We start from the raw sequence: 57671 nt of genomic DNA on the forward strand, positions 1-57671 counted from the left end.
TAATTGTTAAATTCGCCTTCTCAAGCACACGTTTCGTTGCCTCAATCGGTCCTGTGAGCATTAATGTTGGGTCGGAGCCGACAACTGTTCTAGCGATAATTTTAGCCAGTGGTTTAACGCCTAGTTCTTCCGCTTTCTCACTTGACATAATAACAACGGCTGATGCACCGTCACTAATTTGTGAAGCATTCCCCGCTGTAATGACACCGTCTTCCTTAAATACTTTTTTCAAGCCTTGTAACACTTCTACGGTCGTACCTGGACGTGGCCCTTCATCTACGACAAGATTATTGACCGGTACAATTTCCTCTTCAAAATGGCCTGCTGCAATCGCGCTAATTGCTCGCTCATGGCTTAACACGGTGTATTCATTGATTTCTTGTTCTGTAAGCTCCCACTGCTCTGCTATTCGTTCAGCCGATAAGCCTTGATGGATGATTTCATACTTTTCTTGTAACCGCTGTCCTCTATGTGCACCCTCTGTATTTGTAAACATCGGTACACGACTCATGTTCTCAATCCCACCAGCGATTACAATGTCCATATCTCCAGCTAAAATAGCCTGCGCCGCAAAATGTACCGCTTGTAAACTTGAGCCGCATTGACGATCGATTGTTACACCTGGCACTTCAATTGGGAAGCCTGCCATTAATGTCGCTGTCCGTGCGATATTTGCTGCTTGCTCGTTCCCTTGTGATACACAGCCTAAAATAACGTCTTCCACTTGTGCTTTATCAATGCCTGCTCTTTGTACAACAGCCTCTAACACATCTGCTGCTAAATCATCCGCTCGTACTTCAGCGAATGCTCCTTTGTTACGTCCAACTGCTGAACGTGCTGCCGCTACTATTACCGCTTCCCTCATTTACCTATCCCCTTTTTTTAGTAATCTATTAATTTGTTCCATTTAACGAACGAGCATCTTGCCACTGCTCTCTTAAATGATATTTCAGTATTTTTCCTGATGCATTGCGTGGTAATACATCTGTCGCGATAAAATGGCGTGGAATTTTATACCCCGCTAAGCTTTGACGACAGAATGCTTGTACCTCATCCTCTTTTATAATTTCACCCGGTTTCGGTACAATAATTGCCGTCACTACTTCTCCCCATTGCGGATCAGGCAACCCGATAATGGCTGCTTCTAAAATTTGCGGGTGACTATTTAATACTTGTTCTACCTCTACCGAATAAACATTTTCCCCACCTGAAATAATCATATCCTTCTTGCGATCAACTAATGTAATATAGCCATCTTCATCGATTGTGGCTAAATCCCCCGTTAATAACCAGCCGTTACGCAACGTTTGCTTCGTTTCCTCAGGCTTTTTATAGTACTCTTTCATCACAGAGCTACTCCGAATAATAAACTCGCCTACTTCGCCAGGTGCCACGTCTTCCATTTGCTCATTTACAACACGGGCATTTAAAAAGGGCATCGCTTTTCCGGCAGCACCTAACTTTGTTTTATGTTCTTCCGGTATTAGGACCACACCTCCTGGTCCAGCTTCTGTCAGCCCACAGCAGTTGTAAAACTGATCTGTACCAAAATAATCGATAGCCCCTTGAATGAGTCCTGGTGACATTGGCGCCGCACCATAGTTACAAGCGCGAATGCTTGATAAGTCGAAGCTGCCTTTTGGTACTTGTAAAATGGCATTGTACATAGCTGGCACAGCGAAAAACATCGTTACACCATATTGTTGGATTGCCTTTTGCGCTTCGACTGGATGAAAATCTCGCTGCACTACAAGGGTTGCCCCAGCAAAGAAGGAGGAAGTCAAAATCATATTTAACCCCGCGGAATGGAACGCTGGCGCAATTAGTAAATACACATCTTCCGGTGAAAGCTTTGTCATTTCATTCACCGACATATTTAAGCTAATAATGTTAGCATGGGTAAATAGAGCCCCTTTAGGTTGTCCAGTTGTACCTGATGTATAAAGAATTTGCGCATCATCAATAGGTGAAATCATCACATCTGGCTCTTCTATATTATTCGTACGAACAGATGCCCAATCTACCGCACCATCATATTGTTCACCGACAACATATAATGTAAGGGGACGGTTAATTTGAGCGATGGCATTTTTAGCTACATCCGCTAACTCCTCATCAACAATCACGGCAACCGAATCTGATTGACGTAAAATATAAGTGAGCTCTGGTACAGTCAGCCTAAAGTTAATCGGCACGATGACTGCGCCCGCTTTCCATATGGCATACGACGCAATGACAAATGCATCCGAGTTCTTTAAAAATAAACTGACCTTATCCCCTTTTTGGATACCTTGCTCTATTAACCCATGACTATAGCGATTCATTTCTTCATTTAACTCCTGATACGTATAGCGCCGATTGTCATAAATCAGCGCTTCCTGATGCGGTGTACGGTGCGCATGGTACAATATCGGTTTTGTTAAATCCAACAACTCACTCTCCCTTTTCCAAAATAGAGAACTCTCTTATAAGCATATGTTTCATATTAAATAGAATTCCTTTTTGCTTAACATAAAATTTGAAATACATAATTTATTGTATTTACACTATCAGTTTTACTACTTGCTTTCATACAAGATAAAAGCTTATTGTGAGTCACACTATTTTAATTGCTTGTGCTATGTGACTTACGGAATAAAAGCTTTGTTTTTGAAAATCGTCTGTGCAACAAAGAAATGAGAATGATGTGGGGAAAAGAAAATAGCTTACTATAAAAAAGAAAGAGGGGGAAACATGTATGAAATCAGCTCGAATATTACATGCATTACGAACAGATTTAGCGTTAAGACAACTGAAAGGGATTCACTTTATAATCATGTCAGTCTTTTTATGGAGCACGTTAATTGTTATACAGGCAACTGACCTCCATATCTTAATGAAGAATTTATTGACATTTTGCGCAACCGGCATGATATTACCTGGTGCATATTATATTTCAAAACTGTTACGCATTGATTTTTCGACTAAAGATAATCCCCTTTCAAAGCTCGGTTTACTTTTCACATTAAATCAGTTACTTTATTTACTCATTGCGATGTGGATTTACCCTACTTTGCCAGAGTATATGCTTATGGTGATCGCCATTATATTCGGGGCACATCTACTACCTTTTGGCTGGCTCTATCATTCTAAAAGTTACACGGCATTTGCTATTATCATCTCGTTTCTCGCTCTGATTATTGGGCTAAATTTCAGCCCATTAGTGCTTGCTATTGCGATGCTTCTACTAGAAATTATTTTTGTTTATTGTTTATATCGAGAGATCAAACGAATTTCACTGAAATCCTAAGCTGTAATCTAAAAAGCACCTAATAGACCTATCCCGTCTATTAGGTGCTTCTTTTTCTTTAGCTTTATATCCTCTCTAAATAACGCTTTATGCTCCACTCAGCATTGTTGTCAAAACAATCAATTATTCTTTTTCAGTGCCCTGCATTAATTGTTCAAAACGCTTCATTTTAGGATCTACTTTAGGCGTATAGTCGAATGGATTTTTTTCTTTGCCAAACTCTACGTTTGCATTCAATTGAACCCCTATTTTCGAACTAGCTGTAGCTAATGGATCATTCATAATATTTTCTCGTTTACCATCAGCATGTGGTGTTGCTTCTACATGCTGATTTTCACTTTTGCGCGGCATTCCAATCAGCTCCTTTGAAGTTAATATGACTTCAAAGCATATGCTTTATGCGTGCACGCGATTTTTCAAATATTATTAGAAAGATACGGCTTCTTATTTTGCTTATTCATTTTTCCGCCAATTTTTTGGATTTAAATATTTTTTATATTTTGTGATCACTTCTTTACCAACAAATATAGCACCTATCCAGAAAAATACCTCTGCTAAGACAACGGCTCCTGTGACAGCAGCAGCTTTCATACCAAGTGAAAATGGCAAAAACGGGATCACGACAAGTGAAATCCAAAGTAAGCAAGCAATAATAATAAATACCCACCCTACTTTATACAAAACTTTATTTTTCAATGTAAATCCTCCTGAATCTAATTTAGCAACGTTCACTAAATTAGATTGTACAACATAACTTTTTAGAGAAGTAAAAATTTCTTTTTCTTACTCATTATTTGCTTTTTGTTCTTAAAATTCGGGGATACCTACATCAAAGGATACTTTTTAACGTTGTTTCAAAAATTCGAAATCATTTAGGAATGTCACGATTCTCCACTTGAACTAAGGATATTTCGTTCAATGAATAAAAAAACGAATTCCACGTTAGGAATCCGTTTTTTGATTATATGGCTATATATCGTTTTCCGTTTATAAAACCGTGTTTTTCGTATCCTGCCATACAGGCGGTCTTTTTTCAAAAAAGGCTCTAATCCCCTCTTGGGCATCAGGATGTTTGCTGTTAAGCGCAATCACTTCTGTCGCATAATTAAGTGCTTGGAAATCTTCCATATTAATTTGTTGGTAAAATTGTCGTTTCCCTAATTCAATAATATTTAAGCTTTGTTTTGTGACTTGCTTCGCTAATTTCTCTGTTTCTTCATCTAACAGCTCAGCAGGTACGACTTTATTCACTAAGCCATACTGTAACCCTTCCTCTGCAGACATAAAGTTCCCAGTGAATAATAACTCTACCGCCTTTTTTCGTCCAATATTTCTACTTAAAAATACGGCGGGTGTACTGCAAAACAAACCGCTATTAATGCCCGGCGTCGCAAATTTCGCCTCATCACTAGCAATCGCCATATCACTCGCTGCAACTAATTGTGCTCCCGCTGCAACAGCCGCTTTTCGTACTTTTGAAATGACAAGTTGCGGAATGTCTCTCATTGTCCGCATTAAAATTTGGCACGTTTGGAATAATTGTAACACTTCATTTTCCGTTTTAGACTCGATTTCTCTTAAACTATGTCCCGCGCAAAATACTTTTTCTGATCCCTCTATGACAACTACCTTGACTTCTCTTTCAGCGCCAATTTTTTTTAATAGCGTATCTAATTCCTGCAGTAGTTGCATTGTTAGCGTATTAAATTCCATTGGGTTTTCTAATGTCACATAAGCAATGTCCTCTGTTTGTCTAAAAGATAAAAATTCCATCTCTCCACTCCTTATCAATTCTATCATTATAAAGTATATTTTGAATGTTCAGTCAATAAAGGTCAAGAAAAAATATCCATTTTTATATAATTTAACTAGAATCATTCAAAAAACTACTATAAATAATAGAGTCACTTGATTGGTATACAAATTTCACAAGTATGGTTATTAACAAGTTCCACTGTATACCGCTCCAAGATAGGTCTTGTTTCATCTAATGTAAATCCTTCGTTTTCTAATTGTAGAAACACTTCACCCCAAGCCCTTTGAACAGCTTCTACTGTATGAGTTACTTTAAAAACAGCGTACCTTCCTCCACGAATGTTGCCCAATTTTACCCCATCAGCATTTACACGATAATCATCAGGAACGACTAAACACGCATCGTATCGACAATTTTCTGGCGCTACAAATGCTGGATTGTCTTGGGCAATGCCGAGGAGAATAGATTGATCAGTAAATAAGTGATTAGCTTTCACCCAACATTTAAATTTCTCCATGAGTTGTACATTTACATTTGTCGTGCCGTAGGGACCCGTCTGTCTCATGTACGCAATTGTACAAGACGGTATGTTTTCAATTTTAGCATCCATATTTTTTCCCTTTCGTTTAATAGTACATCGATGTCTGAAATCATCATATAGCCCTTTAAAATGAAAAACAACTTAATTTTTAAAATAGTCAAACTACCATGTAATTGTTCCAGCATCACGATTGACTTTAAAAATCAGCTTGCATTTTAGCTAAAAAATAAATATTTGGCTCGGGCTGGAGCGTTTTGACCGGATACGGCAGCGTTTTGCTCGTACCGGGGGTTTTGACCGCATGCAGCGACTTTTGACTCAGATATCGCAGCTTTTTAATCGTTCAATGTCCACAGTTTTAAGATGATTTATCTAGTTGCCTATTTGAATCTGCATATTTTCCATCACACTATTAACCTACACACTTGCCTGTAAAACTTAAGAAAGCTACATGAGATATTTAAAGAAGAAAAACCCCAATACACACTTTTTAAAGTGTATATTGAGGTTTAGTGCACAATGAATTGTAAGCAAAGTTCAAGAAGTAACCTTCCTTAAAAGGAATACAATCTACCATTACTGCTGTTTATTTTCATTTTGATTACGATTGAGATTGAAGTCCACTTCCTGAGCGAACTCTTCTCTGTTTGTACGCTCTCTGTTAGCATTTTGATTTTGGTTTTGTTGTTTTTTGCCATCTTGCGTTTTATTGTTTTTATGTTTATTACTACCCATTTTCCTCTCACCTCCACCATTAGTGTGAGTGATAGGTGAGATTTTATCCGTATATATTACAATGAGTAAAATTTACCTGACTAACTAAAAAAGTACGGTTATGTGTAACATTTTTATTTAGTTGCAATGAATTCCTTCGTTAATATAGTACACAAATCTAAAATCGTGTGCACAAGTAATGCCCACCAAATCCGATTGGCGGGCATTTCCTATCATTTACAGTATGCTTAAGCTTGTTTCCTTTATATCTGTAATAAGCATATGGCCTGGTGCATGCGTAATCATAATAGCAGGTTTACTTTCCATCGCAACGGCTTGAGGTGTTACGCCACAAGCCCAAAATACTGGAACTTCCCCTGGCTTAATGGACACGGCATCACCGAAATCGGGCTTTGAAATGTCTGAAATGCCAATTTGTTCTGGATTGCCAATATGAATTGGTGCACCATGTACATTTGGAAAACGTGAAGTAATTTGGATGGCACGAATTGCATCCTCTGGTGTCATCGGACGCATACTGACAACAGTTGGTCCTTCAAACATACCAGCCTTTTCACACGGGATATTTGTTTTATACATTGGCACATTACAATTTTCTTGAATATGTCTAATTGGAATACCTGCTTCAAGAAGCGGTGTTTCAAATGTAAAGCTACAGCCTATTAAAAATCCGACCATATCTTCTTCCCAATAATCGGTAATATCTACTACTTCCTCCGTAAAAATACCATCACGATAAATACGGTACTTCGGGATGTCCTTGCGAATATCTGCATTTTTCGCAATTTTAGCAGGTATAAATGATCCAGGCTCTGTCACATCTAATAGTGGGCATGGCTTTGGATTTCGCTGACAAAATAGTAGAAAATCAAAGGCATGCTCCTTCTTTAAAATGACTAAATTTGCTTGTGTAAATCCGATGGACATGCCAGAAGTCGGTCCCGTTATTTCTTGATTTCGAATTAGTTTACGGATTTCTTTTGGCTCTAAAGTACTAAATGTAGTCATCGTCTATTCACTCCTTGTAAATGAACCATCCATGATCAAGAAGCTCATGGATGGTTACTAGATTAACTAAAAACTTTCGGAATTTGTTCAATTAGTGTGATAATGCTTAAATACCCCATCAGAACAACTACAATGGCACCTGTTACCGTTAACCAAAGTGGATGCTTATACGTACCAACAATGTCTTTTTTGTATGCTGCAATTAATATAATACTTAGTGATAACGGTAAAATTAGTGCATTTAATGCTCCTACCAAAATCAACACATTTACAGGCTTACCGATGAAGGCAAAAGTTGCTGTTGAAACGATGATAAATGCGATAATCACCCAATTATGATATTTCTCGATTTTCGGGTGGAATGAACGAATAAATGAAACAGATGTATAAGCCGCACCTACAACAGAAGTGATTGCTGCAGCCCACATAATCATACCAAACATACGATAACCAATATTACCCGCAGCAAGTTGGAACACAGATGCAGGTGGATTATCAGGATCGATTGCTAAACCTTTTGACACAACACCAAGAACCGCTAAAAATAAGGCAATACGCATAATACCTGTAATTAAAATCCCTGTTACAGAACTTTTTGTTACTTCAGGTAAAGATTCTTGTCCTTTAATACCCGCATCTAAAAGACGGTGACCACCAGCAAATGTAATGTAACCGCCCACTGATCCACCAACTAAAGTAACAATGGCAAACCAGCTAATTTCTTTAGGCATAACCGTGCTCACAATTGCCTCTCCTACAGGTGGTGAAGTACTAAAAGCAACATAGAGCATTAGTAAAATCATGATACCGCCAGCAATTTGAGCAACCTTATCCATTGCCTTCCCTGCTTCTTTATAGATAAATATAAAAATAGCAAACAGTGCACTTACAACCGCACCCGTAATCGGATCTACGCCCATCATGGCATTTAACCCTAAACCTGCCCCAGCAACGTTTCCAATATTAAATGCTAAACCACCCATAACAATCATAATCGCAAGGATTACGCCTAATCCAGGCAATATCTTATTGGCAATCTCTTGCCCGCGCAAACCTGAAACAGCAATAATTCGCCAAACGTTCACCTGCGCGACAATATCTAAAATTAATGAAATTAAAATAACAAATCCAAAGCTAGCTGCTAATTGCTGTGTAAATACCGTTGTTTGTGTTAAAAACCCAGGCCCGATAGACGAGGTAGCCATTAAAAAGGCTGCACCGAGTAACACACTTTTACTTGCTGTTTTCTTAACAAATTTACTTTTATTTTTTTGCTCGATTCCTTCTGTAATCGTTTCCATTTTATTTGCTCCCATGTAATTACCCCTCCTTGATAGCACGTATTGTGATTTGATTTTCTGTTAATTTTTCATCGATATATTTTGCAAATTCAACCGCATGCTCTCCATCCCCGTGAATACAAATTGTATTTGCTTGTAATGGGATGTCGATTTGCTGCTGTGACAGTACCATGCCTTCTTTCACCATTCTCACAACTTGATTTACAGCTTGTTCCGTATCCGTAATCAATGCATCTGGTTGTTTACGAGATGTTAAAGAACCATCTTGTTGATAGGTACGATCTGCAAACACTTCATGCGCTGTTTGAAGCCCTATTTTTTCCCCAGCTTTTGTTAATTCACTACCTGAGAGACCGAATAACACAAGTGAAGGTGAAATATCATAAATGGCTTGTGCGATAGCCTCCGCAATGGCTGGATTTTTAGCAGCCATATTATACAGTGCGCCGTGTGGCTTCACATGTTGCATCGTTTCATTGTAGATAGTTAAAAAACCTTGCAATGCCCCAACCTGATAAATGACCATATCGTATGCTTCTTGAGGTGTGATATTCATCTCGCGTCTACCAAAGCCATTTAAATCTGGTAACCCCGGGTGTGCTCCAATTTTCACACCATTCGCAATCGCTAGCTTAACAGTTTCTCGCATGACCGTTGGATCTCCACCATGAAAACCACAAGCAATATTTGCTGATGTTACATACTTTAAGATTTCCTCTTGCTCTCCTAGTCGATAACGACCAAAACTTTCCCCTAAGTCACAGTTTAAATCAACTCGAAACATCTTCTTCCCCACTTTCTTTCTACAAAAGTTCTAAATATGAATGCGTTTACAAATTTTAGTACCGCTATTCGGAACTTTAGTTTTGAAATTTAAAAAAATATTATCACACTTTTTTTTTGGAGAAAAGCATAATTTTTAAATTTTTTAGAAATAACACATTTTTTTTATTTTTATTAAAATTCAACTTGTTTTTGTTTGTCGTTAAAATATAATATTAATAATCCGTTATTTAAAACTTATATACCGAATTTTGAAACTATAGGAGATGGTTTTCATGCTAAATGTAAAAGAGCGTGTACAAATAAGACCTTTGAGCGATTCTGCACTTGTTATTCAAGTAGGTGAAGGAATCAATGAAGCGACTCACAATAAAGTTAAAAATATATTGAATTTATTAGAGAGAAATCCATTTGAAGGATTTATCGAGGCTGTGCCTGCCTATAATAGTGTGACAGTTTACTACAATCCGACTGATGTATACTTTTCACATTTAGAAAAAGGAGTCAAAATGCCTTACGAAATTGTGAAAACAAATATTCTTTCGTTAATGAATCAATCTCACGTCATGGAAACAACAAAAGAACGTGTTGTAAAAATACCTGTAGTATATGGTGGCGAAATGGGGCCAGATTTAGAATTTGTAGCTAATTATCATGGCTTAACACCTGAAGAAGTTATCAAAATTCATTCTTCTGTACAATATCTTGTTTATATGATTGGCTTTGCTCCAGGTTTTCCTTTTATGGGCGGGATGGACAAACAAATTGCAACACCACGTAAAGAAACACCACGTTTAGCTATCGCGCCAGGATCTGTTGGCATTGCAGGAAATCAAACAGGAATTTACCCATTAGAAACGCCAGGTGGATGGCAAATTATCGGACGAACTCCTAGTCGTTTGTTTTTACCTGAACAATCGCCTCCAACACTATTACAACCAGGGGATCGAATTCAATTTGTCCCAATATCAATGGCACAATATACAAGAGATTGGGAGATGGGAGCATGGGAATAAAAGTATTGCAGCCAGGTATGTTGGCAACGATTCAAGACTTAGGCAGATACGGCCTACAGAAGTTTGGTGTGATCGTAGGAGGCGCAATGGATGCGATGTCTTTACGCATCGCGAATCTACTCGTTGAAAATTCGGAGGGAGAAGGTGCGCTAGAGGTAACACTTTACGGCACTACTCTATTATTTGAAAGTGATGAACTGATTGCCATTACAGGTGGCAATTTGCAACCTACAATCGACGGAAAAAATGCACCAATGTGGCGACCACTTTTCATTCGAAAAGGATCTATTTTGAAATTCAATGCTGCGATTAGTGGTAGCCGCGCTTACGTATCGTTTAGCGGTGGCATCCAAGTACCCAACGTAATGGGCAGTAAAAGCACTTATATTCGTGCTGGCATTGGTGGGTTCCAAGGTAGAAAATTGCAAAAAAATGATGTGTTTGAATGCGGTAAACGAACAACGTTAGGAGAAGAACTATTTAACCAATTATCAAAAGATTCAGCCTACCTATCATGGTCAGTTGATTACACGCACTTCGTTACATTCGAAAAAACGCAAACGATCCGCATCATTCAAGGCTCTGAATACGAGCATTTCGACGAGGGTCGTTTAAAAAAATTCTTTTCCACTCCTTACACAATTACAACCCATGCAGATCGAATGGGCTACCGATTGGAAGGAGAGACCATTTCATTAAAAGAGAAGTTTGAATTATTATCTGAAGGGGTGACCTTTGGAACAATTCAAGTCCCTTCTAGTGGGCAACCGATTATTTTAATGGCAGATCGTCAAACGACTGGTGGATATCCGAAAATCGGACAAGTCATTTCTGCCGATTTACCATCATTAGCACAAATGCAAGCAAATGGTCGTATAAACTTTAAAGAAGTTACGCTAGAAGAAGCGCAGTGGGCAGTCATTCATCGCGAAAAAAAATTAAAAGAACTAGCATTTGGCCTCCGCTTAAAAAGGAAATAGCTAGTGTATGTAAAAAGAGGCGCTCTCCTCACAAGAGACGCCTCTTTTTTAAAACGTTTCATATCCTAATTGTTTAGAAATCTCTACCGTAGCCTTTTTCAGTTTCTCAACAAAAACCCCAACATTTTCTCCTTGATAATTGGTTTCTAGTCCTGCGATACTCATCGATGCAACCACTTCTCCTTTATGATCGTAAATTGGTGCTGCAATAGCGGACGTATAATTTTCCAATTCGGAATGGCTAATCGTATAGCCAACCTCTCTTGCTTGTGCAATTGTTTCATAAAGTTTTTCTTTATCCGTAATCGTCCCCATCGCAAATGATGTCAGTTCGATTGATTCAAGATATTCCTTGATTTCATCATCTGGTAAAAAGGATAATACCGCACGAGGACACGCCCCTGCATACAGAGGGCTTTTTCGACCAATGGCTGTATACAGTCGCACTTTTTGCTTCGTATCGACTTTCTCAATATATACCGCATCGTTACCATCACGAACAGTTAAATTAATCGCTTCTTTTACGTCATTATGTAACGCATTCATAATGGGCTCTGCAATTTTTCGAATATCCAGGCGCATGGATACGAGATGTCCAAATTTAAGGAAGAGAATGCCTAACCGATATTTTGCATCAATCCCCTTTTCTAAAAATTCCATTTCCTCCAATGATTTCAACATGCGAAAAACAGAGGTTTTAGGGATTCCTGATAACTCAATGATTTCTTGAAATGACAGTTCAGTATGATCGATAAATAGATTTAATATATCCATGGAACGGACAACCGTTTTATTTTTATTTGTCAATTCAGGTTTCTCTTCCTTTCGTTACAAGCTTTAAGCTAATCATTCTGGATCTTTTTTAAATATTAATTCAAGGGTGTTGATTTACCTTTTATTGTTAATTTAATCGCGTGAAACGTTGATTTCCGCTCCATTCGGCTCGCTTTCCACGGGCATGGCTTCAGCCTCCTCGTCGCTCGTACCTCGGTGCTCCTGTCGCTGCGCTTTCGTCGCAAATAAATTTCCTGCGGGGTCTTCAGGCCAACACGACGTTGGTCACGAAGGCGTTGTCACAGGACGTGACGGTTTTAGCCTTCGTTCCTTTATTGCTTTTCCCGTAGGAAGCTTTGCTCTGTAGCGAAAGGCGCATGCCGTCAGCTACACCTCGCCGATTCCGCTTCAATCAACTGGCAAGTCATTTTTAATTACGTTTTTGCTAAAGAAACACGCTTCTATACAGGAAATATTTTGATAATCAACACAACTAATATTAATTTACACTTTCATAACAATTGTTTTATGCACATTTTAAGTGCTTGTAGAAGTCCCTTGTATGTCTTTTCAATTTCTAATTATACCTAACTTCTTACTGTATTTGTATCCCTTGTAAGCGAGATTAAAATGGAAATTAAAAAAGAGTAGAGAATTGTTGGGTTGCTTCCATGTGCTCTACCCTTGCTTGTGATTTTACTTTGTTTACTTTATTAATAGGCTAGTTAAAAAATACAGATATTCGTTTTTTATCCTACTCTCTGCCGCTTTTCTTTGAATAAAAAAGGAACCCTCTACAAAATAAATTTTAAAATCTATGAAACTTCTTTCTATTCTATTCGTATAATAATCATTCGGTTTAAATGGAGAGCACTTAAAAGGAGAAATGAAAATTTTGGACCATTGAATGAAGAAGTTACTTTTTGTTATTTATTTTATTACGATTGCGGATGCCTATTACTCCACATTGTTTGTTGAGCCAAAAACACCTCCGCAATATCAAACTGCTCAAGTATCTGTTCAGTCTACAATGACACAAGCTCAGCTGCGGTAGCAAAAATAACAAAAAGAAATGCATGACAGAAACGATGAAAGAAAAAGTAAAGGTGATTTATTCACAGTTCCAAGTAACAACCTCTTTACCATTTGTAAAAGGCTATACATGTGAAAAACGATTATTTTTAAGGAATATTTGCAGCCAATTGCTCTTACACAGCCATCTTCCAGATCCACTGGTTGATGGCTGTTTTATTTTAAATAAAATAAGGACAGATTCGTTAACTCAATAGGTAGATCATGTAAATCATTCATCCATTTTTCAGTTAATGAACAGATGGACCCCTAACTAAAGTAACAATTTTCAAAATATTTTTAAAATTTAGGTAAAATTAGTGGTTTTTACTCCACCTCTGTTATATAATACATTATAATAAAAATAATTGTTATATATCAAAAAAGGGGGACTTAAAATGATTTCAGAAAAAGAGCGTCAAAATATGGTTCAGTTTTTAATGATGTATTTCGGATCAGATCCAAATCATTTAAATTATTTGACTGATTGCATGTTAGAGAAAACTTACGAATTCGCTTACACTCGAACGTTAATGGAATGTGATTTCTAGAAAGCATTCTAACTAGCAATCTCAAAAAAAAAAAAAAACAGGAGGGTGTCCCAAGTCATTTGTCATGACTTAGGACACCCTTCTTCAATGTTTACACCGCAATCGGTGCTTTGATTGGTGGATGTGGATTGTAGCCTTCTAATGTAATATCCTCAGCTGTCATATCGAAAATTGACTTGTCCGCTAAATGTAGCTGTGGTAGCTCACGTGGATCACGGCTTAATTGCTCATATACTTGGTCAAAGTGATTTTTGTAAATATGTGCATCCCCTAATGTGTGCACAAACTCACCCACATCTAAACCACATTCTTTGGCAATTAAATGTGTAAGTAATGCATATGACGCGATATTAAACGGAACACCTAAGAAAACGTCGCCACTCCGTTGATACAGCTGACAAGAAAGCTTGCCGTCTGCTACGTAAAATTGGAAGAATGAATGACAAGGGGGCAGAGCCATCGAGTCTACTTCTGCTGGGTTCCATGCGGATACGATTAAGCGGCGAGAATCAGGATTTTTCTTAATTTGCTCGATTACATTGGCAATTTGGTCAATGGATTCGCCATTTGGAGCTGGCCAGCTACGCCATTGTTTACCATATACGGGACCTAAATCACCGTACTTTTGCGCAAAATTATCGTCTGCTAAAATTTTTTCATTAAAGATGTTCATTTGCTCATCGACTACTTTGGCAAATGCCTCATCTTTCGCCGCGCGTAATCCGAAATCTGTCATATCTGGTCCGTTATAATCATCCGATTTCACCCATTTATCAAACGCCCACTCGTTCCAAATATAATTTTTGTCTTGAATGAGTGTTCGCACATTTGTGTCACCTTTTAAAAACCATAAAAGCTCCGTCTTAATTAACTTAAAATAAGTGCGTTTCGTTGTTAATAACGGAAACCCTTCTTGTAAATTAAAGCGCATTTGATAGCCAAAAATGCTCTTCGTTCCTGTTCCTGTTCGGTCTTCCTTCTCAAATCCATGCTGCAAAATGTGCTCACATAGCGCTAAATATTGTTGCATTGCTAGACTTCCCTTCGTACTCAGTTATCTTATCCATTATATATGTTAACAGTTTCCGTTGTATATTTTCAGATAGTTTTGAAGTTAACTCTTTCTTTTTCCGATGAAAACTTCAATATTTTTTGTGTAATGGCTTATTTCAGCACGATCATTTCACTATCTGCTTGTGCTACGAGTGAAAATTCATCCCCTACCACCAATGTGCTATTTTCTGCTGAACAATAGAGCATGATCTCGGTCGATGATACAATTATTCAAATCCCTTCTAAACGTTTAAATTCTTCATTTTGTATTGCTATTCACATAAACTATTGAATAGATCATTCTTTAGGCAACGTATAATTCTTATTTATCTAAAGAATATAATTCAATTGCTTCTTCTGCAGTAGTAGGTTTGTCGAACAAAATATATCGACTATAAACCTCCTTTAAATTTAGAGATTCACTTAAATCGTCCACTAATTCAAAAACATCTAAAATCTTTACTAGTTCTACAGTGTTGATTCCACCATCAGCATTTTCGTATGAATCTGGTTGAAAATGTTGATTTACTACATCGCAAACCGCTTCCTTGCTCTTGCCATTTAACAGAAAAATTCTTTCTTCAAATATCTTCCCCGTGTTTTTTGAAGATGTTGCTGTTGATTCAAATAGTAATTTAACAGAGAAATATTTATCCAATAAAATCCCCCCTGCAAATAAACTATCACTCTAGCGATAACTTTACTAGCCATAAGATCTTGTTCATTCTTACGAAGGAATTCCTTGCAAATTGCTCCTTTTCTATTTTTAGAAATAGATTGATTTACAGTTTTCAGCATTAAGGTATGAATCAACACAATCATATAACTATGATCTAAATAGGCGCCAACAGCTCTATAAAGCACATCTCCATCAAAATAGGCTGAGAAGACGTGCTTTCTTATGTGGATATCCATTTTCCAACTGCAAATACAGCATCCCTAAAAGATAAATCTTCACTACATGTACATTTTATGCTCAAATGCATTACGTCCCTTTTCCTTTACACTGTATAATGCTGTATCTGCTTGCTCGATACAGAGTAAAATATCATTTACTGTCGCAACTTTTTGTGTATGTGCCCCTATACTGACTGTAATCAGACGATCCACCTTTGACGTTTTATGTTCAATTTGTAGCAAATGTATTGCCCGAATGATTTCTTCGCAAATTTCACGAACCTTATCCTCCTGCTGTTCAACAAATAACAGGGTAAATTCCTCTCCTCCCCACCGCGCAGCAAAAACGTTGTATTTCGTCGCAATGTCCTTCAGTACATGACCAATTTTACGTAATACTTCATCTCCACTAGTATGACCATACGTATCGTTATAAAGTTTAAAATAGTCAATATCTAAGACGATTGCTGATAGTAAACAAGGGGTATCTAATATTTGGGCTTCAAGCTGTTCCATATATTCATTAATCGCGCGGCGGTTATACAGATTTGTGAGTGGATCGAGCGAGGCTTGAAGAGCTAATTTTTCATTTACTTCGCTAAGCTCTTGCGACAATTTCCGTGTCATATCAATTTCACTTTTCAGTCTTGCTTGCATTTTGTTCATATGATGAAAGGAAAAATAAAAAGCGCGAGACAGTAAGTACGTAATAGGAAATAATATTGCCAAATAGAGTATTTGCCCATAAAATTGTGGTGAGTTTCCTTGTATGACATATAACCCTGCTACTAATACACCACTAGTAATTATAATTGTAGGAAGTATTTGTTTATTCGTTAATACAAAGTACGAACAACAAATTAACATAATTAACGTATACATCATGAGCTGATTGTTGTCGGGCTGACTTGTCAGTGCGATCATGACCCCTAAACTTGTTAAGAGCCCAATATATAACGCAATATATAAATCTAGTTTTCGGTAATTTTCTTCTGTTACATGTACCCGTTTTATTTGTATATAATAGTGACAAATCAGATTGAACCCTAGTAACAATAAATACCCCCATACATTACTTAGCACCTCATTAGATACTTGTTCTTTGGCGAAAATAACCATGACTGTTTCGACTAATAAAATGAATAATACAATGCCAGTCATTACTTTACTAACCAATGCTATTTTTCTGAAATTGTGTTGAATTTTTGCTTTGTGTATATAAAACGATAGAGAATCAGATATCATTTTATCACTCACCTCTGAATTCGAACTGATAAACAAAAAAATTTACACAGCATTAGTCTTTTTTACCCACAATTATTCACTTTTCAACTTCCGTTTAAAAAGGTCTTTATACCTTATTTTATGTTACGGAAAAGGTTTTATTACTCAGTTCTTCTATTTATCGTTATTTTACAAAAGGGGGTGTCCAGAAAGTAAAAACTTTCTGGACACCCCTTCACTTCTTAATATTTATCCATTAAGAAATATTGCTCCTGCGGTGGTCACATCAAAATGTCACCATCCTCGTCGCAAAGGGGACGTCTCAAAATGTCTTTTCAGACGTCCCCTTTTATGCTTATTTAAATAACACGTACTTTTGTAGCTCTTAGCTCGACCAACATAAACAGTACAATACAAGTGACGACAAATACTACCCATTTGGTCATATCTAAAATTTCCACTGCAATCGTTCCTTGTGTAAGATCATGTAAATAAAATACATTTAACATACCGTGTAAAATGGCTGCTGGTATAACTGAATCTCCTTTTTCTCTTATGTATGTAAGAATGATCGAGATTGTAAATAATAATAACAAATAGATGACAATGCCCATGAACTGATGCGTATAAGACTGATAAAAAAAGGCGATTGGTAAATGCCAAATGGACCATATGCTCGCTATCATCAAAGCTGTTTTTATAAAGCTATACTTTCGACGTAAGTACTCATAGTAATTCCCGCGCCAAACAATTTCCTCTAAAAGCGCAGACAATGTACTAATCGTGATTCCAATGAGTAGTAAAGACATCAACTCATGATATGTCGTAAATAAAAAGTATTCCCCATATAGAAAGTAAAAATATAGTTGCAAGCCTACCCCCAAGAAAATCGGTAATAGGATAGCTAGCACTGTCGGATAAAATGTTGGCTTTCGAATTGCAAAGGTGTATTCTACCTTCCTTTTCTTTATGACGGCTTGATATAGTAAGACAACGAGTAAAGGAATCGCCATCATGATCCCTATATAATTGCGTGCATCGTCTAGCTGTAATAATAAAATATGAACAACTATTGTGATTGCATAAATCCAAATCGTAGTCGTAAAAATGATTGAGTCCTTCATAGAAACACCCCCTTACCTACCAAAATATCTATGTACTGTTTAAAAATTATAAACCTTATGCACTATATTTTACATGAAATAACAAAAAACGACACTACTATTTTTAGTGTCGTTTCGTTTAATCTATTAATTGCTTATTAATTCGGCATTGGAAAGTGGCCAATATACGAATCTTACTTCCCCAATGACTGTATCCATCGGAACAAATCCCACAGCTGGTACTCGACTATCTACACTTACACGACGATTATCACCTAATACAAACAAATGCCCTTCTGGTACAGTCGTCTCTTGTAAATAGTCCTCTAACATAAAATCTTCCGTCAATGTACCAGGATCCTTTAATTCCGCTTTATAGTTATCTAAATACGGTTCATCGTATTTTTCACCATTCACATATAGCACATCGTCTATGTACTGAATGTGATCGCCAGGTAAACCGATTACTCGCTTCACATAGTTTTCCTCTTCTGTTGCTTTAAATACAATGACATCAAAGCGCTCGAAATGTGTTAGTTTAGGCGTGATTTTATCGACCCCCAACATTTCCCCATCTTCCAACGTTGGCATCATTGACGCACCTTGTACAACAATCGGTGTAAAAATAAAATACCGTACCCCTACAGCTAATACAAATGCGATGCCAATTGTTTTGACCCAATCCAACCAATTATCTTGCTTTTCTTCCACGCTTAACCCCTCCCCAAATATACATATTTTCTTATTTAAACGAACATTACGAATAAAAGTTGCATTTTTATTTTTTATCCAAATAAAGGTATCCCTAAAATTCGTTACCGCAACTAGTATTTGACACCTGTTTCCACTTACCATAAACGATACAAAACAAAGACAGACGGTTTTTGATGTATTTGGTACACTATCAATATTGCTTTATATTAATCTATCAGGAGTGTACATATGAAAAAGAAATTACTCATCTTTTTAACCATTTTTGTCATCTTAATAGGCGTTGCGTATTTTGCTGTTGGTAATTATTTTTATAATTATGCATTAAGCGCAACTGATGAAAAAGAGTTTATGGAGGACAACCCACATTTAGCGGATAGTACTGCCATTGATCCGATCATTGAACAACAAGCATCTGATTTAGACGATCAATTCGAGGCAGAGTATCCGCCGTCCTCTTTATGGATTGAATCAAACGATGAATGGCAGTTGAAATTACATGCGGATCTGTATGAAAACAGGGAGCAAAGTGACAAATGGGTCCTGATTGCGCATGGTTATACGAGTCGAGCGGATAATATGACACGCTGGATTCGCTCATTTTACGAAAACGGCTATCATGTATTAGCCCCAGATCTTCGTGGACACGGTGATAGTGAAGGTGAATATATCGGCATGGGCTGGCATGATCGCTTAGATCTTCTACAATGGATTGATGAAATACGTAACATCAATCCAAATGCCGAAATTGTATTATTTGGCGTTTCCATGGGCGCTGCAACAGTCATGATGGCCTCAGGTGAAGACCTTCCTTCAAATGTAAAAGTCATCGTCGAGGATTGTGGTTATAGTTCCGTAAGCGATGTGTTTATTTATCAACTTGATGACTTGTTTGGTCTACCCGAATTTCCAGTCCTGCATGCAGCAAATACAGTTTCGAATATCCGCGCTGGCTATGATATTTACGAAGCATCCGCCGTCAAACAAGTCGCTAAAAGCAAAACACCGATGCTCTTTATCCACGGTGACGGCGACACATTTGTACCGTATGAAATGTTAGATGACGTCTACAATGCCGCACAAGTAGAAAAAGAAAAGCTTATTATTCCAAACGCTGCCCATGGTGATGCTGTAAAAGTAGATCCCGATACGTATTGGGAAACAGTTTGGCGCTTTGTTGGGAAATATATAGACTAATAGAAAAGGTGAATTGGTTATGTTGCCAAATCACCTTTTTCATTGTAATCATTGTTTTATTAATAAAAGCTTAATACGTCCTCTTTCTCTTCTCAAAGCAGAGTAATATAACATTTCAAAGCTTTACTTTTTTATACCAACCTCTTCAGCGATGTAGTTTTGTTCCAGTAACCCCCTCCTAAATCATAGCGTGTAGCAAAGTTGTCTTCAAATGTATAGTAGTGGAAGTGATAGTAGTAGACTTTATCTAACAGATTTTCTACTTGCACATAGAAATGAATAATATTTGTGTTTGTTATATTGTTTTTTATGTGAAAAACCTTTTCTGAGTAATTGCTACTTCGTTTTTCTATAATTGTAAACGAGCGTATCGTGTCAATATCTAGCCGTTCTAACATAAAATCAATTGCTTCTTGTAGTTTTGGTAAGAGACGTGACTCACAGAAAACATGGCCTATTCCATCTCCTTGAGTACCAAATCTCCCTAAAAATAATCCTTTGATTTTGAAAAATTTTTGTAACTTTACTGTCCTCATATTCAGCAACATTTGGCGTTTAGTAGTTTTTAATTGCTTATTTCCTTCTACTTTAACACTTGATTTTATTCCCATCTTTCTATGCACCTCACTTCACATATCTTTTACTCTAACTATAATCAACAAAGGTTAAAATTAGGTTAAACTTACTTGCCATTAATAACACAATTCCATCCAAATAAAAAACGCTACTCACATGTTAGTAGCGTAAATGGGAGATTCACTTAAAACCTTGTTACGACAATCACTTCGGCGATGTGTTTTGCTCCTGAGTACTATTTGATTCATAATGAATGATTTTACAATATATCCCATAATGCAAAATTTTACACTTATTGGATTTTTTCTATATGTAATTGTGTATATGTTAGTATAGTGAACTACCCACCACTTAGATGAAGCTTGAAGAGGAAGGCTTCTTTCTAGAAAATGTTAAAATGAGGTACCTTGTAAACTAAAAATAGCCCTCCACATATTTAGTGGAAGGCTTTAACTTTTAAGCTGTTTCTTTCTTTCGGTGTAAAATCTCGATGGCGTCATATCCATACTGTGCTTTTATCTCCTTTAGAATCGCTTCATCTGTCATTGGGATTACATCATTTTTATTAAAAAATAATGCAGCATTCCCCTCAACTTCATACTGATCTACGCGAAATATGAACTCCACTAATACGATACATTTGTCATGCACATTTCCACCCCTTTTCTATTGCTATACAAATAGTTCTATATAGTTACTCCGATTCCTTCTAAATACCCAAACTTTTTGATTGGTATACAAAGGACTTTATGGAGAGGTTTTATTTAGACAAAAGGACTGCGTAACACCGTCTTTTCAAACGCTTGTAATTACTATAGTAAACCATTCTTAGCAATACTTACTGTGAAATTAGCAGAAACACGTATTGCCTGTTGTATTTGTAACATGAAATGATTTTGTAATGCTTGTTACAATACTTAGTACAGGAAAAGAATTATTTGATACAACAATGTAAGTCTTTTAAATCATTGTGATATTACTAATAGTACTGCTCTTTTTACTCTTGTGATACACCAAGTTCTGATACAGAAGCTGTGAAGCGAAGTAAGGATAAACATCCAACTGGAAATACATTTATGATGCATTCTTTTCTCCCTACTAGTTTGTTTACTTTTTCATCAATATTGACTTATATTGATGGTACTTTTATCATACCAACATTAGTACCGAAATGACAAAGGTGGTTTTCCGAAAATCCTCTTCCCCTATTACTACTTTTTCTGTCGGTGTCCGTCATAATTATTGTCGGTGATAACGGAATATAAACAAAAAAGCCCTCATACTACTGTAGACTTTTGCTCGTTCGGGGGGATCGGATATAGCGCCTTTTTGCTCAGATATGGTCAGGTTTTGCTCGTACTGGGTTGTTTTGACCGGATACAGTACCTTTTTGGCTGTTTAATGTCGACATTTTAAGATAATTTATATAGGTTCCTCATAATATTTTTGTACTTTACTGAAATTCACAGTATTAGCGTCAACTTCAATCACTTTTTGATTTTAATCGAAAGTACCCAAAAGCCAACGTAAGCCTCCCGCACGATACTCATTTATCAGGGCATTAAAAAAACTGTAGATAACCTCACCTTAATGAGTTTATCTACAGTCCATGGCTAGCATCTTTACTGGATGTTAGCTTTTTTTGGTTACACCCTTATTTATCTTCTTTATACATATCCATATAAAGTAACTCTAATTTTTTCGACAGTTTCGCAAAAGCTGTTTGCCACGCTTTGCGGGCTGTATCACCGTTTTCTGCTGGAATAGCTTCATATAAGGCATGTACCTCTGCTACCTTTTTTAAATCTGCCTCAGCCTGTGTTAGCTTCGAGTAGTTTTTCACGATGCTCTTTTCAGAAGTACTCAGCTTGTCATAGGCTGCTCGAATGTTCGATACTTCGGCTTGCAAGTCTGCCTTGTATACGCCACCTTGAAGAAGTGAATTGATGGATTCCACAATACTAAATGCCGTCTCATTAGACCCTTGTTGCCCTTGTTCTGCAGCAATAATCTTTTCACGAACAGCTTCACTCACTAAACTCATTTGCTTGGCAGTTAGCTTAGCAAATGCCTTCATGACTGTTGTTGGATTACTAGCAAACGATTTATCATACTGCTTCATAAATGACTCTACTTTTTTCACATCTGCTTCTGCTGTTTTTAAAATGGTAGCATTCTTGACCCGCTTTTTGTCGCTGGAGCTAAGGCTACTATATTGTTCAGAAAGTTGCTTAATGTCTGCTACCGTAGCTGTGTATAGACCATTTACGACAAGTCCATCGATTTTATTTATTAACGTTGAAATGTCTGGTGCATTTTCATCGACAAGACGATTGTCTAATAGGGCTTCAAATTGTGGTTTAGCTAAATGCTGCTGATTTGCTGGCAATTTGGCATACGCCTTTTCTACAGATTCAATTTTTTTCGCTTGCTTTTCAACGTTCATTTCTTCACGCGCAGCCTGTACTTTCTTATGGAAAGATACGACACTCTTCACATCTTTACTAGCAGCCGTTAACAAATGGTAGTTCGTTACATATTTTCGTGCAGTAGATGAAAGGTTTTTATAGGCTGTTGTTGCTGTATTTACTGCTGTTTCTAATTCTGTGAACGAATATTTTGTTATGTCAGCAAACTTTGCGATATTAGCTTTTAGCGTTTCTGCTGCCGCTTTATCAGTTGGCTCTTTCCCATTATTATCAACCGTCACATTTGGTGGATTATTTAATAACTGATCTTCATTATAAACAAGGGATTGCTGTAAACTTGTTAGTTTATTATAAGCATTTAAAGCACTGCTATAGCTCGATTTTAGTTTACTTTCTTTCACACCACTCGTATTGGAAAGTGACATATACGCTTCAATTTGTTTAATGACCTTCTCAGCTGTCTTTAAATCTTTTTGTAACTGGGTCATGCCTTCATAGCCAACAATTTTAGTCGCCGAAGTTTTCGTTAAAGTTTTATACTCTGAGATCATACGGTTCACATTCGTCACATGCATTTGCCATGTTTGTGCTGTCGGATTAATCGGGTATATATCGTCATCAAGATAGCTCGCAATTTCAGTATTTAAATTATTAATTTGATTTTCTTCCGCATTTTCTGCATCAAGCAATTTAGCAATATATTCTGCTGGCACTAGCTGTTGTTGCTTGTATGTTAGTTTTTCATAAGCAGCTCGTATTGATTTTACAACTGTTACTTGTTTGTTTGGTGTATTACTTGTTGATAATTTATCGAAGCTTTTGATAAATTGTTCAATTTTTTTAATATCTTGCATTGCATCTTTTAACGTTTGATCTTGTACAGCAGATTGGTAATTTTTAGATACCTTTTCAATATCCGCCTCAATAACTTCGATTTGCGCTTTTAATGACTCCATGCTATCCGCTTCGTACTGAATTAAGAAATTATCGTATTTTAATAATGCGGTAATTGCTTGATTGATTCTTCTAACTTCTGCAATATCTGCAATATCCGTAGGTGCTTGCAAGATGTCCTTAATACTATTAAATAACGTATCCCCTACATCTAAGCTACGTTGTAATAAATCAAGCTTATCGTATGCCTCTTCGATATCCTTTAAATATTTTGGCTTATCTTTCTCAACAACTTCGCCCGCTTTATTCACTTTGTCATTTAGCGCACTTATAGCCTCTACATCAGCAAGTGCTCGCTTAAGTACATCATAATTTGTGACATTTGCCTTTGCAGTGGCCGATAAAGCTTGATATTGACTATCTAATGCCTTCACTTCAGCTTTAAATGCTTCAAAATCTGTCACATTATATTTAACATCGCTTACACGTAAAGTTTTGATAGAATCAATTAATGTATTCGACGGTTCATTAGATACTGTTAACACATCTGAAAGATCTGACACCACAACGGATGTCCCTGCCTTGGCTGTTACTTTGACAGCAATATTGATCATACCTTTTTCGATTGCATCTTTAGGAATTGTATAAGTAGCATCTGACGCATTATTGATAATTGTGAATACCTCTCCTACTTTATAAAACCACTCATAGCTATATGTAATTTGGCTACTTTGTAAATCAGCCCCGGCATGATCAGTTACTTTCGCTCCTGATACTTTTACTGTTTCTCCTGGCGCTACAAACGTAGAAGCTGAATAGCCTTCAAAAGTGGGTGCCGCAATAGCAAGTGATAATGAACTAACTACACGTAAATCCCCTTTATAAACCGTTTCTGATGTTGATGTCGCTTCAACTGTAATTGTTTTCCCCGCCGCTTCAATTGGCACTTTAAAAGTGGCTTGTGTAGCACCTGAGATTGGTTTTTTCGTTGTTGTACCATCAGCTTCTGATGTTTCAACATAATACCATTGATAGCCATTTATGATCGTACCTGCTGGTAATCCGGTAATGGATGCTGTCAGTGTTTTATTTACAACGGCATCTCCTGTAATCGAAATCGGAGCTAATTCTTCTGCCCCCGCTACTGCTGGTACAATAAATGCTGCTGGGATCGCTGCGACTGTGAAAAGTAATTTTTTATTCAATGTTGTTTCGTCCTCCTCTGTCCATCTATAAAAGTATATCGTTCACATTCCTTGTAACTTTATGTATTTCACATAATCTACATAAAAAGAACTATTTTCCACTGGATTTCATAACAAATTCCCACCTTAGTTTGATTACGCATTTTACAACCTTCCTTATTCACCATTCCTTCTATATTTAAAAGAATTATTTAACGTGCCAGTTAAAGCGATTGCCGCATAATTAGGAAATACACTAGAAATGATTGAGACAACATACGGAAATATACTGAGGAAAATGGAAAATAAAAATTGTCGACACTTTTGACCACCCTATTGAAAATGGGGCTAATCTTTAACAGATAGCCCCTAAACCCTAATATATTAAGATAACCACTTCGGCGGTGTGTTTTTGCTCCAGTATATTTCGCCTAAATCGTAGTGTGTGACGAAAGCATCTTCAAATGTGTGGTAGTGGAAATTATAATAGTAGCCTGCATCCAGTCGGTTTTCCGTCCGTACATGGAAGCGAATAACATCTTCCTTGCTAGCTGTGTTTTTAATGTGAAAGATTTTCTCTGAGTAATTGCCACTCGGTTTTTCTGTAATAGTAAGAGAACGCATTGTATCGTCATCTAGACGTGCCAATGTAAAGTCAATCGCTTCCTCAATTTTCGGAAAGATACGCGTTTCAAATTCATCGCCGATTACTGGGGCAATACGCGTGCCAAATTTTATGTATGCCTGTTCTTTTGCAGCAGATTTGAATGTTTGTCCAACCGTTTCCAGGTCTAAAACATCGGTTTCTTCTTCAATATAAATTTGATCTAGTTGAATAGTGGCCGTAAGATCATTGGCACTCGGTTCATGTGAGCGAACTTTGCCATCATCTTGGTCTGATTGATTCCATATTGCATGATTCGGCGCAATAATCCCAAATGTAAGGAGCGCCACGGAAATCATGAGTCCTTTTTGTAACCATTTTTTCATAATTTTCACCGTCCGTTTATGTACATATTTCCATATTCATTCTATACTTATTTATACGAATGATAATTGAAAAGGTTTCATCTTTTTCGTATTCATTGTACAATGTCTATGGACTTATATGTTTTTTTTTACTTAAAGGAGGTTTTAAAATGAGTGCAACAGTTGTTATCGGTTTAGGTTTATTTTTAATGTTAGGTTACTTAACTTCATTATGTTTCACTGACTAATACTTTCGCTTTGCATAAAACACCACTAAAAGCCCTTAGAACGTTGACTTAACAATGTTTCTAGGGGTTTTTCTGTTTTTTAGGAAATATGATAATAAAGCATATAAATGTATGATTTCGGGACTGCTTGGGCTAAAAATAACGCTTTGGTGGATATGTTTATAGAGATGAACAAATACCTAGTTTGAGGTCAATTGCTTCAACCTTTTTTCCATTATTACCCACACATTGTAAAGAAACCTTTTAAAACTCTTCAGTCTTTAGACATTTGTCGTTTCCTATAATCAATCAGAGCCATAATCGTAAGAATTAAAAGGAAAATACTACCACTAAAAAAGAATAAAGATAAAAATGTCCTTTCTCCCCAGTGATTAAATGCTTGTGAAAGGCCTAGAAGAGCCATAACAAAAGATGATACCATTTGAAATTTTGAAACATGTTTAAACAATAGAGTACCTCCTTTATGTATACTTAATAACATTACCATAAAAATCTAAAAATCTTCATAACTTAATTTGAGCAAATAAATTAAAGCACCCACATAATTGTGGATGCCTACTACCCCCTATTCATTTTATAACTATTTACTTACAATTTATTGCTTTATTCGATATTGGCGCATCGGCTTTTTTATTTTCCTCACTTACAGCTACCACTTTTACATTTACCACATCAAATAATTCAGTTGAATCATCATGTAATTTGTCTACTGTACTATTCATTTTCTCGGACAATGACATGTGCTTACTAATGATTTCAATTGCTCTGTTAATTGCTTCATATATTTCTCCCTGATTTCTAATTATTTGTTCGCTACTGCTCTGAGTAGCAACAACTTATTACGTGTAGATAAAGCACGCCACTCACTAACTTTTACTAGCATTATCTTACCTCCAATCTAGCAATAACTTTCGTAATTAAAAATGTATCGCCCAACATACGCTTTGCTCATGTGTACGATTTTTCATTGTTCAGTATCTCTCCTCACTTTACGCAGTTACCAATCTAAATATGAAGGTGTTACACGTCCATTCATCACTGCCATTTGATTGGCTTTTGACTACATTTCGTTGACAAAAACATAAAGACGTCTACGTTCCATTGTCATTTTATATAATGTGATAAAGTGATTTATTAGAACTAATTGAGGAATAAATGTAAAAAACACTCTCGGCTCATCATGCAGCTGATGGGCATCTGGGAATACGTTGATTTCCGCTACGGCTGACTCGCTTTCCGCAGGCACTGCTTCAATAAATTTCTTTCGGTGAGTGCCGAAAGAAATGGATTTTCAGCTCGTGCTTTTCCTGCCGCAGTCGAGTCGCCTTCGCTCCAATCAACGAGCAAGTCCCTTTTATTAACCATTCGACTAAAATAGCACGCTTATTATCTCCTAATATTTATATAATGAACACCTCTGATATGGAATAAAAATAATGTTACTAATTTAAAGATAATAAAAAAATTGGTATTTTTTCATTTTAATGTTTTGTGTATAATTACGACTTATAATAGGGAGTGTTCAATAAAATGGAAATAAATAGATTGTGAGGTGTAAATATGAAAAAATTCTTAAAGATTTTCTCTATTACTATTCTTGTTATTGTACTCATGTCTATAGTAGCTTTGCTATTATTTGGACGTAATAACCATAGTAATTTATCTGGAAGCGTTTCTGAAAAAATCGATCAATATTTAACAAATGAAAAATTTCAGGGAACCGTCCTAATTGCAAAGGAAGGGGAAGTTTTATTTACAAAAGGCTACGGATTGGCAGCCACTGATTTACCTAATAGCCCAAGCACGCTCTATCAGGTTGCTTCATTATCTAAAACATTCACTGCAGTAGCAGTCATGCAACTAGTAGAAAAGGAACTTCTAAACTTAGATAATCCAATTTCACAATACTTTCCAGACTTTCCGAATGGAGAGACTATTACAATAAGCCATCTACTAAGCCATAGCTCGGGAATTTCGGATTATTTAAAGGAGAATTTCGAATTTGACTACAGCAAAGAATGGAATCCAAATGATATTGTAAATACGGTTAGCGATTCTGAACTAGAGTTTACCCCAGGTAAAAGCTTTAGTTATAGTAATACTGGTTATGTAATGTTAGGACTTATTATTGAAAAAGTTAGCGGACAGTCATATGCAAATTATATAGAAGAGCATATTTTTGAACCGTGCAACATGTTTAATTCTATGTTTACAGTTCCGGCTGATATACCGAAAGCAGAAGGACATATAGAGGGGAAAGTCGGACCCTTAATACATAATTCTGCAGCATATGCAGCTGGGGATATCATTTCTACAGTTGAAGATTTAGAACTGTTTGACAGAGCCTTGCATAATCATGTATTGATAAGCAAAGAAACAGCAGAACTGATGAGTATGACCCACGCTAAAAAGTTTCCGTATCAATATGGATATGGATGGTTTACTCAAGATGTCATGGGGGAAAAAGCAGTTGGACATTCAGGAGGATACCCAAGTGGTTTCCGGCATTATATTACACGGCTAAAAGACGAGGAATTAACAGTAATCGTTCTTAGTAACGAGATGACGGTAAATTCAAAAAGAATTAACCGTAATCTTACATCCATCGTTCTCCAGCAGCCAATTTGGTTGTGGGAAGAGCAACTTTAATTATAAAGCCTATTCTTAAGTTTGATAAAAGATACTTTAGTGAACGGCATAACAAAAAATATGATGTTACTAATACAGTTTTAAATACTTTCTTAAATTGCTGGTATAACTTAATGTGAAATCATGTCTTTTCACCTGTTACCTTTTACTAACTTTTAAAAAAAATCGTTCGGATACCCGAGCGATTTTTTTATATGGAAATTAGACAAGGGGCACCCTCTTTTCGAAGGCACCCCTCTAGTATTTAATAGATAGCTTAGTTTCATAAATGTCATGTCTCAACCCGATCATCCGGGGAATTTTATTATTTAGAAAGACACGTCTTTCTGTATTTAACCGCGGTAAAATTCTACTATTACTTTCTACAACTTAAGCAACGCAGTCCCTACCTCTACTACGTCCTTGCAGCTCTTAAGCTAGCGCCAGTGTGAATAAGCTTCAACAAAAACAACTAGTCAGAATGCCAATTTATAAACTTTGCCACCTATAATAGCATAAAATCATTATAACATAGTTATCATATAATTGCTTGTATTTACACTTAGCCCGATATATTTTTCGGTAGTTGTATCGTAAAACGCGTTCCTTTTCTACTCGATTTCACGGAGATTTCTCCATGATGGAGGTCAATTAATTGCTTTGTAATCGCTAGACCTAGCCCCGTTCCTGCTGTATTTGTTGTCGTATTTGTCCCTCGGTAATAACGTTCAAATAAATTATCAAGCTTCTCTTGTGGAATGCCTTCACCTTGATCTGTAATCGTAAACATTGTATATGTTTTTGTATCTGTCACATGCAGTTTAACGTCTTTGTCTTCTGGGGTATACTGCAATGCATTACATAGTAAATTATCTAAAATGCGTTTCAATGCAAGGGGATCGGCATAGACCGTTACATCTTCCTTCATTTCTACTTGTATACGCGGCGATTGCTGCCCTGATAATAAATCCCTCACATCAAACGTTTCCTTAGCTAGGGTAATCGCTCTATTTTTCAGCTGATACGTATATGTTAAATCTTTAATTAAAGCATCCATATAGTTCGCTTTCTCTTCCATCGTCTCCGCAAAAGCTTGCACCTCTTCTTTTGACCATTCATACTCTTTCGAAGCAAGCATTGCCGAATAGCCAAGAATGGAACTTAAAGGGGTTTTTAAATCATGGGATAATCCTGTTATCCATTCATCTCGCAATTGTTGCACATGTTGAATTTGCCGTTCATTCGACACAAGACGTTGCGATAAATGATCTAATGAAGCATCGACAGGTTCATATAACCGGTATTTTCTTTTTAGCTTTCCGATTGATTGGTCGTACAGCTTTGTATTGTTTGGCTTGTCATAATTAAAACTCGCAAGTCGTTGAATACGCTCAATTACATAGATAATTGGATGCACAAATTTCCTAGCAATACTTAACGAAAACAATACAACTCCAACAATTAACAATACATGCGTGATGACAAATGATACGAGTAAAGTAAGTAAAGCTTTTGTAAATGGTTGATCGAATGGTTGGTACTGTGGATTATCGATTCGAATTACAACGGTGACGTCGCCAACCTTTTTACTTTGCGTTAGCTCTTTCATTTCAAAAATTTCATAATTTTCGTCCAGTAAATCCGCCTTGCTAAGCGACTTCTTGGAAGCCCCCCATGTTAAAATTCTATCCCATTGTTTATCATATACATCGACTGCTGCCTGTTGTGTTTTCAAGTATGCCTTAGCCTGATCCGTTAACGGTGCTGACGGATGCCACATCGTTAATACCGTTTCTAAAATCTCCTGCGGTAAGGACTTATAAAGAAATAAAAAAGTATAGCCGTCTGCCTGCCATTTTTGCATTCCTTGTGCCTCTAAATTTAGCAATTCCTCATCACTATACGTACAAATTTCACACGATGCCCCTGTATAATCGAGCACGTCCAAATGATCATTTAATAAATAAAACTGACCTAAGTTTTCCTCAGCTAAATGATGCAGCTCTTTTGGTAACTTATCGTTCTCAACAATTCCTTCAAACTCAAATGCTACTTTTGAATGCACATTGAGCCCGACTTCCTTATTAATGATCAATAAAAAAATAACAATACTATACACAATACTTGCTACTAAAATTAAATAAAACACAATGAAATGCGCAATAAATTGGAACGTTAGTCTACGTGATGAAGTGAGTTTCATATATTATCCTCACCGACTAGCTTATAACCAATGCCTCGAACGGTCACTAAACATTTAGGCTTACCTGGATTTTTTTCAATTTTTTCGCGGAGCTTTCGAATATGAACCATGACCGTATTATCATCGAAGTACGTATCGCCCCATACACGCTCGTAAATCTGTTCTTTCGAAAGCACTTGTCCTTCGTTTTCACACAAATATTTGAGTAAATGATACAGACGCCCCGTCATTAGCTCTGTTATATCCCCTACCGTTAGCTCCGCTGCTGCATAGTTAAACGTAAAGAAATCATTTTTATAAATATCGTTCGCGCCGTTTTTACGATGTTGCTTTAAATAACGGGTTAGCTGCACCTTTAACCGTGCTACAAGCTCTAGCGGATTAAACGGCTTTGTAATATAATCATCCGCCCCATTCATAAAACCAATTAGTTTATCGGCATCTGTCGTTTTCGCCGTTAAAAAGAAAATCGGTGCCTCGCTTCCTTCACGAATTTGCTGGGCCATTTCAAGCCCACTACCGTCTGGTAACATAATATCTAACAAAAAGAAATCATAGGGCCGATTTAGTTTTTGCTTCATCTCCTCGCACGTATGGAATATATCAATATTAGTAAAACCTTCTTTTTTTAATATAATTTCAATCATTTGGGCAATTGCCACTTCGTCTTCTAGTACTGCAATATTTACTGTATCCATATACAATCACCTACTTTTAAGATTACTTTAAGGTATACATTAAGTTTACATAAGAATTTCCAGTTATTCTAATATTAGAATAACGATAAGGAAGTGGTTATGCAATGGTAGTTACACGTGTCAAGGCCGTTGATGCATTAAGAGGGTTTAGCTTATTTGGCATTTTGATGGCCAATCTATTAATTTTCCAATATGGGATGTATGGCAAAGACATGCTAGAAAATCTATCCTCACTTGATACTGTTTCATATTACAGCCTGAAAGTGATCATTGAAGGATCTTTTATGCCGATCTTTACGATATTGTTTGGCTTTTCGCTTATTAAGATGATTGAATCGATTCGTGCTAAAGGGAAAAAAAGTCGATGGGCGATTATTAGAAGAGGCATTGGCTTACTTACACTCGGCTTTCTCCATTCTTTTTTTATTTGGGAAGGCGATATTTTACTGTTTTACGGGATGATGATTTTCTGTTTACTCATTTTTATTAATCGAAAACCGAAGACACTGATTATTTGGGCAAGTATCCTTTTTATCATTACATGTGCACTGATGTACGGAGGGGATATGTTAACACCTGGAGAAAAAGCTGAAATCAAAGCATATAACATAGAACAAACAAAGGTCTATAGTGAAGGGAGCTATGGAGAAATTATCGACTTTCGCTTAAATGCAGAAATACCTGGCATGAAAGATGATGGTTTATATATATTAATCATGCTTTTCGTTTCCCCATTATTATATGCCCCTCTTTTCTTAACTGGGATGGCATTTGCAAAATGGCAGTTATTCGAAAACGTACAAGCAAAATTGAAAGTTTACCGATTAGCATTAGTCCTTATTCCACTAGCAATAACATTGAAAGTCATCGGGCAATTTGATCATGTTTTGAAAGATATAACCGTGATAGCTGGGCAGCAAATTTTAGCACTTGGTTATGTATTTTTATTTATGTGGATTTTCACTATAAAGCCTACTTCAAAAGTCATGCTTGCTTTTGAGAGCGTTGGAAAATTGTCATTAACTAACTATTTAATGCAATCTGTTATTTGTACATTTGTATTTTACGGCTACGGTTTAGGTTTATACGGGCAAATGGGTGTCACGCTTGGTATTGCATTTGGATTAGTAGTTTATATCCTACAATGTTATGTAAGCACAGCCTATTTAAAACGATTTCATCGCGGTCCGGTCGAGATACTTCTTCGCATTTGGACAAACTTCTCTTGGAACGGAAAAGTGAAAAAGAAAAAAATAATAGGGAGTCAGGAGGAATTTGTATGAAGATAGTAAGAGCAACTCTTTATATGGCAGCTATACTATTTTTAAGCTATTCAATTAGCCAAAGTATCGGCAATTTACATGCACTTTCAGGCTTGTCTCTACTCCATTTTTTCATTCGCTGTCTCGCTATTATAGCCTTTACACACCAATTATTTCAGTTATTTCGTTCACCCAAGGCAGTGAAAAACGAAAATATATAGAGTGGAAGTGAATATTCTCGAATTTCTAATAAAGAGACGCTGATTTTTTATTATCAGAAGCCTATTATAGTTAATTTTTATTATCGATAAATATTTTTTATGGCTACCCATGTAAGAAAGACACATCTCTACATCGTTTAGCGGAGACGTGTCTTTCAAAACATGTTCTATCATTTTCAAATTTTACTCAACAATGGATGCATCATAAAGTATTTAGACAAGTAGTTTCTTTATGATGTGATTTCAATAAATCCATAGTGAAATTTTGAGGTTAACCGAATATCACGACGAAAACCAAATTCATCAAACCACTTCGATTTATAATGCGCCTTTAGGACAACACGCTTTTTCGCCACACGAATGGCTTCCTTCACCCATTCTTTTGAGAGCGAAAGGTGCTCTCCTGCACCACGAAGTGCCTCAAAATTATTTGACTCCTCAATCACTTCTTCAAACATCGGGTCCATATAAACGACATCAAATGTATTGTCCGCCAGTGATTTTAAATAAGCGACAGCTTCACCGCACACGACCTCAATATTTCGCATACACGCAGTTAACGGCAATTCCGTTGTATCATATGACTGCATCCCCTTTTTCACAATAAAAGCGACATTCGGGTTTGCCTCAAGTCCGACAACTCGCCCGGCTTCTCCAACGACGAAAGCCGCGACCAAGCTATCCGCTCCAATGCCTAATGTACAATCTAAAAAAGAATCGCCTGCTTGCAAGTGACATGCTTCAATCATTGGATCCTCCTCACCCCGCGCTAATCGCTTTAAACGAAACGCTGCTGAGTTCGGATGAAAAAAGAAAGGCGCGGCTGCACCTTTCGGATAATACTCATATCGATTTTTACCTGCCACGATCATATGTGCATCATAATCTTGACTCATTTTCGCTACGGAGCGTTTTTTTCGAGGTTCAAAATGCACACCGAGTTCCTCACAAGCAACATATGCAAGTTGCTGTGACAGCTCATCGGGTCTTCCAGCAGTTGTAACAATGGTTACTCCGCACATATTTGCTTTAATACATCAGCAATATGGTCGCGAATTTGCTCCATTGGGAAACCTTCGATATTTTCACGCGGGATAAAATAAGCGAGCTCCCCACCTTTTAAAATCGCCATAGATGGTGAGCTTGGTGGTACTTCTTCAAAAAATGCACGCATAGTAGCAGTTGCCTCTGGATCTTGCCCTGCAAATACCGTCACTAAATTATCAGGCTTCACCATTTCCACTGCTTCACGTGCTGCTGGACGTGCTAAACCGGCTGCACACCCACATACAGAGTTAATGACTACTAGTGATACCCCTTTAGCCGTTGCCATAAATTCATTGACTTCATCTGGTGTTGTTAGTTCTGTAAAACCGGCATCCGTTAATTCACGACGCATCGGTTGCGTTACTTGACGCATGTATTCTTCATAAGCGTTCATACTTTCGCCTTCTTTCATATTTATTCGCAAATGCTATTATAACAGGCTTTTTCCTACTTGTACAAAGATTGGATTCTCATATTTATTCGGATAGTTTCAGATTTTTTGTTGCTTTTTTGTTGCTTTTTTAAAATTGGCGCGTGGCGAAAAACGGCTTGTATACATCATGCCACGCGAGGATTCAGACAATAATGCAGGTTCAAATAAAGAAAAAATAGAAGGAGCTATCTACAAAATACAGACCATATATATGAATAAACACCTAAAGTCCGCTATCACTGGTGATAACGGGCTTGTACTTATTTATTCTACTTTACGAATGGCGTAAATTAATGCATAGCTTGCTAATTCATCGTCAGTGTAAAAATCGACTTTACTTGTGTGATCTGAAGTGAAAACACCTTCCTTATAAGCACCAGCAATTAGTTTCTTCAGTTTATCGCGATTTGAGTGCAACTCTTTTTGAGCAGTTACATTAAGAGTTAATTCTCCTGAAATTGCTACCTTTTTAGGATTCTTCAATTTATCTAATTCAACTTGAATTCGATTTTTAAAGGAATCCCAACGATCTTCCGCTAAAATTCGGTGTGGACAATATTTACCAGACCAATCTTTATGCTTCTTGATACGGTCAATTCCCCATCCGTACTGGTAAAGTAACTTCGCGATATATTGCACGGCATTTTCTTCAGCTTGTTTATAGCATTCGCCACCTGATTTACTGTAACAAATTTCAATACCAATTGACTTTCGGTTTCCTGTACCATTAGCACCATCACCGCAATGCCAAGCATTACGATTAAATGGGATGCACTGGATCACTTCTTTGTCATCGATGGCCACATGATAACTCACTTGGTCGTCATTTCGATTATGGTATGCAACCTCATTTGCTGCTGGAGCATCGTTTGCTGTGTTATGCACAGTAATAAATTGAGGCGTCATTGAATATGGACTTTTCAATTTGTGCTTGCTAGATGATAAAAATACTTGTTTAAATACGTAACTCATTTCGCTTCCTCCTCATTGAGACCGGCTTTATCACGTACAATTTTTAAAAGGTTTTTCACATATGGTGGCATTGGTGCACCCATTTTGACACCATTTTCAGTGATGGAAATAAACTCAATGGCGATGTAAGCGAACGCTGCACCGTCACCAATATGACCACCGAAAATATCGAAGTCCGTATAGTATAAAGCGACAAACTCAAGTACATAAATAGAACCAATTAGGATTAAAATGTACATTTTACGCGCAAAGCCATTTAGCCCAATTCGGCTATTGAGTTCGCGTTGAATACCTGCAGCAATCAATCCCGTTACATAATCCGCAAGCATAAAAAATAGGAGTGCTGTAACAGCAACCCCTACCCAATCAAACATATATGAGATGACAGCACCCGCAACCCCTGCTACTAATGCAATTTTATTCTCCATAAGACACCTTCCTTTTTTTCAATATAAAAGCCCTCCACATCGTGTGGAAGGCATACAAATTTGTCATTTTATTGTGTTTCTACTACGTAATATTTCATACATTATTTATCCTGATTTTTTTCACCTGGTATAAATTCTCCTCTGCACCAACGAAGGAAATTATTCGAATGATATGAGTATGTTCGACTAGCGCTAGGTTTTAATATACCTTCTTTTTCTTTTAGTTGAATAAGTTTTTGGTATTCATCCATTTTTTCGTTGAGCTTAGCTATAAATTCTTTATTCTCCACTTCTATCACCTTCCCTTTCTACCTTACATTCGATAAGAGAATGATAAATACCTTTCAAAAGTAAAATAACGCTAGCTACCGCTGTGTTTGCTCTGTTTGCATCCTTCAAAATCCCAAACGTTTAGCAATATAGTTAAGAATCGTTCTGAATAATTTAATTAACCACCGTAATACTGGTGAGAGGCATCGCTTCTAAATAGCCTATCGATTTACCGCCGAATAAATAAGGCAAAGAAGAACCTTCGTTGATTTTCCAAACATTGTTGAAATCCCAACCAGCAGCCTCGTAAGTTGATTTTTTTTGGATAAGTTCTTCATTATTGATTAGCTGACCTTGCATAATACCTGAGTTGGTGTATAGAGAGTAGCAATCTACCAAATCGAAAGTGCCCGTATTAATTTTATCATCATAATAACCTGTTTCTTCAAGATAAACAAAGTCATAAGTCGGATTTCCTTGTACGTACGAAAAGGCATTTTTAACTGTAACGTGTTCGTTCTCTAATGAACCAATAATAGCTCCACACCCATCAATGATCGTTGTTATTGTTCCTTCGAAGTAAACATTTTCAACGGTACATGCTTCACCAACCCAACAAATTAAACCACCACTATAACCTCTTTGAGGCAATGTATAATTATTCTTAATGCTACCTGTTCCAAAGGCATTTTTTACATTGGCTCTATAACAGAACCCGGTTAAACATGATACATTTCCATAATCTAATGCTTCTAAATTCGCATTTTCAACACTACAATGCTCTATTTCTACATATTCACCATAAGCAACTAAACCGCCTACATTCGAATCACTCACAACGCTAATATTCACAACTCTGCATTTTTCGAAACGATGCGTTAATACCTTATCTTCACCGCTCCAATCATACCAAGCGTCACCTAAGATCCCCCCCGTATCACATTCACAAGTAACGTTCATATCCCATACTTCGCAATTTTTGAATGTGATATTTCCGGCTCCCTCAGCATATGCCACTAAACCACCTATAGCCCACCCGCCAAAATTCAATGCTTCTATACCAAATACTTTGCAATTTTCTATTATAACATCTGTGCTATTCCCCATAAATCCAATCAGTGCAGATGCATATTCACATTCACCAACTATGACATTTTCCGTTGTGACATTTTTGATTATGGCATCTCCTGTAGCGCCAAATATTCCAGATGCGGATGGACCAGACACGGTATAATTTTTTATTTTATATACGTCACCGTCATAGCCACCATTAAAATAAATACCGTCTGCGTAAGAACCTATTGGAACATGAGATATACCAGACAAGTCAATATCTTTTGTTTGTTTGTAATATGCATCGAGGTTGTTACGTACAGCATCTAAATCCATAGCATCCTCAACTAAATAAGGATCTAATTCAGTTCCTGTACCGCCACCGAAAGTACCATTAGCCACCTTTTACCACCTCAACTTTCATGCAGACAACATGGGCATTCACTTTTCCCGTAGCTGTTGCATTCGTCGCTGTTAAATCTATTGTTTCGTATTTGCCCTCTGCATTTTTGATTGGTTTAGCTTTTATTGTTACATCTGTAGTTATTTCAGCATCGGACGTTAGCCCGGTTGTTATCGATTTAATCTCATCGTATGGCCCATTTTTCAATACAAGTTGCATTTGATCGGCTAAATTAACCGTACCAAATTCAAGATACAATTTTTCTTCGGTTATCGGTTCAGTAGTATCAATTTCGACTTTTGCCCCGAATGCAGCCAAAAATTTATTTTTAACATTAGTAGCGTTTATATTTGAGAATGGTTCTTCTGTGATTACGATAACGAAAGAGCGCGAACCTTCTAAAGTCGCTGGATATTTCCAAAGTTGAGCAGTAGCAGAATAATCAACCACTTTCATAGTGCCGTTTGAATGGTCAAATAACGTCAAATAACGATTTTTATATTCAGTTTTTAATTGAGCAAATAACCCTGTTAGCTGCTCGATGTTCGTGTATAAAGATGTTGCAATCACTTCTGTTATTTGACCTTTTATATAGCGAATAACGCCATCCGTTTCATTGCTGACAATATCCAACATATCAACATCGCCTACATTTAATTTAGTGAAAAAATCCGATGCAACATATACAGGTGGAGGCGCTTCGAATAATAAAAAAGTAGCACCGAACGCTTTATAGTAAGCATTTGGGCTACTTGTGCCATTCTTGATATTTTCCCACGGCTCATTGGATATAACCAAAATGACGCTATCTTGTACATTGTTTGGCACTTTAAATGACGCAAAGTTCGCAATCGGCATACTGTGTGTCGTATGTGTCCAATTTCCCTGACCATCGTTTTTACTGTGGATCAGCGTCACAAACCATTTTTTATATTCTTCTGCTGGTTTTACATTTAAACCTACGAGAAAATCTTCTACTTCTTTTTCAGCAACAGCAATTGGTGATTGAGATGGATTCGTAATATATTGAGCGATTACTTCTGTCGCATCGCTATTTTCTAACCCAATCACACTCACATCACCAACGGAAAACGTTTCAAAAAATGTTCTTGCGTCATCTGCAAATGTGACCTTAATGCCGATAGCATGTATTTCAGCGCCTTCCGCCAGTTTAGGGTTATCTAAATAGCTTTGTAACGGCTGTGGAGAGATAACTGCTACAATACTTTCTTCTTTATTCAGAACAACACTTGCAAGTTGTGTAGGAGAGGTAATTTCAGTGATGGTTGCGAGCTCGATACCGACATCGTTAACAGTGGTTCTCACAATGGAAAGTCTTTGCGAAGATGATTGTAATTCAACTACAATTCCTGTTAGCTGGTCTTTTAATGTGTTGTATGTGGTACTTACTTCTACACCTGTTGTGTATTTATCACTTAAATACTCAATCACATCTTTTGAAGCATCTGTAGATTTTTCTAGTAAATCGATACCGCCGATTTTGAATTGTTTAAATAAAGATTTAGTATCCTTTTCTTCTTTTTCATCCTTTTCTTCTGGCTTAAAATACTCCGTTAAGTCCCTGATATAATCCCCGACAGTTACAACTGGCAACTGGGGTTTAAATGGATTACTTTGAATGGATAAAATACGCTCTGTTGTATCAATGCCTAGCTCATTATCTACAATTTGAATTGTGTCTCCAATTTCAGCTTTGGAAAAATCCAACTCATAACCGTTTACTTCTGCTAGATCGACAAGATCCAATTCATATGCTGTCGTATTGTCTACATAGTCCATTTCTTCCGTTACACCAAGCAGATTTACACCTAACTCCACTTTTAAACCCTTGTTGCTACCTCTTTGCTGTACAAGAGAAATAGTAAAATTATCGAATACAAGCTCACCCCCAAAAAGGTTGGCTATATCAATTAAACGCTGCCTTACTTCTGTCGAAGAAGGCTTGTAATATTGGGAACCTGTCACTATACAAGGACCAAGTGCGAAGCGCGTTCCTGATAAAATAGAAGCTAGCATACCGTGTGCTGTATCTTCATACTCTTCTGTCATATCAATTTCATCGATTAACTCATATGACACGTGTTCACACTGAACAGTCAAAGAAATACTATCATTCCGCGCTTTTATTACTTTTGCAATTTGAAAGTACTGTTCACCTACTTCTATTAATACGTTATTATTTAACGAATTTTTAGCCATATAGTGCACTTCTAACTCAAATGTATAGCCTGCATTAATTTCTTCTGTTAGTGTAGGCTCATTGATGATATTGACCGTACCCGCAGGAGATAAAGTTTGTTTATCAACAAGATCAACTACATATGTCATGTTCCCACCACTTTCATAGTAGGCTTGCAATAAAATTCAATTATTACTTCACTTTTGGTTTTATCACGAAAATCACTAGCATTAATTTGTGTCATACAAATAGCCTCATAGTAATAACCTGGATCATCATCAAAGAATAACTGCGACCAGTTATCCGTGCCTAGCCATGTATCCCATATACGGCCAACCTCAAAAATAGAAATGCCCTGTGGAATATCCACAAGGCATGATAATGGTAATGTAAATGGGGAACGTGTTTTATCTGGGATTAAAATCACTTCATCGCTAGCAGGAACGGTAATCGTTGAGTGCTTACGTCCAGCGACCAGTACACGATCCGATTTAATTGCTTTAATATATTTACTTTTACTATGTGCTCCGTTAAATGTGAAGCCACTCATTGACTACGCCCTCCCCTTTGTTGTGATTTTGAATGATTATATATTTCACGCGAGTTATACTTTGCGGTAGTACGAGCCAACACCTTACCATCTACCGTTAAAGTGACAGGAATAACAATCTCTTGTGCACCACCTAGCATATTGGCAGTCTTGTCAGCCGTATTCACTTTGGCTCCTGTAGGCATTTCAACAAGCTCGGGTCCTTCCTCCCCTACAATGGCATAACCGCCTCGGAAATAGTCAGTACCTTTCGCTAACATAGGAATCTCCGGAATGTTAATGCCTTTCCCACCGAAAACAGGTACCCAATCAGGTACCTGCAGTTTGTTCAACCCTTTTATTAATTTGTTCACCATTTCGATGATGAAATTAATCGGTGCCTTAATGAATGAAGCAATTGCTCTAAAAATTTCACGTATTTTTTCAGGCAAAGATTGAAATGCCGAAAGAATTAAATCGGCGACTTTTTTAAATGAACTAGAAACAAATGAAACGATAGCACCAATGATTGACTTAAAGATATTAAAAATTCCCGAAAATAAATCTTTAAAAAATTTAGTAAGAGGCTTCCACACTTTAGTTAAAACAGCAACAATGGCAATTAACGCACCAATTGCCGCAACAACCCAACCGATAGGTGTTACAAGAGCACCAAATGTTACACCTGCTGCACCCATGACGGATGTAACCGCTGTAACAATGGGCGCAATGGCTGCTAAACCACCAACTAAAATTCCCACAGTAGTTATTAAAGCCAGAATCATTCCAGCAATCTCAGGATTTTTAGAGACCCAACCGGCAAAAGCTTTAATGATTTCAGCGATTATATTTAATAACGGCCCTAGCGCGATTACTAAATCGCCAGCTGCTTTCTTTAATTGATACAAACCACTATTTTCACCTAACTGATTTGCTAATTCGATAGCATCGATTTGACCGTTTTCGAACATGCGTAAAGCTTCTTCTGCACCTAGAATAGATTGAACAATTTTATCACCTTGGTCTTCCCACATAGTACCAAAAATTTCAACACCCAATGCATTTTTCAATGTGGCATTATCAATAGAATCTAACCAACGCGTCATATCTTCAAAGGCTTTTGTACCTTCTTTGCCACCTTTAGCAATTGCAACTCCCCAACCTTCTAACTGCTTAAATATAGCTTGTACCGCTGCGCTATCTGGTGGATTTTTTGCCAGTTCTATTTTTTCATCATTCATCGCTTTAAATGATGCAAGTTCCGCATTGTGGGCTTCCTGTACTGCCGATAATTCATTGCTTAAACGTTCATTCAATAATTCTTGACGCTCAGCCTGTTCTTCTCGTAAAGTTTGCAGTTTGTTGGCTTGCAATTCTTTCAAAGAAGATAATTCAGCACTGTTGCTTTCTTTAATTGCTTTCAATCTTTCTGCATTGGATTTTGCTAACGCTTCTTTTTCGGCCTGTTGGCGATCTATTAAAATCTGTTTTTCGATATCCGATTGCTCTTTCGCTTTTGCCTTTCGCTCATCGATTTCGGTTTTTAATGCATCTTTTTGGTTATCTGCTGCTTCTTTTACTGCGTCTTGTTGTTCTTTTAACGCATCAATCTGTGCTTTACGTTGCTCACGTATCGCTTCAATCCTTAACTTTTCTTCAAAATCTTGCAAAGCCTTTTGCGCTTCTGCACGCTCTTTATTTGTCTTTGCAGTCTGAATCTTACGTGTCAATTCAGCGCGTTTTTCAGCATCTTCTCTTTGCTTTATCGCCTTGTCTTCAGCTTCAGTACGAGCATTCAGCGCATCAATTTGAGCGTCGATGGATTTCAGCTGGTTGTAGCGCTCCTCATCGATTAATTTAAGTTTTTCAATATACTCTTTATCAATTAAAGCTATCTTTTCGTTAGATGCTTTCTCAAAGGCTCTCAATTCAGCGTCAAGAGCTTTATCTAGTTCACTTTTTTGCTTTTCTAATGTTTCAGCAACAGCTTCATATTCTTGCTCTAATGATTTAGCTTTAGCTTCGTATTGTTTATCATAAGCTTTTTGAGCAATATCGTAATCAGCATCTAAGGCTTTAGAAAATTCCTTTTTCTGTTTTTCATGTGATTTAGAAATAGCATCATATCTTTTCTCCAATGAACGACTTAAAGCATTTTCTTGTTTTGAAAATGACTCTTGCATCGCGTTAATTTGCTCATCAGAAGCCTTTTTTACATTGCCAACTGCCTGTCTAACTGCATCTTTCATTCCATCTGAAATACCCATACCCATTTCAGATGCACGAATACGCCCTTCCTTCAGCCCGTCTAATAAATTGTCAATATTCCAAGTACCTGTTAAAACAGCAGATGCCATAATACCTTTTATTTGTTCAGCCTCGTAGCCAGCTCTACGAAGTTGGCTTCCATATTCACTTATAATATCAAGCTGTTCCGGTGGGAAATTGATTCGCAATAAATCATTCACCAGATTTAACGCTTCCTCATCAGCAATCCCAAGCTCTTTACCAATTTCATTTGTTTCTTGAACGAGCTCAACAAAATCAATGCCCGCATAAGCCTTACTAATTGCCGCTGCACCTTTTACTACAGAAGCATTCATCTCATCTGAGGCATCTTTATTTAAAGACCACTGTCTACGCAAGCCCTCAAGTGCAGCTTCCCCATCCACACCAAATGCTTCAACCTCTTTGAGTGTATCTTTAACGAACGCTTTAGAAGATTCAGGAACATTAAATGTAACATCAATCTTCGCATTTAGATCACTAAGATTTAATGATTGCCCAATTACATCTGCTAATCCTAAGCCTGCACCTATCCCCATTGCCAAGTTACCTAGTTGATTTCCTAACTCTTCAACGTTTCTACTAGCATCATTTGCACTTTCACCCAGTCGATTTAATTCCGTTCGGATTTCATCAATAGATGAACCACTATCCAAACGACTTAACGCTTTTCTAACTTCATTGACGTCTGCTTCTGCACTAATAGCCGATTTAGCAATTTTATTAAACGCATCATCTAATTGACTGGCGCTTGCACGACCTTCTTTGATAGCATTTACTAAGTTGTTGCCCAGTGCATCTGCAAAATCATCAATAGATGTGCCTGTGACCGAAAATAAACGTTCTAAATTTCTAGTATTGGCAGCAAAATTATCTTGATAATCTTGCACCGATTGCATTTGGCTCTTAAGGGAATTCAATTTACTTTCTGTCGTTTCAAGCTCCCGAATAAATTCACGATAGGAACTAGCATCAATTTCACCCGCTGCAAACTGCCTTTCTACTTCGACTTGCGCTTGCTTTAATGCATCAAAACGTCTTTGAGTATTTTGCACTGCTTCTTGTAAAACTTCGAATTTTTGCGCCAGTAACGTTGTATTTCCCTCGTCAAATTTCAGTGCTCGATTAATCTGGCTAAGCTCTTTCGTGGTTTTACCGCTCGCTTTGTCAATTTCCCCAAGTGCCTTTTTTAAAGGACTGGAGTCACCATCAAGTTCAATGGTAATCCCCTGTATTTTCTTTCTGGACATTTACTCACATCCTTTACATACGAAAAAAGCACCCACAAATGTGAGTGCTATCCGAAAAATTTATCAATGTCTGCTTGTGTTGCATTACGGGCAACTTCTTTTTTATTAGGATTGTGTAATTCTAAATAAACATCTATATAATCTATACAGTCACCATAAGACATCTCGTCTAAATCAGCATTCGTCAATTTACACTTATAGCACAGTGCGAGAAATTCTTCAGTGGACGGTAAATCATCCTCTGTTACTTCACTCCCGCCTGTGCTACCTGCTTTTTTTGACCATCTAATAGAATTGTCAACATGCCAATAACTTCTGGGTATATTTCACGAAATGGTATTGCCGTAAAACTATCTTCCCATTCCATCGGGCCAGGAATTGTTGAATCTGCTTTTTTTGCAAATACCCATAGTAAATCTGAAAAGACTTCAAAATCAATGGCAGCTATTGCTTCATCACTCATGATTAACTCGCCATCTACAAGATATTTTTCAAGTTTTTTCATTTTAAAAACGTCTTTGATTAAATCACGGCGAAATTGAAGCTTGTACATTCGGACGCATCCAGCTGTAACTTTTAAACGGATCTTCTGATTATCAATAGTTACTGTCTTCTCCATGTATTATCCTCCCTCGACAGTCGTTGGTTTTTCGTGTACGGATGTATACCAACCGTTAAAGATAGTTTCTGATACTGTAGTAGTCGTATTTGCCTTAATAAGATTATTGTAAGGATGGGGGCGACTCTGGAATGTAAGAGATGATGTTTGTGGTTCAACTGTTGAACCTGCTTTCGTTTGCGATGCAATGGTCGGACGCGTAGCTGTGCAATAGTAAAGTACATATCGTCGCGCCTTCACATCACCATTAATTTCAAATAGTAGCGCAAATTTTTCACCCTTCGCATCGGCTGATTCATACATAACCCCTTCAATTAATTCTTCTCCTAAAATATCAATTGAAAAGCTTTGAGGAACATCAGCAATTTCGATTTCGCCATCATACCCGTTATTGATTTCTGCAGACCAGTACGTAATATCATCTGCTGGAAACTCCACAATTTCACCATTTGGGCTAATAGATAAAGATACACCTCCGGGAATAGGTACAGGTTTCGCATAAGTGATGATAGTACCACTATCGGTTGCTTTGGCATAGTGAACATTTTTCAAGCCAAATTTCACTTTATTTTGGGCTGTTGCAAAGAATTGTAAATCCAATTCTTTTATTAATTTCACAGGATTAAAGACTTCTAAATTCATGACATTAATAGGTAATGATTTTGTCATAGTAAACTCACCTCAAATGTAGTTTTATAAACTTTTTCTTCTTTTATATAAACCCGCGACCAATCGTAATAAAGATTCGCCGCTGTTAATACATCTTTCAATTGCTTTTCAAGTTGATCGTCTACAATTTCTGTATATAGCTCGATATCTATATTGGTAACTTCGTGATACACCACATCATCGGCACCAAAATTATCCGAATCCGTATCAAGATAAATTAAAAAAGGTGGCGCTGTATACTCTTCAAAGCTGTGATAAGCTAAAGGAATATTTAAATTCTCTAGCTCTGTTACCAATTCAGTAACTTTCAACTTCGCACCACCTCCATTACATCATTAATGTATTTCCTTACAACTGTCCTTTCTACTGGTTCAATATGTGGAATGGCTTCAACTCGACCACCACCAACTTTTGCATGCCCTTTTTCGAGAAGATGAGTTAATTGATAATCTGTTGCATTGTGTACTCTCCAAACACCATTGATTTTAGTAGCTCGCCACCCTTTTCGATAATCTCCGGTTAGCTCTGGTCCGCTTCTTTTTAACATTCTCACAGCTTGTTTTGCACATTCTCCCGCTATCAAATCGATTTCTTCAGCTATCTCTTCTCTGTAATCCTCCAATGCATTCACTATCTCACTAGCTAATGAATTTACATTTATAGCCCCTCTGATTCGACTTCTACGAGCCACCTACACGCACCTCACAATACAATTCAATATTTTCGCCTTTCTCATAAACGCGATAAATAGAATAAAATACGTCGTTATAAATCAGCTCGGTTTCTTCTTCATAATCAATCAAGCGAATGATAAAACAATGGCGTGCCTTGATACCTGCTTGTGCAGCTTGCATAAATTCCATTTGAGCAATACTGCGTTTATTGGCAAAGACTTCTCGCTTTTCTTCATCAACACGCCTTTTTTGTTTGCGTGTATCTTCTTGAAAAATAGGTTTAACGAGTGTCACGATATCCTTAAACATGACGGGTATACTCACCACTCAATGCAAGCTGTGTTTTCAAATGATTATAGCGAACAGCAAATTTTTCACTCTCAGCATTTTCTAAGCCAAAATTAGACCGCGCATATAAAATAACGGCTTGGATAATTAACGGATCTGTTTCACTTAAATTAGAAATGCCGCCATCACCTAAATCAGCAATGGCAGCATCGATTAAATCTTGTATTTCATTATCAAAAGCAATACTTGTTATACGTAAAGCTCTACGAATTCTTGCTAGCATTTCCACCACCTACTTCAGCAACTCTAATCGCTTCTACTAGCTCGTCACGTTCCATTTTCGTATAGCCACTAATATTAAGTTCTTTTGCTCTCGCTTTAAGGTCCGTCAACGTTAGCTCTTTTTCCTTTTTTTCCGCAAGGCTAGCATGAATGAATCCTTTTTTCGCTAAAAAAGAAACACGCTCATTGTCATCCGACTTGAACGTGCTTCCGGGGTTATAGCCTTTTCCTGAAACTTTATCGATAAATGCTTTTAATACCCGATACCCTGCCATTAGTATTCCTCCTTAAACTGTATCTGCTTTCTTCACACGTAAGAATCCATTTTGAGCTACTACGTTACCTCCAACAAATACAGATCCACGGTGAGCAATCATACCTTGCTTAAATTTATAGTCCGTTGAACGTTGGATATCCGTTGGTGAGAATGTAACTAACTCATAATTAGATAACGGACCATAAGCCATTGAATAAGCACCTGTAGCCGTATCTGCTTTTGAAATCGCTGCACAAGCACTATTAATAATGAAAGGTACTCCATCAATAGTTCCTGTATTTCCGCTTGCCTTTACATCGTAAACCTTTTCTCCATTTTCTTTTCGAAGAGTAGCAAAAGCCTTTAAATCTAGTTTATTAAGAATTAATACGGCTGTATCTTCAACATCTTCGTCGCCACCATAGGCGAAAATGATATTGTCTAATGTATTTTCATCAATAGTAGCAATACTTAAATCTGTATCCGCATTAATAGCAGTTGCTGCAGTGGAAAAGATACCAGCTAAGCGCCCTGTAGTACCATCACCGATTAAAATTTCACGAGTGATTTTTCGACGTAATGCCTTATTAGTTCCAGTTACAATTACACCGCTATAGTTGGCAGCTGGAAGCTTCTTCACTTCCTCTGTTTCCTCACTGTAAGCTGTAATTTTTGTTTTATTAATCATGGCATAACCAAATTCAGTTTCAGCAGTTACATAGTCTGCTCCTTCAGCAATATAATCCCCTGTGCCATGCCCTCTTTCATAAGAACGTGCAAAGGACTCTCCACCCTCTAAAGGGGTATGTTTAACACGGTCAATTAGAGTAGATACCTGATTGAACGTACTATTAATCTCTTTACCAGTATGCTTCGGTAATACTAGATTGCTACTAGCAACCGTTACCGCGCGATTTTCAAGTAAATCTAGGCCACGCTTTTCCGCTTCCTTTTCTTCCGTATTTTCTGCTTGCTCTGGTGTATTAAAAGTAGCAATTGTACGTGTCTCAGCAGTAGCACCTTCCCCGCTTAGCTCTGTAGCTTGTTGCATAAGTTGCTGGCGCTTTTCGAAATCAGCAATTTTATCATTAATCTCTCGAAGTTCTTGTTCAAGTTCATCTAAATTTACATCTGTATCACCCGCAAGTAACTCACGAATTTCAGCTTTACGTTTTAATAATTTTTCCATTGGATTCATTAGAGAAAACCACCTTTTTTATATTTTAAATTAATGATTGTAAAAATAATCGACGTCGGCGCTCGTTCTGTTTTCGACTCTCTACATGCTCCTTATACGGATCATGTGAACGAGCTTGTACTTGTGAATCTGGATAAGCAGGAAAAGCAACAGGAGAAATTTCTATCAGCTTTGCCTTTAAAATAGTACGAGTAATATTTTCAATATCATTTTCATCCCACTCTTGCTTCATCATTTGGAAGCCGAATGAAACACCATCAACATCACCACGCTTAATCGTTTCATATGTGTCATTGCCTAACGTTGTATTAGGTAAATCAAGCTCGAAGCGTAAACCAATTTCATCTTCAAATAAACGTAATGTACCGTTTTTAGTGCGTCCTAAAATTTTTGAGGTGTCATGTGACCACAAAGCTAATTGATCATCTCTAGTTAGTGAATCTGTAAAGGCACCACGCTTAAACTGCTCTTTAAATCGGCGCCACCCCATTGCATGAGATTTCATTTCCCACTTAATGGCATAGCCTGTAATCGTTCGCTTGCCATCCTCTCCCTCACGAATCTCTACATCATTCGTTGCTAGGTTCCTTGTTTCCATTACTGTCACTATTCTCACCTCCCTTATCATTAACAACTGCTGTATCCAAACGGCGAATAGGCGTATCGCCACCCTCAGTAGGTGGTAAATTCAATATTTTTCGCCACTCATTCGGAGTCAGTGCACCACGGTCTACCATTTGAACAAGCTGCATTTTCGTTCCCATACTTGCGTAGTGTAACGAAGATGCTTCATATATAATAGAATCGCCCCGCTTACGCTCATGAGGTAAAAATAACTTATATGAGATTTCGGCTGCTAATTGCATAGCAAATGGCTCAATATTCGCTTCATAAAAGGCGTTCCATTCATCCTCCGTGTGCATGGCTTGTACAATCTTTTCATTGGTATTAAAAAAAGAATACACACGTTGAATGGTATTCTTTGCTTGCTTATCATCTGGCACATAAGCCTTGTTATCTACTTGTTTCAGTTCGTACTTTCCATCAGCTGCAGCTGCACCACCGCTATTTTGAATGCTTAAAAAGTTCTCATTGAAATCTTTGACTGCTTTCTGCATATCTTCAGATTTCATAATGGTAGCAAATTTCAAAATCCACCGAATGACTGCGCTATTTTTAATCGCCTTTACAACACCTTGGTCGGACGTATTAATGATTTCCATAAGATCTGTCAAAGCTGAGTTAGGTGAATCACCAAAGAAATCATCATTATTAAAATCACGCCGAAGATGAATGACATCATCATACGGAATAAGCTGTTGTTTACCGTTTGGGAAATAAAACTTTAAAAAAATATCGCCGTGGCTCCCTTCCACTACCTCAATCGATGATGCTGGTAAAACATAAATAGCAGTTGGCAATAGTGTCTCTATGTCCCGCTGAATATAAGCAAATGCATTGCCGTTCAAGCGCAATTGTGTCGCCATTTTCTCTTGAAAGATTTGGCCAGACATTAATGGATTAGGACGAAGCAACAAATTCTTTATATGCACATCAGGGAAATATTTAATGCCGCGTGAATTTTCTCTTACATGTTTCGGCACAAGCTTTCCTATTGCCGTAACTTCTGGACGAATAGCAGCACGGATAATATCTGATTTATAAAGATTGCCATTCCATGAAAAAAATCCGCCTCCATTATCAACAATCATTTCAAAATGTGTCGTCGATTTCTGTGGTTGCGAATTCGTCTGTTTACCAAATATCTTTTCAAATAAGCCCATTCGTTTCTCTTCACCTCCTCTAAATCATATTTAAATAGTCATTCTTCTTATCCAAGTAAATGACATACGCATTTAGTAAAGCAATGGTACCATCGATACGTTTACGACTATCACGTGTTTTCACTGGCGCAATATTGCCGTTCGTATCCACTTTAACTTCTGTATTTGCTAAACACATTTTCATTAACTGATTATTATTGTAGTTTACAAGGTTAGCTCCCAAATCTGCCTCAAGCTCTTTCATTGGTGTAGAAAGTGTAACAGCCCCCTGCCTTACTTTTATCATGGAATCTTGCCCGAAATGTTGTGCAAAATTCTCTAATGAAGAATCATCTACATGCCAAGGGTCGTAACCAATCCAAGGAATATAAATGTCATAGTCCTCCCGAAGTTCAACAAACCATTTCAGCACATCTTTCAAATCTACCTTGTAATCACCACTCGGACGCAAAATGGCCATTCGTTCAAACAAATCATATGGAATACTGTCCTCTTGTGCTCGTTGCAGTATTAATTTCTCAGGCAACCAGAACATGCAAGTAAAATAAATATTGTCATCATCCGGACGTCGTAAAAGAACACCTGCAGCAGTTAAATCGGTTGTCTCCGATTTATCAAAGCCACCAATGCCATAATTAAAGCCCATTTCTGCAATATCAAATATAGCTGTGTTTTCAAGTTGGTCCCATGTAAGCCAAGCTGAAGTAGCATTTTCTTTCATATTAAAATCTTTGACCATAACGGTTGGACGGAAAGAAGCATCAACTTTTGCCTTTTCAACAAATGCACGTAATTCTTCTTCCTTCTTAATGGTACCTAGACCTGGATTCGCTTTTATCCAGCAACTTTCATCTAGCCACTCATCACGATGATCTAGCTCATAAATAAATGCAAGGAATCGCTCATCTTTGATTTTTCCATCAAGTACGTTACATGCATATTCATACTGCGAATCATAAATTGACTCACGTACAAAACCATTTGTACTAATAGAAGAAACTAATGCTTGGTCACGTGAGGATGTCGATTGCTTCATAACATCATAAATATTACGGTCCTTAATAGCTGCTAACTCATCCACCGTAACAAAATGGCTGTTCAATCCATCTAAGCTGTTTGAATCTGATGCAAGTGGTTGAATCGTTGAAAATGTTGGCGCAAAATACAAGTCAGTTTTCCGCTTCTTAATATGCTTCGATAAATCTGGACTTTGTGCCACCATTTTGTAGCACTCGCTAAACCCCTTCTTCGCTTGGTCTAGCTTAGTCGCAATGAAATAAACTTCAGCTGAACCCTCCCCGTCACCTACTTGCATGAAAAGAGAAATGGCTGCATTCTCTGTTGTCTTCCCATTTTTACGACCACGAATATCTACAACCTCACGATATTGGCGCATACGTGTTTCTTTATGAACAAATCCGAATAATGCCTGTAGCTTTGCCTTCTGAAATAAATCAAGGATAAGGGGCTGCCCCATGTTTTTACCTTGTGCCTGTCTGCATAGCGTCTCAATAAATTCAATTGGCTTTGTTGCAAGCTCAATATTAAATTCATACGGCTCAATTGGCTGTTGCAATTGCTCATACAATTTTTGATACTGTTGCTTTAATCGACGACAAACATTAATCTCACCCGACATGATTTTTTCATAGTACTCAATAATGTAATTTTTCATCACGCATCACTTACTATACTTCGCCACAAATTTTTGAAGCCCATCCATTTCACCTGTTACCTTTAAATTTTGTTCCGGCTTCGGATACATGTCGAGCAATTGTTTGTAAATGCTTGTATAGGTTTTGGCAGCGTCTAAATAATTTTTAAAATGTGGGCTTGTTCTTAAAATTGAATAATCACCTTGCTGCATCTCCTCCACTGACCCATTCAATTTCACATAATCTCTTAGCTCTGTCATCTCAATGCTGAGGAATGCCAAATCTTCAAAGAGGCGAAGGGCCACTTCTTTTCTCTGTCCTTCAAGATCATTGAAGGTTCTTCTCAACTTAGTGATTTCTTTTTTAATGGCTTTGTTTTTTAGAATAATTTCCGTTTCCTGCTCTGGAACGTCCGTTTTCAAAACTTGCCTTGTCATCATCAAACCTCCTAGTTTTTTATGTTAGGTGGGGGTCATGTACGAACTCAGATGGAGGAAATCTGAGGTATCCCATCGGTCTTTAACCATCCCCCATTGTATTATTTGAAGGGGGGCTATACACTAGCTCGCCAGCTTCATTGAATGAAAAACCTTCACGTAAAATTTCTTTTGGCTTACCAAATGTTTTCTTATTGTGACACTCTAAACAAAGATACTGAAGGTTGTCATGGTTCAATGTAATCATTGGATCATTAATGTTATTGGCGTTAATTTCCTCCTTATGGTCAACGATGTATCCCGGATTATAATTGCAATGCTCACACAATCCATTAGGAACTGTTTGAATGTATGAAGCTCTACATTTCTTCCAAGCAGTGCTGTTATAAAACTTCTTTGCTCCTGCCGTGTACTCTCGCATTACTCGCTGCCTTCTAACTGTTCTGGCAAATCATTACTAGATAATTGTTGCAATGAAATTACTCGAATTGTCGGAACAGCAAACAGCAATCTGTTATTACTATCCTTCAATCTAATCCAGTCTTGCTCTGTATGAACCCACATCACATGATTGATTGTTTTTGAATGAATGCCACGTTCATTGTTGTAGACAACCTCGTACTTCATTTTCATTCCTCCTAACAAAATAAAAAGAAGCGACACATATGTGCAGCTTCCTTATAAATGTATGTACTCGTTCTATTTTCAAGGGAATGAGTTAAACGGTACAATATTAGATTAGCATGTTCTTTTTAAAAATGAGTTCTCGATTCGTTCGCAAATCGTTCGTCAAAAGTTCAATTGATGATTTGCTGATAACAATTATTCAAAACCATATATTCCCTAAAAAGGTATGTAATAAGTATTGAGGCATGCTTGTATACACAAAACTATTTATACAATATATTTAATCTATTTAATAATCATAGTTTTTTAGCCAATTTACAAATCCAATTGAATTTCTAAGCCCATCATACATTGCAGTTTTCCAATGATTTATTAAGTGGTTTTCACAACTTTTAAATTTATCATTTAAATCCTCTCTTATTCCATTTTCAGCAATTGCATCACTAACTCCATTTAAAATAAATGAATTATGTAGTTCCTTTAAATGATATAAGTTATCCGAAAACTCATCTATTGCATAACTAATAAATAAATCGTTTAAATTGAAAGTTTCAAAGTGATATTTCATCCTTTGAAACTTTTCATTTCCCCAAGCAGACGGTTTAACAATCTTAAAACTGAAAGCTACAGTATCTGGGAACATCCCAATATCACAGTATAACCATCTGGTGTCGTCAACATTATCAAAATACGGATGAAGAAATAGAACATTTTCATCCATAGTTTTAGTAAGCTTAGTCATATTGCAATCTTTACAACATGGTACTAAATTAAATGGTGTCACAGCATAAATTGGAAATGAGGATTTCGGTAAAAAATGATCTAACGTTGTGCTTTTCCCATACCCACAAAACGGGCATTTTTTAGATGAATTTAGAATTTTATCATAATAATCTCTGGCAGGATTCTCTTTCTTCACCATTTTATCGTACAAAAACATCATCTGATTTTTGGAGATTTGCCCATTTATATCTTCATGGCTTTGGAGTGTATGAAGTTGACCTGAATTCCCCTTAATCTCGTAATCTTTTTCTGCCAATTCATAAGAAGCCATATTAGAATTTACATTTATATATAAAGTCTCATCTCTAATATTACTTATACAAGATTTTAGAACTTCTTCACAGGACAATTTTGGAGGGGAAAGTTTACGCATCTTTATTTCCCCCTCTAGAATATATCATTGATCTAATTAATGTTTTTGCCTCAAGTCCTATTTTCCCATTAAAGATATTTAATATTTCTTCATATGAAAGCCCTTTATTCACTAATCCCGTTAACATCTTATGAAAACCAGACTCTCTAACTTCTAAACCAAATATCTCGCGTGTCAATGTACCTATATTTTCTCCAAATGTTTCAATACTTGGAGGTTCGAAATCAATATAGTCGTTTGTTCTGTTCATAATATTTACACATTCAGATGGAACCTCTTGAACAATTACGGGAGAGTGAGTTGCAATTAAAGCAACTGCATTTCTAGTTATTAATAACTCTGTCAACGCTCTGGTAAAGGCGGAAAATAATGGCGGATGTAAGTGAAGTTCAGGTTCATCTAAAATCACAAGTGTTCTTTCTTCAACTTTTTCTACTAATTGTGTAATTGTTAACAAAACAATTTTATGTCCTGAGCTTAATTTTTCAAATACCAATTTAGCTTTGCCAATTGAATGGTCCTCAATTAGTTCTTCAATCCCTATACTATCAAAAATCGGATCGCTATTTAGCATTTGTATAGTTCTTTTCCATCTTAAACTTTTACCTGAAGACTTAATCCCATATAAACTTTCTTGAAATTCATTTATTAATTCTTCAAATGTCTTTGGAAGATATTTGCCTTCTTCATTTTTTACTAATCCCATTCTAGTAAATTTAATTCCAGTAATATTATTAATACTATAGCCATGCTCGTTATCAAAAGAGCTAAAGGAAACTAACAATATACCTGCAAATAACTCTTCTTTTATATTTGTATAAATATTACCGTAACTAGAATCCCCAGTCATTCCACAATTTATTAGATTCCTTATTAAATTTGTCTTTCCTACACCATTTCTACCAATTAATACATGAATATTCATTGGAGGTACCTGGTGTGGAACTACATGAACAGTAAGAGTAGACTCTAATTTATTTTCAGGTAGTTTATATTCAAAGTAGTACTCACTTAATTCTGCATCTCCATTTGCTAGTCTTCTATATTGACCTTTAACAGAAACCCTTGAAACATCTCTTAATAATGATCGGCTTAATACATATTCATTTTGCACATTATTATATATTGCGTCATTAAGAGCAACATCATTCAATGCCTTTAATATTTCTATTCTTAAATCCTCACCTAAATTATTTAGATTTGTATAGTAACTTACATCTTGCCCAATTGAAAAAAAATCACCATTTAGATTATTAAAAGATTGTGGTAATTTAGGTGAAACATATTTCACAGGATCAGGTTTTAGGCCTTTTTCCCCTATTTTTACCGAACCTATCCATTCTACATTTTCTGAAGTAGCATAATACATACCATATAAGGTTCTAAATTCAAACCAATCATTCCAACTATCTGGGACAAGGAAAATTTTTGGTTCAACAGTTTTATATGGACTCCCATCTTCTAAGACCTCAAAATTCACTCCTGATTTCCCCCTTTTAAGACAGATTTTTATTTTTTAAATAATACTTATTTTATAGGTTATGCAAAATAACTTAATATTACTTAGTTTAAGTATATACAACTCACTAAAAATTTACATCACATAATCTATTATTGTTTTTTCTAAAATGTTTTAGCTTTTTATAAATATTAAGATTTTATTATTAGTCTACCAAAAGTGCCCTTTTATAGATATTGTCCTGTTCACGCACCCTCTCTAAACCCTTTAGGACAACGTATTTAGCCCCTCTCGTCTACATCAACGTGACAACCACTGAAAATGACTTGTTCATTTAAAATAGCCATCCTTATGTTTAAATGAAGCCATAAAAAAACTACACCAATATAATATCAGTGTAGTTACCAATCAATTTTGCTTTGTTGTTTATCCAACTCTTCTTGCTCGATGCCTAAATAGATCATCGTTTCACGTTGGCTAGTATGATTCAAAGCTGTCATTATAGTTGCAACATTATTGAATTTTTTATAGTGCTGATAGCCGTATGTTTTACGTAACGTATGTGTCCCAATCTGCTCAAGTCCAAAATCATCTGCAAGCTCCCTTAATATTTCATATGCTCGTTTACGGGAAATCGGTTGATTGATGCCATTTCGAGACTTAAAAAGGTACTCTTCATTCGGCTTTTCCTGAATGTAATCACGCATAGCTTTTTTGAGTTCCTTCGTCATGCGTACTTGCCGGTACTTCCCTGTCTTTTCTTCAAAAAGCCGAATATCCCAGCCTTTTACATGCTTTACCTGAAGCTTTAAAATATCACTAATCCGAAAACCGCAATGAATGCCTGTTAAAAACATTAAATGATTGCGTTTGTTCGTATCAAACAAGTAACGCTTAATTCGTGCAAGTAGCTCACGATCTCGAATCGGTTCTACCTTCATAGGCTCACCTCATTTTTCATCTTGTGGTAAACCTCAATTTTCAACGCAAAAGCCAGGCGTAGCATTGCCTGCCATTTCTTTTTATAATAAGTTGTTTTTCCAATGTTTAGGTCCGTCCAAATATCAATATCGTAATCTGTCTCCATTTGAAGATAACGACGAACAATAATTTGACGTTCATCATGCTTTAAAGAAGCTACTGCTCGGTGAATCCAATCAAAATATCTCTCACGCTCTAATTCAAATTGTACACGTTCAATAGCTGCATTCTCCGTTTTACTGTTAAACTGATTCGAACCACCAGGTGCTAATGCATATGCTGGTGTAATACTTGGCAGATGATCAGCAGGCAATGTCACCAAATACACACGATATTTTTCAAGCTTTTCCTCTAATGAAACCTTTGTTAGTTTTTCATCCACTCGTTGAATTGTTCTCATTTCCTGTTCCTCCTCATTCTAAAATGGAATAGTCATTTGAAATTACATTTTGATAAAATAAAAAGAAGACAACAAAAGACGGCAGCGTTTTGCTGCTATCGATTGTTGTCCTCCAGATGGCTGGTAGAACCTTGTGCAAATATATTATTGTTATTTTCCTTTTCTTCTATTAAGATATCTAAGATACTAATTAAAAAGTTTATTCTTCTATTTCTCTCTGTAAAAGTAAATAAAACTTGATAAGTTAAAAAATATACAGTGAATGCTATAGAAGTATACAATATTAAATATGAATGAATTTGATAACGTGTTAATTCATCAATGATTTTAAAGATTTCCTGACTCCCAACCTTATTGGTTATATATTCTTTAATTTTAGGTATAAAAAGGGTTGTTATAAAAGTTGCTAATAAAGTTATCAAATACACATTAATTTTATTAAATAAACTCTTTTTAGTCCTACTATAAAGGAATGTTCTAAAAATTTTAAAGTAAAGTAAATTATCTTCTAACTTAGTTTTTATAATATTAGTAATTTCCTTCAAATTTTCAGTGTCATCATATTCACTCGATGCTCCATCTCCAAACATATTTCTTAAAAACTTACTTGATACTGCATCTTCTCCTAACCATGTATACAAGGTACTATTGTATGGAGATGTAGTTTTATCAAGTAATAAGTCTGTTTTTTTGAAAAGCCATCCGAATGACACTAATAGTAACGCTGTAAATATTAAAGATAATGTAAAAAAACTTAGTGAATAAATAATGGCTCCAAATTCACCAAATACTTCTATTAGAACATCAATATAGATTTGACTCTCTAAAACTTTAAACAATAAAATTAAAATTACAATCCATTTTATAAATTTAAAATAATTGTTTTTGAAAATAGTTCTAAGTTTAACATTGAAATTACTCAAAACTCCTCACCCTCGTCCCATTTAACACGTTTCACCTGCCCTTGGTGTGTGACGATTTTGGTTTCGGCAAAGGCAGGAAGCTCGGCGACT

The 57671-nt window shown here is 36.7% G+C and carries 61 protein-coding genes (2 of these 61 only partly in view); 9 read left to right on the forward strand and 52 right to left on the reverse strand.

Annotated features, from left to right (window positions below; all coding sequences use genetic code 11):
- Together AAGS61_RS08320 and AAGS61_RS08325 are read right to left on the reverse strand one after the other, a co-directional pair.
- Window positions 1-865: the 5' portion of a thiolase family protein gene (locus tag AAGS61_RS08320; RefSeq protein WP_391369984.1), read on the reverse strand. The gene continues 257 nt to the left of window position 1, outside the view; the window shows 865 of its 1122 coding nt (coding positions 1-865); it begins with the start codon at window positions 863-865; its stop codon lies off the left edge, out of view.
- Window positions 866-893: 28 nt separating this feature from the next.
- The gene (locus AAGS61_RS08325; RefSeq protein WP_391369987.1) at window positions 894-2429 is read right to left on the reverse strand and encodes a class I adenylate-forming enzyme family protein; all 1536 of its coding nucleotides are present in this window, start codon (window positions 2427-2429) and stop codon (window positions 894-896) included.
- A gap of 308 nt (window positions 2430-2737) precedes the next feature.
- Between AAGS61_RS08325 and AAGS61_RS08330 the strand changes: the two genes are divergently transcribed.
- Window positions 2738-3289: a DUF7010 family protein gene (locus tag AAGS61_RS08330; RefSeq protein ID WP_391369989.1), complete on the forward strand. Its 552-nt coding sequence runs from the start codon at window positions 2738-2740 to the stop codon at window positions 3287-3289.
- A gap of 123 nt (window positions 3290-3412) precedes the next feature.
- Here AAGS61_RS08330 and AAGS61_RS08335 read toward each other — a convergent pair whose 3' ends face one another.
- The 8 genes from AAGS61_RS08335 to pxpA form a co-directional block, all read right to left on the reverse strand.
- Window positions 3413-3640, reverse strand: coding sequence for a hypothetical protein (locus AAGS61_RS08335; RefSeq protein ID WP_391369992.1), 228 nt, complete (start codon window positions 3638-3640; stop codon window positions 3413-3415).
- 102 nt (window positions 3641-3742) lie between these two features.
- The gene (locus tag AAGS61_RS08340; protein WP_391369995.1) at window positions 3743-3985 is read right to left on the reverse strand and encodes a transporter suffix domain-containing protein; all 243 of its coding nucleotides are present in this window, start codon (window positions 3983-3985) and stop codon (window positions 3743-3745) included.
- Window positions 3986-4276: 291 nt separating this feature from the next.
- Window positions 4277-5062 carry an enoyl-CoA hydratase-related protein gene (locus AAGS61_RS08345; RefSeq protein WP_391369998.1) on the reverse strand — a complete coding sequence of 262 codons (786 nt, stop codon included), beginning with the start codon at window positions 5060-5062 and terminating at the stop codon, window positions 4277-4279.
- Window positions 5063-5193: 131 nt separating this feature from the next.
- Window positions 5194-5655, reverse strand: coding sequence for an AraC family transcriptional regulator (locus AAGS61_RS08350; RefSeq protein WP_391370001.1), 462 nt, complete (start codon window positions 5653-5655; stop codon window positions 5194-5196).
- Window positions 5656-6162: 507 nt separating this feature from the next.
- Window positions 6163-6321 carry a hypothetical protein gene (locus AAGS61_RS08355; RefSeq protein WP_391370004.1) on the reverse strand — a complete coding sequence of 53 codons (159 nt, stop codon included), beginning with the start codon at window positions 6319-6321 and terminating at the stop codon, window positions 6163-6165.
- Between the two features lie 216 nt (window positions 6322-6537).
- Complete coding sequence (locus AAGS61_RS08360) at window positions 6538-7329, reverse strand: putative hydro-lyase (RefSeq protein ID WP_391370007.1); 792 nt, start codon at window positions 7327-7329, stop codon at window positions 6538-6540.
- Window positions 7330-7391: 62 nt separating this feature from the next.
- Window positions 7392-8609: an NRAMP family divalent metal transporter gene (locus tag AAGS61_RS08365; RefSeq protein WP_391370365.1), complete on the reverse strand. Its 1218-nt coding sequence runs from the start codon at window positions 8607-8609 to the stop codon at window positions 7392-7394.
- A gap of 40 nt (window positions 8610-8649) precedes the next feature.
- Entirely contained in the window at window positions 8650-9414 is a 765-nt protein-coding gene (gene pxpA, locus AAGS61_RS08370) for a 5-oxoprolinase subunit PxpA (protein WP_391370009.1), read from the reverse strand.
- Window positions 9415-9688: 274 nt separating this feature from the next.
- Here pxpA and pxpB point away from each other — a divergent pair, with 274 nt between their 5' ends.
- Window positions 9689-10429, forward strand: coding sequence for a 5-oxoprolinase subunit PxpB (gene pxpB / locus AAGS61_RS08375; RefSeq protein ID WP_391370012.1), 741 nt, complete (start codon window positions 9689-9691; stop codon window positions 10427-10429).
- Window positions 10420-11409, forward strand: coding sequence for a biotin-dependent carboxyltransferase family protein (locus AAGS61_RS08380; RefSeq protein ID WP_391370015.1), 990 nt, complete (start codon window positions 10420-10422; stop codon window positions 11407-11409). Before pxpB ends, AAGS61_RS08380 begins: the two co-directional genes overlap by 10 nt.
- A 48-nt stretch (window positions 11410-11457) precedes the next feature.
- On the opposite strand, the gene AAGS61_RS08385 is transcribed toward AAGS61_RS08380, so the two are convergent.
- Window positions 11458-12216: an IclR family transcriptional regulator gene (locus AAGS61_RS08385; protein WP_391370017.1), complete on the reverse strand. Its 759-nt coding sequence runs from the start codon at window positions 12214-12216 to the stop codon at window positions 11458-11460.
- 874 nt (window positions 12217-13090) lie between these two features.
- On the opposite strand from AAGS61_RS08385, the gene AAGS61_RS08390 reads away from it, so the two are divergent.
- Together AAGS61_RS08390 and AAGS61_RS08395 are read left to right on the forward strand one after the other, a co-directional pair.
- Entirely contained in the window at window positions 13091-13237 is a 147-nt protein-coding gene (locus tag AAGS61_RS08390; protein ID WP_391370020.1) for a hypothetical protein, read from the forward strand.
- 415 nt (window positions 13238-13652) lie between these two features.
- Window positions 13653-13805 carry a BH0509 family protein gene (locus AAGS61_RS08395; RefSeq protein WP_391370023.1) on the forward strand — a complete coding sequence of 51 codons (153 nt, stop codon included), beginning with the start codon at window positions 13653-13655 and terminating at the stop codon, window positions 13803-13805.
- A 91-nt stretch (window positions 13806-13896) separates the two neighbouring features.
- On the opposite strand, the gene AAGS61_RS08400 is transcribed toward AAGS61_RS08395, so the two are convergent.
- From AAGS61_RS08400 to lepB, 5 genes are all read right to left on the reverse strand, one after another.
- Window positions 13897-14835, reverse strand: coding sequence for a thymidylate synthase (locus AAGS61_RS08400; protein ID WP_391370026.1), 939 nt, complete (start codon window positions 14833-14835; stop codon window positions 13897-13899).
- 345 nt (window positions 14836-15180) lie between these two features.
- On the reverse strand, window positions 15181-15516 hold the full coding sequence (locus AAGS61_RS08405; protein WP_391370029.1) for a DUF4288 domain-containing protein: 336 nt from the start codon (window positions 15514-15516) through the stop codon (window positions 15181-15183).
- Window positions 15517-15815: 299 nt separating this feature from the next.
- Window positions 15816-16931 (reverse strand): GGDEF domain-containing protein, encoded by a 1116-nt coding sequence (locus AAGS61_RS08410; RefSeq protein WP_391370032.1) that lies wholly within the window; start codon window positions 16929-16931, stop codon window positions 15816-15818.
- A 407-nt stretch (window positions 16932-17338) separates the two neighbouring features.
- Complete coding sequence (locus AAGS61_RS08415) at window positions 17339-18103, reverse strand: CPBP family intramembrane glutamic endopeptidase (protein ID WP_391370035.1); 765 nt, start codon at window positions 18101-18103, stop codon at window positions 17339-17341.
- Between the two features lie 126 nt (window positions 18104-18229).
- Window positions 18230-18793, reverse strand: a complete 564-nt coding sequence (lepB, locus tag AAGS61_RS08420; protein WP_391370039.1) for a signal peptidase I — start codon at window positions 18791-18793, stop codon at window positions 18230-18232.
- 231 nt (window positions 18794-19024) lie between these two features.
- On the opposite strand from lepB, the gene AAGS61_RS08425 reads away from it, so the two are divergent.
- Window positions 19025-19990: an alpha/beta hydrolase gene (locus tag AAGS61_RS08425; RefSeq protein WP_391370042.1), complete on the forward strand. Its 966-nt coding sequence runs from the start codon at window positions 19025-19027 to the stop codon at window positions 19988-19990.
- Between the two features lie 131 nt (window positions 19991-20121).
- Here the strand turns inward: AAGS61_RS08425 and AAGS61_RS08430 are convergent, their stop codons facing one another.
- The 5 genes from AAGS61_RS08430 to AAGS61_RS08450 all read right to left on the reverse strand — a co-directional run bounded on the left by AAGS61_RS08430 (window position 20122) and on the right by AAGS61_RS08450 (window position 26738).
- The gene (locus AAGS61_RS08430; protein WP_391370045.1) at window positions 20122-20601 is read right to left on the reverse strand and encodes a YpjP family protein; all 480 of its coding nucleotides are present in this window, start codon (window positions 20599-20601) and stop codon (window positions 20122-20124) included.
- Window positions 20602-21022: 421 nt separating this feature from the next.
- Entirely contained in the window at window positions 21023-21217 is a 195-nt protein-coding gene (locus AAGS61_RS08435; protein ID WP_391370048.1) for a hypothetical protein, read from the reverse strand.
- 1003 nt (window positions 21218-22220) lie between these two features.
- On the reverse strand, window positions 22221-25094 hold the full coding sequence (locus AAGS61_RS08440) for a hypothetical protein (protein ID WP_391370049.1): 2874 nt from the start codon (window positions 25092-25094) through the stop codon (window positions 22221-22223).
- A gap of 363 nt (window positions 25095-25457) precedes the next feature.
- A complete protein-coding gene (locus AAGS61_RS08445) occupies window positions 25458-26063 on the reverse strand; it encodes a YpjP family protein (RefSeq protein ID WP_391370051.1) in 606 nt (201 codons plus the stop codon).
- A gap of 480 nt (window positions 26064-26543) precedes the next feature.
- Window positions 26544-26738, reverse strand: a complete 195-nt coding sequence (locus AAGS61_RS08450) for a hypothetical protein (protein WP_391370054.1) — start codon at window positions 26736-26738, stop codon at window positions 26544-26546.
- 1112 nt (window positions 26739-27850) lie between these two features.
- On the opposite strand from AAGS61_RS08450, the gene AAGS61_RS08455 reads away from it, so the two are divergent.
- Window positions 27851-28939: a serine hydrolase domain-containing protein gene (locus AAGS61_RS08455; protein WP_391370057.1), complete on the forward strand. Its 1089-nt coding sequence runs from the start codon at window positions 27851-27853 to the stop codon at window positions 28937-28939.
- 541 nt (window positions 28940-29480) lie between these two features.
- Here the strand turns inward: AAGS61_RS08455 and AAGS61_RS08460 are convergent.
- Both AAGS61_RS08460 and AAGS61_RS08465 read right to left on the reverse strand, forming a co-directional pair.
- Window positions 29481-31121 carry a sensor histidine kinase gene (locus tag AAGS61_RS08460; protein ID WP_391370059.1) on the reverse strand — a complete coding sequence of 547 codons (1641 nt, stop codon included), beginning with the start codon at window positions 31119-31121 and terminating at the stop codon, window positions 29481-29483.
- Window positions 31118-31819, reverse strand: a complete 702-nt coding sequence (locus AAGS61_RS08465; protein WP_391370062.1) for a response regulator transcription factor — start codon at window positions 31817-31819, stop codon at window positions 31118-31120. Before AAGS61_RS08465 ends, AAGS61_RS08460 begins: the two co-directional genes overlap by 4 nt.
- Before the next feature lie 104 nt (window positions 31820-31923).
- Between AAGS61_RS08465 and AAGS61_RS08470 the strand changes: the two genes are divergently transcribed.
- Both AAGS61_RS08470 and AAGS61_RS08475 read left to right on the forward strand, forming a co-directional pair.
- Window positions 31924-33102, forward strand: a complete 1179-nt coding sequence (locus tag AAGS61_RS08470) for a DUF418 domain-containing protein (protein ID WP_391370065.1) — start codon at window positions 31924-31926, stop codon at window positions 33100-33102.
- Window positions 33099-33302: a hypothetical protein gene (locus AAGS61_RS08475; RefSeq protein WP_391370068.1), complete on the forward strand. Its 204-nt coding sequence runs from the start codon at window positions 33099-33101 to the stop codon at window positions 33300-33302. The genes AAGS61_RS08470 and AAGS61_RS08475 overlap by 4 nt, the downstream gene beginning before the upstream one ends.
- A 230-nt stretch (window positions 33303-33532) precedes the next feature.
- Here the strand turns inward: AAGS61_RS08475 and AAGS61_RS08480 are convergent, their stop codons facing one another.
- From AAGS61_RS08480 to AAGS61_RS08620, 29 genes are all read right to left on the reverse strand, one after another.
- Window positions 33533-34324, reverse strand: coding sequence for a class I SAM-dependent methyltransferase (locus AAGS61_RS08480; RefSeq protein ID WP_391370071.1), 792 nt, complete (start codon window positions 34322-34324; stop codon window positions 33533-33535).
- Window positions 34312-34743, reverse strand: a complete 432-nt coding sequence (locus AAGS61_RS08485; RefSeq protein ID WP_391370074.1) for a BrxA/BrxB family bacilliredoxin — start codon at window positions 34741-34743, stop codon at window positions 34312-34314. Before AAGS61_RS08485 ends, AAGS61_RS08480 begins: the two co-directional genes overlap by 13 nt.
- Window positions 34744-35046: 303 nt before the next feature.
- A complete protein-coding gene (locus tag AAGS61_RS08490; protein WP_391370077.1) occupies window positions 35047-35754 on the reverse strand; it encodes a peptidoglycan recognition protein family protein in 708 nt (235 codons plus the stop codon).
- A complete protein-coding gene (locus AAGS61_RS08495) occupies window positions 35751-36182 on the reverse strand; it encodes a phage holin family protein (RefSeq protein ID WP_391370080.1) in 432 nt (143 codons plus the stop codon). Before AAGS61_RS08495 ends, AAGS61_RS08490 begins: the two co-directional genes overlap by 4 nt.
- 101 nt (window positions 36183-36283) lie before the next feature.
- Window positions 36284-36472, reverse strand: coding sequence for a hypothetical protein (locus AAGS61_RS08500; protein WP_391370082.1), 189 nt, complete (start codon window positions 36470-36472; stop codon window positions 36284-36286).
- Window positions 36473-36626: 154 nt separating this feature from the next.
- Window positions 36627-37907: a GLUG motif-containing protein gene (locus tag AAGS61_RS08505; RefSeq protein ID WP_391370085.1), complete on the reverse strand. Its 1281-nt coding sequence runs from the start codon at window positions 37905-37907 to the stop codon at window positions 36627-36629.
- On the reverse strand, window positions 37900-40257 hold the full coding sequence (locus tag AAGS61_RS08510) for a phage tail protein (RefSeq protein ID WP_391370088.1): 2358 nt from the start codon (window positions 40255-40257) through the stop codon (window positions 37900-37902). Before AAGS61_RS08510 ends, AAGS61_RS08505 begins: the two co-directional genes overlap by 8 nt.
- Complete coding sequence (locus AAGS61_RS08515) at window positions 40254-40658, reverse strand: distal tail protein Dit (RefSeq protein WP_391370091.1); 405 nt, start codon at window positions 40656-40658, stop codon at window positions 40254-40256. The genes AAGS61_RS08510 and AAGS61_RS08515 overlap by 4 nt, the downstream gene beginning before the upstream one ends.
- On the reverse strand, window positions 40655-44173 hold the full coding sequence (locus AAGS61_RS08520) for a tape measure protein (RefSeq protein WP_391370094.1): 3519 nt from the start codon (window positions 44171-44173) through the stop codon (window positions 40655-40657). Before AAGS61_RS08520 ends, AAGS61_RS08515 begins: the two co-directional genes overlap by 4 nt.
- Before the next feature lie 244 nt (window positions 44174-44417).
- Complete coding sequence (locus AAGS61_RS08525) at window positions 44418-44792, reverse strand: hypothetical protein (RefSeq protein ID WP_391370097.1); 375 nt, start codon at window positions 44790-44792, stop codon at window positions 44418-44420.
- A gap of 3 nt (window positions 44793-44795) precedes the next feature.
- Complete coding sequence (locus AAGS61_RS08530; RefSeq protein WP_391370099.1) at window positions 44796-45461, reverse strand: major tail protein; 666 nt, start codon at window positions 45459-45461, stop codon at window positions 44796-44798.
- Window positions 45458-45772, reverse strand: a complete 315-nt coding sequence (locus AAGS61_RS08535; protein WP_391370102.1) for a hypothetical protein — start codon at window positions 45770-45772, stop codon at window positions 45458-45460. The genes AAGS61_RS08530 and AAGS61_RS08535 overlap by 4 nt, the downstream gene beginning before the upstream one ends.
- The gene (locus AAGS61_RS08540; RefSeq protein ID WP_391370105.1) at window positions 45769-46152 is read right to left on the reverse strand and encodes an HK97 gp10 family phage protein; all 384 of its coding nucleotides are present in this window, start codon (window positions 46150-46152) and stop codon (window positions 45769-45771) included. The genes AAGS61_RS08535 and AAGS61_RS08540 overlap by 4 nt, the downstream gene beginning before the upstream one ends.
- Window positions 46142-46444 carry a phage head closure protein gene (locus AAGS61_RS08545; RefSeq protein WP_391370108.1) on the reverse strand — a complete coding sequence of 101 codons (303 nt, stop codon included), beginning with the start codon at window positions 46442-46444 and terminating at the stop codon, window positions 46142-46144. Before AAGS61_RS08545 ends, AAGS61_RS08540 begins: the two co-directional genes overlap by 11 nt.
- On the reverse strand, window positions 46437-46706 hold the full coding sequence (locus AAGS61_RS08550; RefSeq protein WP_391370111.1) for a phage head-tail connector protein: 270 nt from the start codon (window positions 46704-46706) through the stop codon (window positions 46437-46439). Before AAGS61_RS08550 ends, AAGS61_RS08545 begins: the two co-directional genes overlap by 8 nt.
- A complete protein-coding gene (locus tag AAGS61_RS08555) occupies window positions 46687-46980 on the reverse strand; it encodes a Rho termination factor N-terminal domain-containing protein (protein ID WP_391370114.1) in 294 nt (97 codons plus the stop codon). The genes AAGS61_RS08550 and AAGS61_RS08555 overlap by 20 nt, the downstream gene beginning before the upstream one ends.
- 12 nt (window positions 46981-46992) lie before the next feature.
- Window positions 46993-48159, reverse strand: a complete 1167-nt coding sequence (locus tag AAGS61_RS08560; RefSeq protein WP_391370117.1) for a phage major capsid protein — start codon at window positions 48157-48159, stop codon at window positions 46993-46995.
- Window positions 48160-48184: 25 nt separating this feature from the next.
- Complete coding sequence (locus AAGS61_RS08565; RefSeq protein WP_391370368.1) at window positions 48185-48757, reverse strand: HK97 family phage prohead protease; 573 nt, start codon at window positions 48755-48757, stop codon at window positions 48185-48187.
- Entirely contained in the window at window positions 48729-49943 is a 1215-nt protein-coding gene (locus AAGS61_RS08570; RefSeq protein WP_391370119.1) for a phage portal protein, read from the reverse strand. The genes AAGS61_RS08565 and AAGS61_RS08570 overlap by 29 nt, the downstream gene beginning before the upstream one ends.
- Window positions 49944-49962: 19 nt before the next feature.
- On the reverse strand, window positions 49963-51618 hold the full coding sequence (locus AAGS61_RS08575) for a terminase large subunit (protein ID WP_391370122.1): 1656 nt from the start codon (window positions 51616-51618) through the stop codon (window positions 49963-49965).
- Between the two features lie 6 nt (window positions 51619-51624).
- A complete protein-coding gene (locus AAGS61_RS08580; protein ID WP_391370125.1) occupies window positions 51625-52038 on the reverse strand; it encodes a hypothetical protein in 414 nt (137 codons plus the stop codon).
- A 79-nt stretch (window positions 52039-52117) separates the two neighbouring features.
- Entirely contained in the window at window positions 52118-52456 is a 339-nt protein-coding gene (locus AAGS61_RS08585; protein WP_391370128.1) for an HNH endonuclease signature motif containing protein, read from the reverse strand.
- Window positions 52456-52662: a hypothetical protein gene (locus tag AAGS61_RS08590; RefSeq protein WP_391370130.1), complete on the reverse strand. Its 207-nt coding sequence runs from the start codon at window positions 52660-52662 to the stop codon at window positions 52456-52458. Before AAGS61_RS08590 ends, AAGS61_RS08585 begins: the two co-directional genes overlap by 1 nt.
- A gap of 289 nt (window positions 52663-52951) precedes the next feature.
- Window positions 52952-53818, reverse strand: a complete 867-nt coding sequence (locus AAGS61_RS08595) for an HNH endonuclease (protein ID WP_391370133.1) — start codon at window positions 53816-53818, stop codon at window positions 52952-52954.
- Window positions 53811-55298, reverse strand: coding sequence for an AAA family ATPase (locus AAGS61_RS08600; RefSeq protein ID WP_391370135.1), 1488 nt, complete (start codon window positions 55296-55298; stop codon window positions 53811-53813). The genes AAGS61_RS08595 and AAGS61_RS08600 overlap by 8 nt, the downstream gene beginning before the upstream one ends.
- A gap of 380 nt (window positions 55299-55678) precedes the next feature.
- Window positions 55679-56218 (reverse strand): tyrosine-type recombinase/integrase, encoded by a 540-nt coding sequence (locus AAGS61_RS08605; protein WP_391370138.1) that lies wholly within the window; start codon window positions 56216-56218, stop codon window positions 55679-55681.
- The gene (locus tag AAGS61_RS08610; protein WP_391370141.1) at window positions 56215-56658 is read right to left on the reverse strand and encodes an ArpU family phage packaging/lysis transcriptional regulator; all 444 of its coding nucleotides are present in this window, start codon (window positions 56656-56658) and stop codon (window positions 56215-56217) included. The genes AAGS61_RS08605 and AAGS61_RS08610 overlap by 4 nt, the downstream gene beginning before the upstream one ends.
- A gap of 95 nt (window positions 56659-56753) precedes the next feature.
- Window positions 56754-57581, reverse strand: coding sequence for a hypothetical protein (locus AAGS61_RS08615; RefSeq protein WP_391370144.1), 828 nt, complete (start codon window positions 57579-57581; stop codon window positions 56754-56756).
- On the reverse strand, window positions 57578-57671 hold the final stretch of the coding sequence (locus tag AAGS61_RS08620; protein WP_391370147.1) for an XtrA/YqaO family protein. 104 nt of this gene lie beyond the right edge of the window; the window shows 94 of its 198 coding nt (coding positions 105-198); its start codon lies beyond the right edge, outside the window; its stop codon occupies window positions 57578-57580. Before AAGS61_RS08620 ends, AAGS61_RS08615 begins: the two co-directional genes overlap by 4 nt.

This window comes from Lysinibacillus sp. KU-BSD001 (assembly GCF_042920265.1).
Classification (GTDB): Bacteria; Bacillota; Bacilli; order Bacillales_A; family Planococcaceae; genus Lysinibacillus_B.

What these genes read in the sequence shown, in the direction of transcription:
- AAGS61_RS08330 (WP_391369989.1), top strand. Translation starts at nt 2,738, where the DNA reads ATGAAATCAGCTCGAATATTACATGCATTACGAACAGATTTAGCGTTA.
- AAGS61_RS08335 (WP_391369992.1), bottom strand. Translation starts at nt 3,640, where the DNA reads ATGCCGCGCAAAAGTGAAAATCAGCATGTAGAAGCAACACCACATGCT.
- AAGS61_RS08345 (WP_391369998.1), bottom strand. Translation starts at nt 5,062, where the DNA reads ATGGAATTTTTATCTTTTAGACAAACAGAGGACATTGCTTATGTGACA.
- AAGS61_RS08350 (WP_391370001.1), bottom strand. Translation starts at nt 5,655, where the DNA reads ATGGATGCTAAAATTGAAAACATACCGTCTTGTACAATTGCGTACATG.
- AAGS61_RS08355 (WP_391370004.1), bottom strand. Translation starts at nt 6,321, where the DNA reads ATGGGTAGTAATAAACATAAAAACAATAAAACGCAAGATGGCAAAAAA.
- AAGS61_RS08360 (WP_391370007.1), bottom strand. Translation starts at nt 7,329, where the DNA reads ATGACTACATTTAGTACTTTAGAGCCAAAAGAAATCCGTAAACTAATT.
- pxpA (WP_391370009.1), bottom strand. Translation starts at nt 9,414, where the DNA reads ATGTTTCGAGTTGATTTAAACTGTGACTTAGGGGAAAGTTTTGGTCGT.
- pxpB (WP_391370012.1), top strand. Translation starts at nt 9,689, where the DNA reads ATGCTAAATGTAAAAGAGCGTGTACAAATAAGACCTTTGAGCGATTCT.
- AAGS61_RS08380 (WP_391370015.1), top strand. Translation starts at nt 10,420, where the DNA reads ATGGGAATAAAAGTATTGCAGCCAGGTATGTTGGCAACGATTCAAGAC.
- AAGS61_RS08390 (WP_391370020.1), top strand. Translation starts at nt 13,091, where the DNA reads ATGAAGAAGTTACTTTTTGTTATTTATTTTATTACGATTGCGGATGCC.
- AAGS61_RS08395 (WP_391370023.1), top strand. Translation starts at nt 13,653, where the DNA reads ATGATTTCAGAAAAAGAGCGTCAAAATATGGTTCAGTTTTTAATGATG.
- AAGS61_RS08400 (WP_391370026.1), bottom strand. Translation starts at nt 14,835, where the DNA reads ATGCAACAATATTTAGCGCTATGTGAGCACATTTTGCAGCATGGATTT.
- AAGS61_RS08415 (WP_391370035.1), bottom strand. Translation starts at nt 18,103, where the DNA reads ATGAAGGACTCAATCATTTTTACGACTACGATTTGGATTTATGCAATC.
- AAGS61_RS08425 (WP_391370042.1), top strand. Translation starts at nt 19,025, where the DNA reads ATGAAAAAGAAATTACTCATCTTTTTAACCATTTTTGTCATCTTAATA.
- AAGS61_RS08430 (WP_391370045.1), bottom strand. Translation starts at nt 20,601, where the DNA reads ATGGGAATAAAATCAAGTGTTAAAGTAGAAGGAAATAAGCAATTAAAA.
- AAGS61_RS08445 (WP_391370051.1), bottom strand. Translation starts at nt 26,063, where the DNA reads ATGAAAAAATGGTTACAAAAAGGACTCATGATTTCCGTGGCGCTCCTT.
- AAGS61_RS08455 (WP_391370057.1), top strand. Translation starts at nt 27,851, where the DNA reads ATGAAAAAATTCTTAAAGATTTTCTCTATTACTATTCTTGTTATTGTA.
- AAGS61_RS08460 (WP_391370059.1), bottom strand. Translation starts at nt 31,121, where the DNA reads ATGAAACTCACTTCATCACGTAGACTAACGTTCCAATTTATTGCGCAT.
- AAGS61_RS08465 (WP_391370062.1), bottom strand. Translation starts at nt 31,819, where the DNA reads ATGGATACAGTAAATATTGCAGTACTAGAAGACGAAGTGGCAATTGCC.
- AAGS61_RS08470 (WP_391370065.1), top strand. Translation starts at nt 31,924, where the DNA reads ATGGTAGTTACACGTGTCAAGGCCGTTGATGCATTAAGAGGGTTTAGC.
- AAGS61_RS08475 (WP_391370068.1), top strand. Translation starts at nt 33,099, where the DNA reads ATGAAGATAGTAAGAGCAACTCTTTATATGGCAGCTATACTATTTTTA.
- AAGS61_RS08480 (WP_391370071.1), bottom strand. Translation starts at nt 34,324, where the DNA reads ATGTGCGGAGTAACCATTGTTACAACTGCTGGAAGACCCGATGAGCTG.
- AAGS61_RS08485 (WP_391370074.1), bottom strand. Translation starts at nt 34,743, where the DNA reads ATGAACGCTTATGAAGAATACATGCGTCAAGTAACGCAACCGATGCGT.
- AAGS61_RS08490 (WP_391370077.1), bottom strand. Translation starts at nt 35,754, where the DNA reads ATGAGTTACGTATTTAAACAAGTATTTTTATCATCTAGCAAGCACAAA.
- AAGS61_RS08495 (WP_391370080.1), bottom strand. Translation starts at nt 36,182, where the DNA reads ATGGAGAATAAAATTGCATTAGTAGCAGGGGTTGCGGGTGCTGTCATC.
- AAGS61_RS08510 (WP_391370088.1), bottom strand. Translation starts at nt 40,257, where the DNA reads ATGACATATGTAGTTGATCTTGTTGATAAACAAACTTTATCTCCTGCG.
- AAGS61_RS08515 (WP_391370091.1), bottom strand. Translation starts at nt 40,658, where the DNA reads ATGAGTGGCTTCACATTTAACGGAGCACATAGTAAAAGTAAATATATT.
- AAGS61_RS08520 (WP_391370094.1), bottom strand. Translation starts at nt 44,173, where the DNA reads ATGTCCAGAAAGAAAATACAGGGGATTACCATTGAACTTGATGGTGAC.
- AAGS61_RS08525 (WP_391370097.1), bottom strand. Translation starts at nt 44,792, where the DNA reads ATGGAGAAGACAGTAACTATTGATAATCAGAAGATCCGTTTAAAAGTT.
- AAGS61_RS08530 (WP_391370099.1), bottom strand. Translation starts at nt 45,461, where the DNA reads ATGACAAAATCATTACCTATTAATGTCATGAATTTAGAAGTCTTTAAT.
- AAGS61_RS08545 (WP_391370108.1), bottom strand. Translation starts at nt 46,444, where the DNA reads ATGTTTAAGGATATCGTGACACTCGTTAAACCTATTTTTCAAGAAGAT.
- AAGS61_RS08550 (WP_391370111.1), bottom strand. Translation starts at nt 46,706, where the DNA reads ATGCTAGCAAGAATTCGTAGAGCTTTACGTATAACAAGTATTGCTTTT.
- AAGS61_RS08555 (WP_391370114.1), bottom strand. Translation starts at nt 46,980, where the DNA reads ATGGCAGGGTATCGGGTATTAAAAGCATTTATCGATAAAGTTTCAGGA.
- AAGS61_RS08560 (WP_391370117.1), bottom strand. Translation starts at nt 48,159, where the DNA reads ATGAATCCAATGGAAAAATTATTAAAACGTAAAGCTGAAATTCGTGAG.
- AAGS61_RS08565 (WP_391370368.1), bottom strand. Translation starts at nt 48,757, where the DNA reads ATGGAAACAAGGAACCTAGCAACGAATGATGTAGAGATTCGTGAGGGA.
- AAGS61_RS08570 (WP_391370119.1), bottom strand. Translation starts at nt 49,943, where the DNA reads ATGGGCTTATTTGAAAAGATATTTGGTAAACAGACGAATTCGCAACCA.
- AAGS61_RS08575 (WP_391370122.1), bottom strand. Translation starts at nt 51,618, where the DNA reads ATGAAAAATTACATTATTGAGTACTATGAAAAAATCATGTCGGGTGAG.
- AAGS61_RS08580 (WP_391370125.1), bottom strand. Translation starts at nt 52,038, where the DNA reads ATGATGACAAGGCAAGTTTTGAAAACGGACGTTCCAGAGCAGGAAACG.
- AAGS61_RS08585 (WP_391370128.1), bottom strand. Translation starts at nt 52,456, where the DNA reads ATGCGAGAGTACACGGCAGGAGCAAAGAAGTTTTATAACAGCACTGCT.
- AAGS61_RS08590 (WP_391370130.1), bottom strand. Translation starts at nt 52,662, where the DNA reads ATGAAGTACGAGGTTGTCTACAACAATGAACGTGGCATTCATTCAAAA.
- AAGS61_RS08595 (WP_391370133.1), bottom strand. Translation starts at nt 53,818, where the DNA reads ATGCGTAAACTTTCCCCTCCAAAATTGTCCTGTGAAGAAGTTCTAAAA.
- AAGS61_RS08605 (WP_391370138.1), bottom strand. Translation starts at nt 56,218, where the DNA reads ATGAAGGTAGAACCGATTCGAGATCGTGAGCTACTTGCACGAATTAAG.
- AAGS61_RS08610 (WP_391370141.1), bottom strand. Translation starts at nt 56,658, where the DNA reads ATGAGAACAATTCAACGAGTGGATGAAAAACTAACAAAGGTTTCATTA.